Source organism: Shimwellia pseudoproteus (assembly GCF_016415625.1).
Lineage (GTDB): Bacteria > Pseudomonadota > Gammaproteobacteria > Enterobacterales > Enterobacteriaceae > Shimwellia > Shimwellia pseudoproteus.
In genome coordinates this window covers 1-57,671 of the sequence record NZ_WBXP01000001.1, presented here as the reverse complement: position 1 = coordinate 57,671, position 57,671 = coordinate 1, and the positions used below count along the sequence as shown (strand labels likewise).

52 protein-coding genes and 1 rRNA gene (1 of these 53 running past the window's edge) are annotated in these 57,671 nt (G+C 54.8%); 37 read left to right on the top strand and 16 right to left on the bottom strand.

Annotated elements, in window-relative coordinates; translation table 11 throughout:
• The 4 genes from mrcB to fhuB all read left to right on the top strand — a co-directional run.
• Positions 1-131, top strand: the final stretch of a protein-coding gene (gene mrcB, locus F9C28_RS00265) for a bifunctional glycosyl transferase/transpeptidase (RefSeq protein WP_199013098.1). Its footprint begins 2,443 nt before the window's first position; only the last 131 of its 2,574 coding nucleotides appear in the window; its start codon lies beyond the left edge, outside the window; the stop codon is at positions 129-131.
• Between the two features lie 285 nt (positions 132-416).
• The gene (fhuC, locus tag F9C28_RS00260) at positions 417-1,214 is read left to right on the top strand and encodes a Fe3+-hydroxamate ABC transporter ATP-binding protein FhuC (protein WP_199013272.1); all 798 of its coding nucleotides are present in this window, start codon (positions 417-419) and stop codon (positions 1,212-1,214) included.
• A 5-nt stretch (positions 1,215-1,219) separates the two neighbouring features.
• Entirely contained in the window at positions 1,220-2,107 is an 888-nt protein-coding gene (gene fhuD, locus F9C28_RS00255) for a Fe(3+)-hydroxamate ABC transporter substrate-binding protein FhuD (protein WP_408641425.1), read from the top strand.
• On the top strand, positions 2,107-4,089 hold the full coding sequence (gene fhuB / locus F9C28_RS00250; protein WP_199013096.1) for a Fe(3+)-hydroxamate ABC transporter permease FhuB: 1,983 nt from the start codon (positions 2,107-2,109) through the stop codon (positions 4,087-4,089). Before fhuD ends, fhuB begins: the two co-directional genes overlap by 1 nt.
• A 47-nt stretch (positions 4,090-4,136) precedes the next feature.
• Here fhuB and hemL read toward each other — a convergent pair whose 3' ends face one another.
• A complete protein-coding gene (gene hemL, locus F9C28_RS00245) occupies positions 4,137-5,417 on the bottom strand; it encodes a glutamate-1-semialdehyde 2,1-aminomutase (RefSeq protein WP_199013095.1) in 1,281 nt (426 codons plus the stop codon).
• Positions 5,418-5,609: 192 nt separating this feature from the next.
• Between hemL and clcA the strand changes: the two genes are divergently transcribed.
• Both clcA and erpA read left to right on the top strand, forming a co-directional pair.
• Positions 5,610-7,040, top strand: coding sequence for a H(+)/Cl(-) exchange transporter ClcA (gene clcA / locus F9C28_RS00240; protein WP_199013094.1), 1,431 nt, complete (start codon positions 5,610-5,612; stop codon positions 7,038-7,040).
• An 81-nt stretch (positions 7,041-7,121) separates the two neighbouring features.
• The gene (erpA, locus tag F9C28_RS00235; RefSeq protein WP_199013093.1) at positions 7,122-7,466 is read left to right on the top strand and encodes an iron-sulfur cluster insertion protein ErpA; all 345 of its coding nucleotides are present in this window, start codon (positions 7,122-7,124) and stop codon (positions 7,464-7,466) included.
• Positions 7,467-7,544: 78 nt separating this feature from the next.
• On the opposite strand, the gene F9C28_RS00230 is transcribed toward erpA, so the two are convergent.
• The 3 genes from F9C28_RS00230 to mtnN are packed head-to-tail and all read right to left on the bottom strand — an operon-like array spanning position 7,545 to position 9,673.
• Positions 7,545-8,165, bottom strand: a complete 621-nt coding sequence (locus F9C28_RS00230) for a TRIC cation channel family protein (RefSeq protein WP_199013092.1) — start codon at positions 8,163-8,165, stop codon at positions 7,545-7,547.
• A gap of 19 nt (positions 8,166-8,184) precedes the next feature.
• Positions 8,185-8,982 carry a vitamin B12 ABC transporter substrate-binding protein BtuF gene (gene btuF / locus F9C28_RS00225; protein WP_199013091.1) on the bottom strand — a complete coding sequence of 266 codons (798 nt, stop codon included), beginning with the start codon at positions 8,980-8,982 and terminating at the stop codon, positions 8,185-8,187.
• A complete protein-coding gene (mtnN, locus tag F9C28_RS00220) occupies positions 8,975-9,673 on the bottom strand; it encodes a 5'-methylthioadenosine/S-adenosylhomocysteine nucleosidase (RefSeq protein ID WP_199013090.1) in 699 nt (232 codons plus the stop codon). The genes btuF and mtnN overlap by 8 nt, the downstream gene beginning before the upstream one ends.
• Before the next feature lie 92 nt (positions 9,674-9,765).
• On the opposite strand from mtnN, the gene dgt reads away from it, so the two are divergent.
• From dgt to F9C28_RS00205, 3 genes are all read left to right on the top strand, one after another.
• The gene (gene dgt, locus F9C28_RS00215; protein ID WP_199013089.1) at positions 9,766-11,280 is read left to right on the top strand and encodes a dGTPase; all 1,515 of its coding nucleotides are present in this window, start codon (positions 9,766-9,768) and stop codon (positions 11,278-11,280) included.
• Positions 11,281-11,553: 273 nt separating this feature from the next.
• Entirely contained in the window at positions 11,554-12,996 is a 1,443-nt protein-coding gene (gene degP, locus F9C28_RS00210; protein ID WP_199013088.1) for a serine endoprotease DegP, read from the top strand.
• A gap of 201 nt (positions 12,997-13,197) precedes the next feature.
• Positions 13,198-14,355, top strand: a complete 1,158-nt coding sequence (locus F9C28_RS00205) for a CdaR family transcriptional regulator (protein WP_199013087.1) — start codon at positions 13,198-13,200, stop codon at positions 14,353-14,355.
• Positions 14,356-14,389: 34 nt separating this feature from the next.
• Here F9C28_RS00205 and F9C28_RS00200 read toward each other — a convergent pair whose 3' ends face one another.
• The 4 genes from F9C28_RS00200 to map all read right to left on the bottom strand — a co-directional run bounded on the left by F9C28_RS00200 (position 14,390) and on the right by map (position 19,385).
• Positions 14,390-14,779, bottom strand: a complete 390-nt coding sequence (locus F9C28_RS00200) for a DUF3461 family protein (RefSeq protein ID WP_199013086.1) — start codon at positions 14,777-14,779, stop codon at positions 14,390-14,392.
• 125 nt (positions 14,780-14,904) lie between these two features.
• Positions 14,905-15,729 carry a 2,3,4,5-tetrahydropyridine-2,6-dicarboxylate N-succinyltransferase gene (dapD, locus tag F9C28_RS00195; protein ID WP_199013085.1) on the bottom strand — a complete coding sequence of 275 codons (825 nt, stop codon included), beginning with the start codon at positions 15,727-15,729 and terminating at the stop codon, positions 14,905-14,907.
• 140 nt (positions 15,730-15,869) lie between these two features.
• Complete coding sequence (gene glnD, locus F9C28_RS00190; RefSeq protein ID WP_199013084.1) at positions 15,870-18,545, bottom strand: bifunctional uridylyltransferase/uridylyl-removing protein GlnD; 2,676 nt, start codon at positions 18,543-18,545, stop codon at positions 15,870-15,872.
• A gap of 45 nt (positions 18,546-18,590) precedes the next feature.
• Positions 18,591-19,385 carry a type I methionyl aminopeptidase gene (map, locus tag F9C28_RS00185; RefSeq protein ID WP_199013083.1) on the bottom strand — a complete coding sequence of 265 codons (795 nt, stop codon included), beginning with the start codon at positions 19,383-19,385 and terminating at the stop codon, positions 18,591-18,593.
• A 322-nt stretch (positions 19,386-19,707) separates the two neighbouring features.
• Between map and rpsB the strand changes: the two genes are divergently transcribed.
• The 23 genes from rpsB (at position 19,708) to tilS (ending at position 48,247) form a co-directional block, all read left to right on the top strand.
• A complete protein-coding gene (gene rpsB, locus F9C28_RS00180) occupies positions 19,708-20,433 on the top strand; it encodes a 30S ribosomal protein S2 (protein ID WP_199013082.1) in 726 nt (241 codons plus the stop codon).
• Positions 20,434-20,591: 158 nt separating this feature from the next.
• On the top strand, positions 20,592-21,443 hold the full coding sequence (gene tsf, locus F9C28_RS00175; protein WP_199013081.1) for a translation elongation factor Ts: 852 nt from the start codon (positions 20,592-20,594) through the stop codon (positions 21,441-21,443).
• Positions 21,444-21,629: 186 nt separating this feature from the next.
• A complete protein-coding gene (gene pyrH / locus F9C28_RS00170) occupies positions 21,630-22,355 on the top strand; it encodes a UMP kinase (protein WP_199013080.1) in 726 nt (241 codons plus the stop codon).
• A gap of 174 nt (positions 22,356-22,529) precedes the next feature.
• Positions 22,530-23,087 carry a ribosome recycling factor gene (gene frr, locus F9C28_RS00165; protein WP_199013079.1) on the top strand — a complete coding sequence of 186 codons (558 nt, stop codon included), beginning with the start codon at positions 22,530-22,532 and terminating at the stop codon, positions 23,085-23,087.
• A gap of 129 nt (positions 23,088-23,216) precedes the next feature.
• Entirely contained in the window at positions 23,217-24,416 is a 1,200-nt protein-coding gene (gene ispC / locus F9C28_RS00160; protein WP_199013078.1) for a 1-deoxy-D-xylulose-5-phosphate reductoisomerase, read from the top strand.
• A gap of 184 nt (positions 24,417-24,600) precedes the next feature.
• Complete coding sequence (gene ispU, locus F9C28_RS00155; protein ID WP_199013271.1) at positions 24,601-25,359, top strand: (2E,6E)-farnesyl-diphosphate-specific ditrans,polycis-undecaprenyl-diphosphate synthase; 759 nt, start codon at positions 24,601-24,603, stop codon at positions 25,357-25,359.
• 12 nt (positions 25,360-25,371) lie between these two features.
• A complete protein-coding gene (gene cdsA / locus F9C28_RS00150; protein WP_199013077.1) occupies positions 25,372-26,229 on the top strand; it encodes a phosphatidate cytidylyltransferase in 858 nt (285 codons plus the stop codon).
• Between the two features lie 11 nt (positions 26,230-26,240).
• Positions 26,241-27,593: a sigma E protease regulator RseP gene (rseP, locus tag F9C28_RS00145; protein ID WP_199013076.1), complete on the top strand. Its 1,353-nt coding sequence runs from the start codon at positions 26,241-26,243 to the stop codon at positions 27,591-27,593.
• Positions 27,594-27,626: 33 nt separating this feature from the next.
• Positions 27,627-30,050 carry an outer membrane protein assembly factor BamA gene (gene bamA, locus F9C28_RS00140; protein ID WP_199013075.1) on the top strand — a complete coding sequence of 808 codons (2,424 nt, stop codon included), beginning with the start codon at positions 27,627-27,629 and terminating at the stop codon, positions 30,048-30,050.
• A gap of 122 nt (positions 30,051-30,172) precedes the next feature.
• Positions 30,173-30,664 (top strand): molecular chaperone Skp, encoded by a 492-nt coding sequence (skp, locus tag F9C28_RS00135; protein ID WP_199013074.1) that lies wholly within the window; start codon positions 30,173-30,175, stop codon positions 30,662-30,664.
• Between the two features lie 3 nt (positions 30,665-30,667).
• On the top strand, positions 30,668-31,693 hold the full coding sequence (lpxD, locus tag F9C28_RS00130; RefSeq protein ID WP_199013073.1) for a UDP-3-O-(3-hydroxymyristoyl)glucosamine N-acyltransferase: 1,026 nt from the start codon (positions 30,668-30,670) through the stop codon (positions 31,691-31,693).
• A gap of 121 nt (positions 31,694-31,814) precedes the next feature.
• Positions 31,815-32,270 carry a 3-hydroxyacyl-ACP dehydratase FabZ gene (fabZ, locus tag F9C28_RS00125; protein WP_199013072.1) on the top strand — a complete coding sequence of 152 codons (456 nt, stop codon included), beginning with the start codon at positions 31,815-31,817 and terminating at the stop codon, positions 32,268-32,270.
• A gap of 3 nt (positions 32,271-32,273) precedes the next feature.
• Entirely contained in the window at positions 32,274-33,062 is a 789-nt protein-coding gene (gene lpxA / locus F9C28_RS00120) for an acyl-ACP--UDP-N-acetylglucosamine O-acyltransferase (RefSeq protein ID WP_199013071.1), read from the top strand.
• Positions 33,063-34,211, top strand: a complete 1,149-nt coding sequence (gene lpxB, locus F9C28_RS00115; protein ID WP_199013070.1) for a lipid-A-disaccharide synthase — start codon at positions 33,063-33,065, stop codon at positions 34,209-34,211.
• Positions 34,208-34,828: a ribonuclease HII gene (gene rnhB / locus F9C28_RS00110; RefSeq protein ID WP_199013069.1), complete on the top strand. Its 621-nt coding sequence runs from the start codon at positions 34,208-34,210 to the stop codon at positions 34,826-34,828. The genes lpxB and rnhB overlap by 4 nt, the downstream gene beginning before the upstream one ends.
• Positions 34,829-34,851: 23 nt before the next feature.
• A complete protein-coding gene (gene dnaE, locus F9C28_RS00105; RefSeq protein WP_199013068.1) occupies positions 34,852-38,334 on the top strand; it encodes a DNA polymerase III subunit alpha in 3,483 nt (1,160 codons plus the stop codon).
• A 12-nt stretch (positions 38,335-38,346) separates the two neighbouring features.
• Positions 38,347-39,306 carry an acetyl-CoA carboxylase carboxyl transferase subunit alpha gene (gene accA / locus F9C28_RS00100; protein ID WP_199013067.1) on the top strand — a complete coding sequence of 320 codons (960 nt, stop codon included), beginning with the start codon at positions 38,347-38,349 and terminating at the stop codon, positions 39,304-39,306.
• 86 nt (positions 39,307-39,392) lie between these two features.
• Positions 39,393-39,785: a VOC family protein gene (locus F9C28_RS00095; RefSeq protein WP_199013066.1), complete on the top strand. Its 393-nt coding sequence runs from the start codon at positions 39,393-39,395 to the stop codon at positions 39,783-39,785.
• A gap of 90 nt (positions 39,786-39,875) precedes the next feature.
• Positions 39,876-41,441, top strand: coding sequence for a lysine decarboxylation/transport transcriptional activator CadC (gene cadC / locus F9C28_RS00090; RefSeq protein ID WP_199013065.1), 1,566 nt, complete (start codon positions 39,876-39,878; stop codon positions 41,439-41,441).
• Positions 41,442-41,801: 360 nt separating this feature from the next.
• Positions 41,802-43,112 carry a cadaverine/lysine antiporter gene (cadB, locus tag F9C28_RS00085; RefSeq protein WP_199013064.1) on the top strand — a complete coding sequence of 437 codons (1,311 nt, stop codon included), beginning with the start codon at positions 41,802-41,804 and terminating at the stop codon, positions 43,110-43,112.
• A gap of 91 nt (positions 43,113-43,203) precedes the next feature.
• Positions 43,204-45,351 carry a lysine decarboxylase CadA gene (locus F9C28_RS00080; protein WP_199013063.1) on the top strand — a complete coding sequence of 716 codons (2,148 nt, stop codon included), beginning with the start codon at positions 43,204-43,206 and terminating at the stop codon, positions 45,349-45,351.
• Positions 45,352-45,434: 83 nt separating this feature from the next.
• Entirely contained in the window at positions 45,435-46,892 is a 1,458-nt protein-coding gene (locus tag F9C28_RS00075; protein WP_199013062.1) for an oligopeptide:H+ symporter, read from the top strand.
• A 50-nt stretch (positions 46,893-46,942) separates the two neighbouring features.
• Positions 46,943-48,247 carry a tRNA lysidine(34) synthetase TilS gene (tilS, locus tag F9C28_RS00070; RefSeq protein ID WP_199013061.1) on the top strand — a complete coding sequence of 435 codons (1,305 nt, stop codon included), beginning with the start codon at positions 46,943-46,945 and terminating at the stop codon, positions 48,245-48,247.
• A gap of 75 nt (positions 48,248-48,322) precedes the next feature.
• Here tilS and rof read toward each other — a convergent pair whose 3' ends face one another.
• Entirely contained in the window at positions 48,323-48,583 is a 261-nt protein-coding gene (gene rof / locus F9C28_RS00065; protein WP_199013060.1) for a Rho-binding antiterminator, read from the bottom strand.
• Complete coding sequence (locus tag F9C28_RS00060) at positions 48,570-48,770, bottom strand: YaeP family protein (RefSeq protein WP_199013059.1); 201 nt, start codon at positions 48,768-48,770, stop codon at positions 48,570-48,572. The genes rof and F9C28_RS00060 overlap by 14 nt, the downstream gene beginning before the upstream one ends.
• 213 nt (positions 48,771-48,983) lie before the next feature.
• Here F9C28_RS00060 and F9C28_RS00055 point away from each other — a divergent pair, with 213 nt between their 5' ends.
• Genes F9C28_RS00055 through nlpE form a run of 3 tightly spaced genes read left to right on the top strand, consistent with a single transcriptional unit; the run spans position 48,984 to position 50,699 of the window.
• Positions 48,984-49,529 (top strand): YaeQ family protein, encoded by a 546-nt coding sequence (locus F9C28_RS00055; protein ID WP_199013058.1) that lies wholly within the window; start codon positions 48,984-48,986, stop codon positions 49,527-49,529.
• A complete protein-coding gene (gene arfB, locus F9C28_RS00050) occupies positions 49,526-49,942 on the top strand; it encodes an alternative ribosome rescue aminoacyl-tRNA hydrolase ArfB (protein ID WP_199013057.1) in 417 nt (138 codons plus the stop codon). Before F9C28_RS00055 ends, arfB begins: the two co-directional genes overlap by 4 nt.
• A gap of 37 nt (positions 49,943-49,979) precedes the next feature.
• Positions 49,980-50,699: an envelope stress response activation lipoprotein NlpE gene (gene nlpE / locus F9C28_RS00045; protein WP_199013056.1), complete on the top strand. Its 720-nt coding sequence runs from the start codon at positions 49,980-49,982 to the stop codon at positions 50,697-50,699.
• Positions 50,700-50,749: 50 nt separating this feature from the next.
• Here the strand turns inward: nlpE and proS are convergent, their stop codons facing one another.
• The 6 genes from proS to metN form a co-directional block, all read right to left on the bottom strand.
• Complete coding sequence (gene proS / locus F9C28_RS00040; RefSeq protein WP_199013055.1) at positions 50,750-52,468, bottom strand: proline--tRNA ligase; 1,719 nt, start codon at positions 52,466-52,468, stop codon at positions 50,750-50,752.
• A 117-nt stretch (positions 52,469-52,585) separates the two neighbouring features.
• On the bottom strand, positions 52,586-53,299 hold the full coding sequence (tsaA, locus tag F9C28_RS00035; protein WP_199013054.1) for a tRNA (N6-threonylcarbamoyladenosine(37)-N6)-methyltransferase TrmO: 714 nt from the start codon (positions 53,297-53,299) through the stop codon (positions 52,586-52,588).
• The gene (rcsF, locus tag F9C28_RS00030; RefSeq protein WP_199013053.1) at positions 53,296-53,703 is read right to left on the bottom strand and encodes an Rcs stress response system protein RcsF; all 408 of its coding nucleotides are present in this window, start codon (positions 53,701-53,703) and stop codon (positions 53,296-53,298) included. Before rcsF ends, tsaA begins: the two co-directional genes overlap by 4 nt.
• A 119-nt stretch (positions 53,704-53,822) precedes the next feature.
• The gene (locus tag F9C28_RS00025) at positions 53,823-54,638 is read right to left on the bottom strand and encodes a MetQ/NlpA family lipoprotein (protein WP_199013052.1); all 816 of its coding nucleotides are present in this window, start codon (positions 54,636-54,638) and stop codon (positions 53,823-53,825) included.
• A 36-nt stretch (positions 54,639-54,674) separates the two neighbouring features.
• Entirely contained in the window at positions 54,675-55,328 is a 654-nt protein-coding gene (locus tag F9C28_RS00020; protein ID WP_199013051.1) for a methionine ABC transporter permease MetI, read from the bottom strand.
• Positions 55,321-56,355: a methionine ABC transporter ATP-binding protein MetN gene (metN, locus tag F9C28_RS00015; protein ID WP_199013050.1), complete on the bottom strand. Its 1,035-nt coding sequence runs from the start codon at positions 56,353-56,355 to the stop codon at positions 55,321-55,323. The genes F9C28_RS00020 and metN overlap by 8 nt, the downstream gene beginning before the upstream one ends.
• 189 nt (positions 56,356-56,544) lie before the next feature.
• Here metN and gmhB point away from each other — a divergent pair, with 189 nt between their 5' ends.
• On the top strand, positions 56,545-57,111 hold the full coding sequence (gene gmhB, locus F9C28_RS00010) for a D-glycero-beta-D-manno-heptose 1,7-bisphosphate 7-phosphatase (protein ID WP_199013049.1): 567 nt from the start codon (positions 56,545-56,547) through the stop codon (positions 57,109-57,111).
• Between the two features lie 385 nt (positions 57,112-57,496).
• Positions 57,497-57,671, top strand: a 16S ribosomal RNA gene (locus tag F9C28_RS00005); the annotation flags it as partial.

Sequence of the window (57,671 nt, the reverse complement as noted above, 5' to 3'; positions counted from 1 at the left end):
ATCCGTTTAACCAGTCTGCGCCGCAGCAAGGCCAGCCGCAACAGCAGCAGGGCCAGCCGCAGCAACAGCCGGACAAGAAAGACGACGGTAATGTACCGGGCTGGATCAAGGATATGTTCGGCAATAACTGATTATTGCCCAGCACAGATAGCAAATACCCCCACTGGTTGGGGGTATTTTTTTATCTCCGCAAGATTCGCCATCTTGCCGCTATCCCCTTGCTGTTTTCTTGCGCCATTGAGCCGCTCACCGGCTCAATCACTTGCTAAGCGGATGCCAAGTCGCATACTATCTTCACGCTTATAATAATCGTTCTCGTTTTCCTTATCATTCTTCATCAGCGGCCTGTCGCGTTACAGGCACGACTCCGGAAACCACAGGCGTGCGCACCCGCACCCGGTAATATATCGATGACTATGCAGGACAAGACAACGCCATCAGGCACAACATTTCAGCTTTCCGGTGTCACTTTTCGGGTGCCCGGGCGCACACTGCTCCATCCACTGTCGCTTACCTTCCCCGCCGGTAAAGTCACCGGGCTTATTGGCCATAATGGCTCCGGGAAATCGACCCTGCTGAAAATGCTCGGCCGCCACCAGAAACCCACCGAAGGTGACATCCTGCTGAATCACCAGCCGCTAGATAGCTGGAGCAGTAAAGCTTTTGCCCGTCAGGTGGCGTATTTGCCTCAGCAACTGCCTGCGGCAGAAGGGATGACGGTGCGGGAGCTGGTGGCCATTGGTCGCTACCCCTGGCACGGCGCCCTGGGGCGCTTTGGTGCAGAGGATCGGGCGCTGGTGGACGATGCCATCGCACTGGTCGGGTTGAAGCCTTACGCCTCGCGCCTGGTGGATAGCCTGTCTGGCGGTGAGCGCCAGCGGGCCTGGATTGCGATGCTGGTTGCCCAGCACAGCCAGTGCCTGTTACTGGATGAACCCACCTCCGCGCTGGATATTGCCCACCAGGTCGATGTGCTGGCGCTGATCCACCGGCTTAGCCAGCAGCGCGGTTTAACCGTGATTGCGGTCCTGCATGACATCAATATGGCGGCCCGCTACTGCGATAATCTGGTGGCGCTGCGCGGCGGGGAAATGATAGCCCAGGGCAGCCCGGATGAGATAATGACCAGTCAGGTGCTGGAGAATATTTACGGCATTCCGATGGGGATCCTGCCGCATCCGGCAGGGGCAGCACCGGTGAGTTTTGTCTACTAATGAGTATGTTACCTTGCGCGGCGCTCAGTCGCCGCCGTTTACTGACGTTAATCGGGTGCTCTACGTTATTGTGGCGTAGTGGCCCACTGCTCGCCGCCCCGCTTGATCCGCAGCGGGTTGTCGCGCTGGAGTGGCTGCCGGTGGAATTGCTGGTGGCGCTGGGGGTGACCCCGCTCGGGGTCGCGGATATTGCCGGCTACCGGAACTGGGTCGGGAAACCGGCACTGCCGGCCAGTGTGATAGATCTCGGCCTGCGAACTGAACCCAACCTCGAACTGCTGGCGCAATTGAAACCTTCTCTGATGGCCTACTCGTCGGGTTATGGCCCCGCCCCGGAGAAGATAGCCCGTATTGCCCCCGGGTTTGGCGTCAGTTTTTCTGATGGCTTGCAGCCGCTCACCGCGGCCAGCGCATCGCTGATTGCCCTCGGGGAGCGCCTGGGGCTGGCGCCGCGAGCCCGGCAACATTTGGCCCAGTTTGAGCAGTTTATTGCCCGGATGAAGCCCCGCTTCGCCCGGCGCCAGCGTCCGGTGTTGTTGATGTCACTGATGGATTCCCGCCATGCCCTGGTTATCGGTAAACACAGCCTGTTCCAGCAGGTTATGGACCAGTTGGGTATCCGTAATGCCTGGCAGGGTGAGGTCAATTTTTGGGGGAGTTCGGTGATTGGGCTGGAGCGCCTTGCGGCGATTAGCGACGCCGATGTTATCTGCTTTGATCACGGTAACCAGCGTGTGACCAGTCAGGTGATGGGGTCGCCGCTCTGGCAGGCGATGCCTTTTGTACGCCAGCAGCGTTTCTGGCGGGCACCGCCAGTCTGGTTTTATGGCGCCACGCTCTCGGCAATGTATTTTGCTACCGTGATGGATTCGCTACTCGGGGGGCGGGAGTGATGCGCACCCCACGTTTATTGCCGGTGTTGTTACCCGGCCTGCTACTGGCTGTCGCTCTGTGGCTGACCCTTGTTAACTTGCGTCAGCTATTGCCCGCCTCACAGTGGCTGGGCGCCTGGGCGTCTGTCGATCCCGATGATATCCGCCAGATGCTGTTTTACTACAGTGCGCTGCCCCGGTTGGCCATTTCGCTGCTGGTGGGGGCCGGGCTGGGTATGGTGGGGGTGCTATTTCAGCAAGTGTTGCGTAACCCGCTGGCTGAGCCCACCACCCTCGGGGTGGCGTCCGGTGCCCAACTGGGGCTCACCGTTGCCACCCTGTGGGCGCTGCCCGGCGGGGCGGTGACCCAGCAGTTTGCCGCGATCGCCGGCTCGGTAGTGGTGGGGCTGCTGGTGTTTGGCGTTGCCTGGGGCAAGCGGCTATCCCCGGTGACCCTGATCCTTGCGGGCCTGGTACTGAGCCTGTACTGCGGCGCCATCAACCAGCTACTGGCGCTGTTCCACAATGAGCAACTGCAAAGCGTGTTCCTGTGGAGCACCGGTAGCCTTAACCAGAGTGACTGGCAGCAGGTGCAGAATATCTGGCCGCGGCTGCTGGGCGGTGTGCTGCTGACCCTGGTGATGCTGCGCCCGTTAACCCTTATGGGGCTGGACGACGGTGTGGCCCGTAATCTGGGGCTGGCGCTCTCCCTGGCCCGTGTTGCCACCCTCGGGCTGGCCATTTTCCTGAGTGCGGTACTGGTAAATGCGGTGGGGATCGTCGGATTTATTGGCCTGTTTTCCCCCCTGCTGGCCAAAATGCTCGGGGCCCGGCGTCTGCTGCCTCGCTTACTGCTTGCCTCCCTGCTGGGGGCGCTTATCCTCTGGGTGTCTGACCAACTTGTGGTCTGGCTGACCACGGTATGGCGGGAAATTACCACCGGCGCGGTGACCGCGCTGATTGGGGCGCCGCTGTTGCTCTGGCTGCTGCCGCGCCTGCGCACCTTGCGTGCGCCGGTGGTTAACGGCGGCCAGTCGCAGCACGTTGAGCGCCAGCATCTGGTGGGTTATGCGTTACTGGGGTCACTGCTGTTAGTGCTGGTTGTGCTGGTGGCCTTAACCTTTGGCCGGGATGCCAGCGGCTGGCGCTGGGCCCACGGTGAGATGCTGGATGCGCTGCTGTACTGGCGCTGGCCCCGGGTCGCCGCGGCGCTGAGTGCCGGGATGATGCTGGCGGTAGCCGGATGTATTATTCAGCGGCTGACCGGTAACGCCATGGCCAGCCCGGAAGTGGTGGGGATCAGCTCCGGGGCGGCGTTTGGTATCGTGGTGATGCTGTTTATTGTGCCGGGCAATGCCATTGGCTGGCTGCTGCCCGCCGGGAGTATCGGGGCTGCCGCCACGCTGCTCATTATCATGATTGCCGCCGGACGCAGCGGTTTCTCCCCTCAGCGCATGCTGCTGGCGGGGATGGCTATCAGTACGGCGTTCTCCATGTTGTTGATGTTGCTGCTGGCCAGTGGCGATCCGCGTATGGCGGGGGTGCTGACCTGGATTTCCGGCTCAACCTACAATGTGGCCCCGGAGCAGGCCACGGTCACCCTGGCGGTGATGGTTGTCCTGCTGGGGCTGACCCCGTTGTTCCGCCGCTGGCTGATGATTTTGCCTCTCGGCGGGGCGACGGCGCAGTCGGTGGGGGTGGCCATCAATCCGTCGCGTATGATGCTGCTGTGTCTGGCGGCGGTGCTGACGGCAATGGCGACCCTGACCGTGGGGCCGCTGAGCTTTGTCGGACTGATGGCACCGCATATCGCCCGGATGATGGGGTTTCGTCGGGCATTACCACAACTGGTTATCGCGGCACTGATCGGCGGGGGGCTGATGGTGGTGGCGGACTGGTGTGGGCGGATGGTGTTGTTCCCGAACCAGATCCCGGCGGGGCTGCTGGCCAGCTTCCTGGGGGCGCCGTACTTTATTGTGCTGCTGCGCCGCCAGAACGCGTAGCGCGGCAGCGGCGGACATGCGCTCCAGGCGGAGCGCATGATTGTCAATTACAGGCTGGCAAATACCCGGCGGGCGGCATCAATGGTGTTATTGATGTCGTCCTGGGTGTGGGCCACAGACATAAAACCGGCTTCAAAAGCCGATGGCGCCAGATAGATTCCTGCGTCGAGCATCAGGTGGAAGAAGCGCTTAAAGCGGTCGGTATCGCAGGCCATGACATCCTGGTAGCAGGTAACGCTGTCGGCGCTGGTGAAGAAGACTCCGAACATGCCGCCAACGTGGTTAACCACCAGCGGGATGCCCGCCTGTTGTGCCGCTTCCCGCAAGCCGTTTGCCAGCCGGGTGGTGAGGTCGTCAAGGGTTTCGTGAACGCCCGGTTCGGCTACCTGGCTCAGGCAAGCGTAGCCCGCCGCCATGGCAATTGGGTTCCCGGATAATGTCCCGGCCTGGTAGACCGGGCCAGTGGGGGCCAGGGCCTCCATAACGTCCCGGCGGCCACCAAAGGCACCTACCGGCATCCCGCCGCCGATAATTTTGCCAAGGCAGGTCAGATCCGGTATCACGTCGTAATAAGACTGGGCGCCACCCAGTGCAACGCGGAAACCGGTCATCACTTCGTCAATGATAAGCAGGGCGCCAAACTCATCACACAGCGCGCGCAGCCCCGGCAGGAAGTCTGGTAGCGGTGGAACGCAGTTCATGTTACCGGCCACCGGCTCCACGATAATACCGGCGATATCTTCGGGATACTGGGTAAACGCGGCGCGCACAGAGTCCAGATCGTTGTAGGTACAGGTCAGGGTGTGGCGGGCAAAATCTGCCGGGACACCGGGAGAGTTCGGCTGGCCGAGCGTCAGGGCGCCGGAGCCGGCTTTCACCAGCAGGCAGTCCGCGTGGCCGTGGTAGCAGCCTTCAAACTTAATGATTTTATCCCGGCCGGTGAAGCCGCGGGCCAGGCGAATCGCGCTCATGGTCGCCTCGGTACCGGAGTTTACCATCCGTACCATATCCATCGACGGCACCAGGTCCGTGACCAGTTTTGCCATCTTCACTTCCATTTCGGTGGGGGCACCGAAACTCAGCCCGCGCTCGGCGGCATCAATCACCGCACTGCGGATTGTCGGATTATTGTGGCCCAGTACCATCGGGCCCCAGGAGCCAACATAATCAATATAGGCTTTACCGTCGGCGTCATAGAGGTAAGCCCCGTCTGCACGTTCGATAAACAGTGGGGTACCGCCCACGCCGGTAAAGGCACGAACCGGTGAGTTAACCCCACCAGGGATCAGTTCGCGGGCTTGCGCGTACAGATTTTCTGACTTACTCATCAATGGGCTCCTGATTGCCTGAAAAAAGTAATTTGGGCATTCTACGAGATTGCCGCGTCTCGCGTTACCCCCGAATGTTACATTGTTTGTACCCGCAATGGCCGGGGTGGCGGGAATTTATTCGCGACGAAACGCTAACCGGCAGGTAAAATGCCCGGGCCTATTTGTATTACCTATTTGTGATTACTTGCTATGAATCCTGATAATTCCTCGTTCGAGCAGCGGCAGGTCGTGCGCCTGCGCCATGGTGATGCTATCCGACGTATCCTGCACCGGGATAAAACACCGCTGGCTATTTTGTTACTTGCCGCGCTGGTGGGTGCGGTCGCCGGTCTGGTAGGGGTCCTGTTTGAGAAAGCCGTCAGTTGGGTGCAATACCTGCGCATGGATATGCTGGCCGGTGTGGTGGATTACGGCGTACTGCTGTGGCCGCTGGCTTTTTTGCTGTCGGCGGTGCTGGCGATGGTGGGCTACTATCTGGTCAGGCGTTTTGCCCCGGAAGCGGGGGGCTCGGGTATTCCTGAAATTGAAGGGGCCCTGGAAGAGTTGCGTCCGGTGCGCTGGTGGCGCGTGATCCCGGTGAAGTTTATCGGCGGGATGGGGACCCTGGGGGCCGGGATGGTGCTGGGCCGTGAAGGGCCCACGGTACAACTCGGCGGTAATGTCGGGCGGATGATCCTCGATATCTTTCGCGTCCGCCGGGCAGAGGCACGCCACACGCTACTGGCTACCGGTGCTGCTGCCGGTCTGACTGCGGCCTTTAACGCCCCGCTGGCGGGGATCTTGTTTATCCTCGAAGAGATGCGCCCGCAGTTCCGCTACAACCTGATTTCCATTAAGGCGGTTTTTACCGGGGTTATTACGGCGTGCGTAGTGTTCCGCTGGTTTAATGGCCAGAATGCGGTCATTGACGTTGGCAAGCTGGGGGATGCACCGGTTAACACCCTGTGGCTGTACCTGATCCTCGGCATGATTTTTGGTGTGGTCGGCCCGGTATTTAACACGCTGATTTTCCGCACCCAGGATCTGTTTCAGCGGATCCACGGCGGCGAGATTAAAAAATGGGTGCTGGTGGGGGGGATTATCGGCGGTATCTGCGGGGTACTCGCGCTGGTGGAACCGGCCGCCGCCGGGGGCGGTTTTAACCTGATCCCCATCGCGGCCGCGGGGAACTATAGCGTTGGCCTGCTGTTGTTTATTTTTATTGCCCGTATTATTACCACGCTGCTCTGTTTTGCCTCGGGTGCCCCGGGGGGGATTTTTGCCCCGATGCTGGCGCTGGGGACGTTATTTGGCACCGCCTTCGGGATGCTATGCGCGCTATGGTTTCCGGGCTATCATTTGGCGGTGGGCACCTTTGCTATTGCCGGTATGGGGGCGCTGTTCGCCGCATCGGTGCGCGCCCCGCTGACCGGGATCGTGCTGGTGCTGGAGATGACCGATAATTATCAGCTCATTCTGCCAATGATTATTACCTGCCTGGGGGCGACACTGCTGGCGCAATTCCTCGGCGGTAAGCCACTGTATTCGGCTATTCTGGCCAGAACGCTGGCCAAACAGCAGGCGCAGCAACAGCAGCAAGCCCCGGTGGCACCGGCAGCACCCCAGGGGCAGAATACTTGAACGATTTACCAGGGTATTAGATAATGCCCATAAAAATCGGGGCAATCTTTGTCCGATACTAAGACAAGTTTGGAGCAAAAAATGAGTGATGACGTAGCGCTGCCCCTGGAATTTACCGACGCCGCAGCCTCGAAAGTGAAAAGCCTGATTGCTGATGAAGACAATCCGAACCTGAAATTGCGGGTCTATATCACCGGCGGCGGTTGCAGCGGGTTCCAGTATGGTTTTACCTTTGACGATCAGATTAATGATGGCGATATGACTATCGAGAAGCAGGGGGTTGGCCTGGTGGTTGATCCGATGAGCCTGCAATATCTGGTCGGTGGTTCGGTTGACTATACTGAAGGCCTGGAAGGCTCACGCTTTGTGGTGAATAACCCGAATGCCACCAGCACCTGTGGTTGCGGTTCTTCATTCAGTATTTAAGTTGTCCGGATGACATCCGCAAAAAAGCCGCGTTATGACGCGGCTTTTTTATGGCGAAAATCGGGCGGATGCCCGCCATTACTGGCGATCTTCCAGGGCAAAGGTTGGCAGTTTCAGGCGCCAGCGAATCGCCGCCAGACGGATAGCCAGCGTGCAGGCCATTCCCAACATACAGGCCTGTTCGAGCGGTACATTGAACGTGTCCCAGGCCACAGCGTGGACAATACCGCCGACAATACAGGCGGTGGCGTAGATTTCGGTGCGCAGGATCATCGGGACTTCCCGGGCCAGCACGTCGCGGATTATCCCGCCGCCGACCCCGGTCAATACCCCCATACACACCGCAATTAGCGGGCCGGTTGCGGCGAGGAATGACTTATTAACCCCAATACCGACAAACACCGCCAGGCCCACCGCGTCCAGCACCGGTAAGATCCATTTTGGTAACCGGCGCGGCTGGCGCACCAGCAGAATGGTCATCATGCTGGTCACCATGGCAACCACTAAATCGGTGGGATCTTTTACCCAGAATACCGGCCCGTTATCGAGGGCCATATCGCGAATGGTCCCGCCGCCCACGGCGGTTACCACCCCGAGTACCAGAACGCCAAAAGGGTCCATGCGCAGTTTCCCGGCCAGCAGAACGCCTGAGATGGCAAATACGGCGGTGCCTATAATATCCAGCCAATAGACCAGCATGACAAAAAATCCCCGAATCTCACTGCGCCAGTGCAGCGCATATCTGTTTTGCGGCGAGGATAATACGCGGACCAGCCCGTTCGAACCAGTCGTCATTTACGCTAATTATCGGTACCGGGAGCTGATTACTCCAGAAATGAGAGATCACCTGGATTTTTTGTTGGCCGCCGGTGGTCAGGATCGCCTCAGGCTTGCGCATTAGCACCTGTTCCCGGCTGACCTGGGGCCAGGGAACGTTGCTGTCGGCAAAGATATTTTTACCACCGCAGACCGCGAGAATATCGTTTTGTAACGATCCCGCCCCGGAAGTAAACATGGGGGTTTCGCCAAATTGCATAAATACCCGCGTCGGCCGGGAAACAGAGGCGTACTCTGTTTTGAGTGTTTGCCACTGGTGGAGCAAATCGTCTGCGGCCTGGCGGGCTTTTTCCGGGGCCGGGCTCCAGCTGCCGAGCTGGCGCAGGGCCGCGGCAATCTGGTCAATATTATGGGCGTCAATCCAGATAACATGAACCCCAAGGGACTGTAACTGATCGATGGCGCGCTGGGGGTTACCGCCCCGCCACGCCAGCACCACATCCGGCTTCAGGGCGAGGATACGTTCAACATTGACCCCTTGCCAGCTGGCAACCTGTTCAATCTGGCGGGCCTCTGGGGGATAGTCAGACCAGGCGCTAACCGCTATCGGGGTGATCCCGGCGGCGAAGGCCAGTTCGGTATTGCCCGGCGACAGGCTGATGACCCGGGGGGCGGCCCACAGGCAACTGGAAAAGAGTAACAGCGCGCAGAGCGCGCGCTGCAGGCAGTATTTAGCCACGGGCCAGTTTCTGTACCAGGGCTTCAACAATCACGGTGGACTGTTTAGCGGCGATGGCCAGGAACTCATCAAAGTTCAGATGTGACTGCTGATCCGCGACGTCGGAAATCGCGCGCACCACCACAAAAGGGGTGCCGAAGTTATGGCAGACGTGGGCAATAGCGGTGGCTTCCATTTCTACGGCAATGGCTTTCGGGAAGTTATGGCGAATTTTTGCCAGCGCTACCGAACCATTAATAAAGGCATCGCCACTGATCACCAGGCCGCGTACCGCATGGAGGTTCTGCTCGCGGATGCAGGCTTCCGCCGCGCTGATCAGCGCCGGATCGGCATGAAACGCCGCCGGGCAGCCGGCCATCTGGCCAATTTCATAGCCAAAGGCGGTAACGTCCGCATCGTGGTAACGGACCTCATCAGAAACCACAATATCGCCCACTTTCAGTGATGCATCCAGGCCACCCGCAGAGCCGGTATTGATTATCACATCGGGTTTGGCATGTTCCAGTAGCAGGGTGGCACCCATCGCGGCAGAGACTTTACCAATGCCGGATTTCAGCAGTGCCACGTCGGTGCCGTTCAGGGTACCGGTATAAATTTCACAACCGGCCAGTGTCAACGTCTGACGGTTGTCGATTTTGTCACGCAGTAGCGTAACTTCTTCTTCCATTGCGCCAATGATGCCTACTTTCATAGATATACTCGCCTTATTACGGGACAAAATTTAATTTTCAGGACATAGTCTATCATGGCAGGCTATCAGGGCAGATAACAACAGGAGCATCCATGGGGAAGATTGATTTTCGCTGCAAAATTAACTGGCATCGTTGTTTTCGCTCACCGGAAGGGGAAAAGAACGAGCATGAAATTCTGCGTATCTTCGAAAGCGATCGCGGGCGAATCATCAACTCTCCGGCCATCCGGCGGTTACAACAGAAGACCCAGGTCTTCCCGCTGGAGCGCAATGCGGCAGTACGCACCCGTCTGACCCACTCTCTGGAAGTACAGCAAGTGGGGCGCTACATTGCCAAAGAAGTTCTCAGCCGCCTCAAAGCCCTGGGGGAGCTGGAGCGCTATGGCCTGAGCGAGCTGAGCGCGCCATTTGAAAGTATCGTCGAAATGTCCTGTCTGATGCACGACATCGGCAACCCGCCTTTTGGGCATTTCGGTGAGGCGGCCATTAATGACTGGTTCCGCCAGCGCCTGTATCCCGACGATGCCGGGCTGTATCCCCAAAGTGAAGATCGCTGCCAGGTCGAGGCATTACGCTGCCGGGAAGGGGAGGAGCAGCTCAACCGTTTACGGCGCGATATCCGCCAGGATCTGTGCCATTTTGAAGGCAATGCCCAGGGGATTCGTCTGGTACATAGCTTGTTGCGAATGAACCTGACCTGGGCGCAGGTGGGGGGGATCCTCAAATATACCCGTCCGGCCTGGTTTAGCGGAGCCATCCCGGAAAGCCATAGCTATTTAATGAAAAAGCCCGGGTTTTATCTCTCCGAGGCGGATTATATTGTCCAGTTACGTAAAGAACTTGCCCTGGAAGAATACAGCCGTTACCCACTGGCGTGGATAATGGAAGCCGCTGACGATATCTCTTATTGCGTGGCGGATTTAGAAGATGCCGTAGAGAAACGGATATTTACTACGGAACGGCTATTCCAGCATTTATCCCAGGCCTGGGGAGAGGTTACCCCCGGCGATCTATTTAGCCAGGTGGTGGTAAATGCCTGGGATAAGTCACGCACCAGCTTGTCCAGCCGTATTGCTGAAGACCAGTTCTTTATGTATTTGCGGGTTAATACGCTAAATGCGCTGGCCCCCTATGCCGCTCAGCGGTTTATTGACAACCTGGCCGAGATTTATACAGGGTCATTTAACCAGGGACTGCTGGAAGATGGCGGCGGCTGTAGCCGTTTGTTAGGGGTATATAAACAGGTAGCGATGCAGAACGTGTTTAACCATCCGGATGTTGAACAGCTGGAATTACAAGGCTATCGCGTGATAAGCGGGCTGCTTGATATCTATAGTCTGTTATTAAACATGCCGTTAGCAGACTTTAGTCTGCTGGTGGAGCACGAAACCGTACGGGCGTTTCCGATTGCTTCCAGATTATTTCATAAATTATCCAGCCGCCACCGGCTGGCATATATCGAGGCGATAAATAATCTGGATAATACAGCCAGTGATTTTCCTGCGCAGGAATATTACTATCGTTGTCGGTTGATTCAGGATTATATCAGCGGTATGACGGATCTCTACGCCTGGGATGAGTATCGTAAACTGATGGCGGTAGAGTAACGGGCGGGCCGGTAGGCTTTAGGTTATTTTTCATAGTTATTCTAAATAACGTTGCCGGTGCTACCCGTGGCCAGACAATGTTATTTTATCGATTTTCTTCGCGTTCCCCGGGATAGAAAAGGCAGGATGCCAATATTTTGATTGGTTTTGTAAAGAAGGCCAATAATTTTTTACTTTTTGCAGAAAGTCTTGCCGGGAACTTCGCGCTATAACGTGAATCTGATAATCACGTACACAGCATTTTTGGAAACACCTGTAATAGAGACTGCACAGATGAAAAAAACAACATTTGCTATGAGCGCACTGGCGCTTAGTTTGAGTCTGGTTCTGGCACCGGTCTCGGCTTTTGCCGCCGAAACTGCATCTTCGGTAACCGCCACATCGGCCGCACAGCCAATGCCGAGCCTGGCCCCGATGCTGGATAAAGTGATGCCCTCAGTCGTGAGTATTAACGTTGAGGGGAGCACCGCGGTGAATTCGCCGCAGATGTCCCGCAACTTCCAGCAATTCTTCGGTGATAACTCGCCGTTCTGCCAGGACGGATCGCCGTTCCAGAATTCACCGTTCTGCCAGGGGGGACCTGGTGGCGGTGGCGGCCAGCAGCAACAGAAATTTGCCGCCCTCGGCTCTGGTGTGATCATTGATGCCGCGAAAGGCTATGTGGTGACCAACAACCACGTGGTGGACAATGCCACCACTATCAAGGTTCAGCTCAGCGACGGGCGTAAGTTCGATGCCAAAGTGGTGGGTAAAGATCCCCGCTCTGATATTGCGCTCATCCAACTGCAAAACCCGAAAAACCTGACCGCGATTAAGATTGCGGACTCTGATGCGCTGCGGGTAGGTGATTATACGGTGGCGATCGGTAACCCGTATGGGCTGGGGGAAACCGTTACTTCCGGGATTGTCTCCGCCCTGGGCCGTAGTGGCCTGAATGTGGAAAACTACGAAAACTTTATCCAGACCGATGCGGCGATTAACCGCGGTAACTCCGGCGGTGCGCTGGTTAACCTCAACGGTGAGTTGATCGGTATTAATACCGCTATCCTTGCCCCGGACGGCGGCAACATCGGTATCGGTTTTGCGATCCCGAGCAATATGGTGAAAAACCTCACCACCCAGATGGTGGAATACGGCCAGGTGCGCCGCGGCGAGCTGGGGATCATGGGGACCGAACTGAATTCTGAACTGGCGAAAGCCATGAAGGTTGATGCCCAGCGCGGTGCGTTTGTCAGCCAGGTGATGGCCAACTCTTCCGCCGCCAAAGCGGGGGTGAAAGCCGGTGATGTGATAACTTCGCTAAACGGCAAACCGATCAACAGCTTTGCGGCGCTGCGTGCTGAAGTCGGGACCATGCCGGTGGGCAGCAAGCTGACACTGGGCCTGTTGCGCGACGGTAAGCCAGTGAGCGTGAACCTTGAGCTGCAACAGAGCAAACAGACACAGGTTGACTCTGCCACCATCTTTGATGGTATCGAAGGGGCCGAGATGGCCAATCGCAGCGGTAAGGATCAGCGTGGCGTAATGGTGAACAGCGTGAAGGCGAACTCACCGGCGGCGCGTATTGGCCTGAAGAAAGGGGATGTGATTGTCGGTGCTAACCAGCAGCCGGTGAATAACATTGCCGAGCTGCGCAAAATTATCGAGTCCAAACCTTCGGTTCTGGCGCTGAATGTGCAGCGTGGCGATACCTCAATTTACCTGCTGATGCAGTAATGCTGTTCTCCGTGTAGTTGTGTAGCGTTTATATCGTCGGGCCGCAGGATGCGGCCCCTTTTTTTGGTTATCGCGCATCCGGCGGCTCGCGCTCACTCCCCCAACCTTAATACCCCTTCCTGCGCTTTGTGCAGTTGCACAATGTTTTGCCCCTTTCCGACAGGTATCCTGCTGTTTCTCCCCCAGGAAAAGGAACCTTTAATGGCAATCTGGCACCTCGATACCAAAATGGCCCAGGAGATAGTGTCCCGTACCATGCGTATTATTGACACGAATATCAATGTGATGGATGCCCGCGGACGGATCATCGGCAGTGGTGATCCGGCGCGTATTGGCGAATTGCATGAAGGGGCACTGCTGGTGCTGTCCCAGGGGCGGGTGGTGGACATTGATGATGCGGTAGCCCGCCATCTGCACGGGGTGCGCCAGGGCATTAACCTGCCGCTGCGGCTGGAAGGGGATATTGTCGGGGTTATCGGCCTGACCGGAGAGCCCGCCTCCCTGCGTAAATACGGCGAGCTGGTATGTATGACGGCAGAAATGATGCTTGAGCAGTCGCGGCTGATGAATTTGCTGGCCCAGGACAGCCGCCTGCGTGAAGAGCTGGTCATGAACCTGATCGAGGATGAAAACAATTCACCGGCGCTGGCGGAATGGGCGCAGCGGCTGGGAATCGATCTTAACCAGCCCCGGGTGGCGGCAGTGGTGGAGGTGGACAGCGGCCAGCTCGGTGTCGACAGCGCCATGGATGAACTTCAGGGATTGCAAAATGCCCTGACCGTTCCTGAGCGCAATAACCTGGTGGCGATTGTCTCCCTGTCTGAGATGGTGGTACTGAAACCGGCACTCAACCCGTTTGGACGCTGGGATGCCGATGAGCACCGCCGCTGGGTCACGCAATTATTGAGCCGGATGGAAGAGCAGGGCCAGTTGCGCTTCCGGGTGGCAATGGGTAACTTTTTTACCGGGCCGGGCAGTATTGCCCGCTCATACCGTACTGCCCGTACCACGATGATGGTCGGTAAACAGCGAATGCCGGAGACGCGCAGCTATTTTTATCAGGATCTGATGCTGCCGGTATTGCTAGATAGCCTGCGCGGTGGCTGGCAGGCCAATGAACTGGCGCGCCCGCTGGAAAAGCTAAAAGCGATGGATAATAACGGCCTACTGCGCCGCACGTTGCGAGCCTGGTTTCGGCATAATGTTCAGCCACTGGCGACATCAAAGGCGTTGTTTATTCACCGTAATACCCTCGAATACCGGCTGAACCGTATTGGTGAGCTGACCGGGCTGAACCTGGGAAATTTCGATGATCGGCTGTTGCTGTATGTGGCGTTACAGCTGGATGAATCCGGCTGACAGACCGCGGGCCTGAGGCGCCCGCGGCAGGCGATTATTTGTTGCGGGTCAGTTTATCAAGATCGGCTTCGATCTCAGCTATCTTATGGGAGACCACGTTTTCGAGGTGGCGCAGATCGTCAAGAATCTTGCGTTTCAGATCGACTTCGCTGCGATCCTGCTGGCAGATTTGATCCAGTTCGTCGATCACGTAGCGCAGATTTGGGCTGATTTCCTGGATCTCTTTGTAGCCCTGGCCGCCACCGTCCGCCAGCACGGTTTTACGCTGGCGCGGGTATTTGAATTTTACGCTTTTAGCGAAAAACTCCCCTTTATCCTTGTGGAAATAAATCTTCAGAATGTCGTTATTCGCTTCCTGGCGCAGGCTGTAACGGTCGATCTCGTCCGGATTACTGATGCCCAGGCTTTTCAGATTATCGTACATCGTGGTTCCCCTACTGTTTCCCTGAATTATCAATAATTATCACGAAAGCCGATTTACGCCAGCGGCGGAGACAAAAAAGGCGGGTTACCCCGCCTTTTGATCACAATGCTACGCGATCCACGGGATCAATCAATGGTGCGCAGCAGTTCGTTAATGCCGACTTTACCGCGGGTTTTTGCGTCAACTTTCTTGACGATCACCGCACAGTACAGGCTGTAGCTGCCATCTTTAGACGGCAGGCTGCCGGAAACCACCACGGAACCTGCCGGTACGCGGCCATAGTGGATTTCACCGGTTTCGCGATCGTAGATCTTGGTGCTCTGGCCAATAAACACGCCCATCGAGATAACGGAGCCTTCTTCCACGATAACCCCTTCAACCACTTCTGAACGGGCACCGATAAAGCAGTTATCTTCGATGATGGTCGGGTTAGCCTGCAGCGGCTCCAGGACGCCACCGATGCCGACGCCGCCGGACAGGTGAACGTTTTTACCAATCTGCGCGCAGGAGCCAACGGTGGCCCAGGTATCAACCATGGTGCCTTCGTCAACATAGGCGCCGATATTAACGTAGGAGGGCATCAGCACGGTGTTACGGGCGATAAACGCACCTTTACGGGCCGCTGCCGGCGGCACCACGCGGAAGCCTTCTTTCTGGAAACGGGCTTCGTCGTAGTCGGCAAATTTCATCGGCACTTTATCGAAATAGCGGCTTTCTGCGCCTTCCATCACCTGGTTATCGTTGATGCGGAAAGAGAGCAGAACGGCTTTTTTCAGCCACTGGTGGGTGACCCATTGGCCCTCAATTTTTTCGGCTACGCGCAGTGCACCGCTATCCAGCAGGGCAATCACCTGGTTTACCGCTTCGCGGGTGACGGTATCTACATTTGCCGGGGTAATGTCGGCGCGGCGCTCAAAGGCGGATTCAATAACATTCTGTAACTGCTGCATTGTTTACTCTTTCCATCGCATTAAAAAAACACACTGATCCCGGAGGGGGTTAATCGACGCAGGGCCAAAGGCGCGTTATCAGGGTATTGCGTTGAGCAACCGAGCCTGACAACGCTGAAAGCGCGCTTTTGGCACGCGGCCTATCCTTTATCGTTTGGATTAAGGGCCTCTGTCAACCGTTGTTGCACTTCTTGTTGCAGCGCATTATTAAGGGCATGCCGGTCGTGGGTGGCGATGATGAATAAATCTTCTACTCGCTCACCAATGGTTGAAATTCGCGCCCCGTGGAGCGAAATTCCAAGGTCAGCAAAAATTTGCCCGACCCGGGCCAGCAGACCGGGCTGGTCCAGGGCGATTAGCTCCAGATAGGAACGCCTGTCGGTATGGGTGGGCAGAAAGCTGACCTCGGTCTCTACGGTAAAATGGCGCAATTTTGCCGGTTGTCTGCGCGGCTGCGGCGGTTGCCAGCTGCGCTGGTTAATGGTCTGCTCCAGGCCGTGGCGAATGTCCTCGTGGCGGTCCCCGGAAAGGGGAGTGCCGTCGGGCTCCAGAACAATAAAGCTGTCCATCGCCATCCCGTCGCGGGTGGTAAAAATCTGGGCGTCATGGACGCTTAAATTGCGGCGGTCCAGCTCGCCACAGACGGCGGCGAACAGGTAAGGCCGGTCCGGGCTCCAGATAAAAATCTCTGTTCCCCCGCGGGTGGCATGGGGGCTTACGAGGATCAGCGGCTGGCTGAGGTCGTGCTTCAGCAGATGCCGGGCGTGCCATGCCAGTTGAATAGGGGTATGGCGCACAAAGTAGTTGGCCCGGCAGCGGGACCAGATATGGTTGAGCGCCACCTCGTCGATATTTTCCATCCGCAGCAGCGCCAGGGCCTGTACCTGATGATGACGTACCCGCTCACGCATATCTGGCATGCTCTGGGCGCCGCGCCGCAGTTGTTTCTCGGTGGCAAAGTACAGCTCGCGCAGCAGGCTTTGCTTCCAGCTGTTCCACAGGGTTTCGTTGGTGGCGCAGATATCCGCCACGGTCAGGCATACCAGGTAGCGCAGGCGGTTTTCGGTTTGCACTTCCTCGGCAAACTGCTTGATAACCTCCGGGTCCTGGATATCCCGCCGCTGCGCAGTGACTGACATCAGCAGATGCTGGCGCACCAGCCAGGCCACCAGTTGGGTCTCCCGGGAGTTAAGCCCGTGCAGTTCGGCAAACTTGACGACATCTTCAGCCCCGAGTATCGAGTGATCCCCACCGCGGCCTTTGGCGATATCGTGGAATAGCCCGGCAATCAGCAGCAGCTCAGGGTGGGCGAGACGCGGCCAGACTTCAACACACAGCGGGTGTTTGTCGCGTACTGTTTCCTGGGAGAAGCTCTCCAGCTTTTGCAGCAACTGGATGGTGTGCTCATCCACGGTATAGGCGTGGAACAGGTCAAACTGCATCTGGCCGACGATATGCGCCCACTGGGGCATATAGGCCCAGAGTACGCTGTGGCGGTGCATGGGGACCAGGCCGCGGCTAACCACACCCGGATGGCGCAGCATCGATAAAAACAGGGATCTGGCCTCCGGGATGTAGCACAGCGGCTGGCTGAGCTGGCGACGGGCGTGGCGCAGGTGGCGCAGGGTGGTGGAGTAGATCCCGGAAATATCGCGGTTGCGGACCATCATATAGAACATGCGCAGGATGGCTTCTGGTTCTCTCAGGAACAGCCGCTCATCGCGCAGATCGATCAGGGTGCCGCGTAACTGAAACTCGTCATCCAGCGGGCGGGGTTTTTCACTGGCATCCAGCGCCAGGATCGCCTCATCAAAAATTTGCAGCAGCATCTGGTTCAGCTCTGCCACGCGCCGGGTACAGCGGTAGAAGTCTTTCATCATGTGTTCTACCGGCTGGTTGCCTTCCCCGCTATAGTGCAGGCGGCGAGCCACATTGAGCTGGCGGTCAAACAGTAAACGGTTGTCGTAACGGGTAAGCTCAAGATGCAGGGCAAAGCGGATGCGCCACAGCACATGCTGGCATTCGTTAAGCTCGTTGCGTTCGGCCTGGGTGAGAAAGCCGAAGTCGACCATTTCGTCCATCGAGGTGGCGCCAAAGTGGCGGCGCGCCACCCACATCAGGGTGTGGATGTCCCGTAGCCCCCCGGGGCTGCTTTTGATGTCCGGCTCCAGGTTGTAGCTGGTGCCGTGGTAGCGCTGGTGGCGGGTATTTTGCTCGGCCACTTTGGCCGCGAAAAAATCCGCCGACGGCCAGAAACCCTCGCTGAAGATCTGCTTTTGCAGTTCGAGGAAAATCACCACATCGCCAATCAGCAGCCGGGATTCAATCAAATTGGTGGCGACAGTCAGATCCGCCAGCCCCTCCAGCAGGCACTCTTCGAGGGTGCGGACGCTGTGGCCCACCTCCAGTTTGACATCCCACAGCAGGGTCAACAGCTCGCCGGTTTTCTGGGCTATCTCATCCGGTAGCCGGGTGCGGCTGAGGATCAGCAAATCAATGTCGGACAGCGGATGCAGTTCACCGCGGCCATAACCGCCAACCGCCACCAGCGCCAGCCCTTCGACCTTATCGAACTGGTAATGTAACCACAGCCGTTGCAGTAATTGGTCAATAAATTCGGTGCGGGCGTCGATTAACAGCTCGGCGGAGATGCCGCTATCAAACGCCTCCCCCAGCCAGCGCTGGAAATGTTCTAAATGGGATTTGATCGCCGCGCAGGTGAGGGCGGATTCAGGCCAACTGGTGGGGTTGTCCGGTTGGCCGGGGATCATGGGTAACACTGCGTTGACACGCTGTTCGGGTAAAGCGTTGCTCATCTGCCAGGCTCATAAAAAAAGCCGGCGGCCGCCGGCTTTTTGCTGTTAGTCGTTATGCGAAATGACCGCCGGGATGGTGTCATCCTTGCGCAGGGTGAGAATTTCGCAGCCGTTATCGGTAACCACAATAGTATGCTCATACTGTGCAGACAAGCTGCGATCTTTGGTTTTTACGGTCCAGCCGTCTTTCATGGTACGGATGCGGTAGTCGCCGGCATTGACCATCGGTTCAACAGTAAAGGTCATGCCCTTTTGCAGCACCACGCCGCCGTCATCTGCGTCATAGTGCAGTACCTGAGGCTCCTCATGGAAGCCGCGGCCGATACCGTGACCGCAGTATTCACGCACCACGGAGAAGCCTTCAGCTTCAACGAATTTCTGGATGGCCGCGCCCAGGCTACGCAGGCGGATCCCCGGTTTCACCATGTTCAGGGCCAGGTACAGGCTCTGTTGGGTCACATGGCACAGGCGCTCGCCGAGAATAGTCGGTTTGCCGACGATAAACATTTTTGAGGTGTCGCCGTGGAAGCCGTCTTTAATGACAGTCACGTCGATATTGACGATATCACCTTCTTTCAGGTGTTTGTCATCGCTGGGAATACCGTGACATACCACTTCATTAATGGAGATGCAGACCGACTTTGGGTAACCGTGGTAACCGAGGCAGGCTGATACAGCGTGTTGTTCGTTAACGATGTAGTCGTTGCAGATTTTATCCAGTTCGCCGGTGGTGACGCCGGGTTTTACATGGGCTTCGATCATCTCCAGCACGTCGGCGGCTAATTTGCCCGCGACGCGCATTTTTTCGATGTCTTCCGCTGTTTTGATTGAAATAGTCATGCTTAAGGTCCGCTGTTGTCGTCAATATCGACAATAATTGTCTAAGTAACAGCAATGTTATCAGGGCGGGCGGATGAGTGCCAAACCGCGAATGCGCTGTCGGAAGGATAACAACAACTGTTGGTGTCAGGGATGAATTTATGGTATAAAGCGCGCCGGACTACGTGTACTGATTTTCAGCGATGAAAGTAGTGCGACGCAGTAAATCTCACTTTGTGTAATTACACACACGTATCGACACATGTTCCGGGGTGCCCGCAAGGGTCGGTTAACATGGGATACGTGGAGGCATAACCCCAACTTATCTATAGAGGTTTTAAACATGGCAACTGTTTCCATGCGCGATATGCTCAAGGCTGGTGTTCACTTTGGTCACCAGACCCGTTACTGGAACCCGAAAATGAAGCCGTTCATCTTCGGTGCGCGTAACAAAGTTCACATCATCAACCTTGAGAAAACTGTACCGATGTTCAACGATGCCCTGGCTGAGCTGAACAAAATCGCCTCCCGTAAAGGCAAAATCCTGTTCGTTGGTACTAAACGCGCTGCAAGCGAAGCGGTAAAAGAATCTGCTCTGAGCTGCGATCAGTTCTTCGTGAACCATCGCTGGCTGGGCGGCATGCTGACCAACTGGAAAACCGTTCGTCAGTCCATCAAACGTCTGAAAGACCTGGAAACCCAGTCTCAGGACGGTACCTTTGAAAAACTGACCAAAAAAGAAGCGCTGATGCGTACCCGTGAACTGGCCAAGCTGGAAAACAGCCTGGGCGGTATCAAAGATATGGGCGGTCTGCCGGATGCTCTGTTCGTTATCGATGCCGATCATGAACACATCGCTATCAAAGAAGCAAACAACCTGGGTATCCCGGTATTTGCTATCGTTGATACCAACTCTGATCCGGACGGCGTAGACTTCGTTATCCCGGGTAACGATGATGCTATCCGTGCCGTGACTCTGTATCTGGGCGCCGTAGCTACTACCGTTCGTGAAGGCCGTTCTCAGGATCTGGCTTCTCAGGCGGAAGAAAGCTTCGTAGAAGCTGAATAATAAGGCTAGCTCGCTAAGAGCCCTTATTAACCAGGTATGAAATAGTTTGGTTAGGGGGCCTGTTCTCAGGTCCCCTTTTTTACTTCTGAATCTGTTGGGTATATCCACCCGGCGGATCTCTTATCTCCCGCTGAGATAACCGAACCGAGGATTATAGAATGGCTGATATTACCGCTGCTCTGGTAAAAGAACTGCGCGAACGTACTGGCGCAGGCATGATGGAATGTAAAAAAGCGCTGGTTGAAGCTAACGGCGACATCGAGCTGGCTATCGACAACATGCGTAAATCTGGCCAGGCGAAAGCCGCCAAGAAAGCAGGTCGCGTTGCTGCTGAAGGTATCATCCTGACGGCTATCGATTACAAATACGGCGTAATCATCGAACTGAACTGCGAAACTGACTTCGTTGCAAAAGACGCTGGTTTCAAAGCATTCGGCGACGAAGTTCTGTCCGTTGCGCTGGAAGAACGCATTGCTGACATCGAGGTGCTGAAAGCCCGTTTCGAAGAACAGCGTGCGCACCTGGTAGCGAAAATCGGTGAAAACATCAATATCCGTCGTATTTCCGTTATCGAAGGCGACGTGCTGGGTTCTTACCTGCACGGTGCGCGCATCGGTGTTCTGGTTGCGGCAACCGGTGCTGACGAAGAGCTGGTTAAACACATCGCAATGCACGTTGCGGCGTCTAAACCAGAATACGTTAAACCGGAAGATGTACCGGCAGACGTTGTGGCTCACGAACAGCAGATCCAGCTGGACATCGCCATGCAGTCTGGCAAACCGCGTGAAATCGCAGAAAAAATGGTCGAAGGCCGTATGCGTAAATTCACCGGTGAAGTGTCTCTGACTGGTCAGCACTTCGTTATGGATCCGTCCAAAACTGTTGCCCAGCTGCTGAAAGAGCACAACGCTGACGTAACAGGTTTCATCCGCTTTGAAGTGGGTGAAGGCATCGAGAAAGTTGAAGCTGACTTCGCAGCAGAAGTTGCTGCAATGTCCAAACAGTCTTAATGCTGTAAAAGAGCCGCCTGCGGGCGGCTCCTTTTTATACCGGTTATCTTTCAGGTGGCCGGAAATTACCCGCCACCTGAAAGATAACTGCTTACTGGTCAGGGCGCGCCGGCATAGTGTCCGCGCGGCGCGCTAACTGCACCAGCGTAAATCCTCTTCCAATCGTTACTGCTCCAGGAAAGAAACATGGCTACCAATGCAAAACCTGTTTATAAACGCATTCTGTTAAAACTGAGTGGCGAAGCGCTGCAAGGCTCAGAAGGCTTCGGTATTGACGCAAGCGTTCTGGATCGCATGGCGCAAGAGATAAAAGAACTGGTTGAACTGGGTATCCAGGTTGGGGTAGTCATCGGCGGGGGTAACCTGTTCCGCGGTGCGGGCCTGGCGCAGGCCGGGATGAACCGTGTGGTCGGTGACCATATGGGGATGCTGGCTACCGTGATGAACGGCCTGGCAATGCGTGATGCGCTGCACCGTGCTTATGTCAATGCCCGTTTGATGTCTGCCATCCCGCTGAACGGTGTCTGTGATAACTACAGCTGGGCGGAAGCTATCAGCCTGTTACGCAACAACCGCGTTGTTATCCTGGCTGCCGGTACCGGTAACCCGTTCTTTACGACTGACTCTGCGGCCTGTCTGCGCGGGATTGAAATCGAAGCGGACGTGGTGCTGAAAGCCACTAAAGTGGACGGGGTGTTCTCTGCTGATCCGATGAAAGATCCGTCAGCCACCCTGTATGACCAGCTCTCCTACCAGGAAGTGCTGGAAAAAGAACTGAAAGTGATGGATCTCGCGGCCTTTACTCTGGCCCGCGACCACAAACTGCCCATTCGCGTGTTTAACATGAACAAGCCAGGCGCACTGCGTCGCGTAGTAATGGGTGAGCAAGAAGGCACATTGATCACGGAATAATTTTACCCCGGACTGAATCAGGGTAATATTCTGTTTCACTATTGTGCTCCGGCAGCCATTGAGGGTGCCATGAATTAAACAGGGCTATACTTCCACTGCCCGGGTTACCATAACGTAACCGCCGGGCGTATTGAGGCGTAGTCTGGCTTAAACCTGTTTTCAAGGATTCGTAACGTGATTAGCGATATCAGAAAAGATGCCGAAGTGCGTATGGAAAAATGCGTAGAGGCTTTTAAAACTCAGATCAGCAAGATCCGTACTGGCCGCGCTTCCCCAAGCCTGCTGGACGGGATTGTTGTTGAATATTACGGCACTCCGACGCCGCTGCGCCAACTGGCTAACGTCACCGTTGAAGATTCTCGTACGCTGAAAATCAATGTGTTTGACCGTAGTCTGAGTGCCGCGGTCGAGAAAGCCATTATGGCGTCTGATCTTGGGCTGAACCCAAGCTCCGCCGGTAGCGATATTCGTGTTCCGCTGCCGCCGCTGACCGAAGAACGCCGTAAAGACCTTATCAAAGTGGTACGCAGTGAAGCAGAACAGGCGCGTGTGTCGGTACGTAACGTACGCCGTGATGCGAATGACAAAGTAAAAGCACTGTTGAAAGACAAAGAGATCAGCGAAGACGACGATCGCCGCTCTCAGGATGATGTGCAGAAGCTGACTGATGCCGCGGTCAAGAAAGTTGACGCCGCACTGGCTGATAAAGAAGCAGAATTGATGCAGTTCTGATCCTGCACTGCTGGAATGGTAAAACGCCGCTACGGAGCCGGCACCGGCTTTAATGCGGCGTTTTGCATTGTGGCAGGACGTTATACCCGGGCCAGTTAAACGGGCCCGTTAACCTTTTCAGAGTACCTCATGAAGCAATTAACTGTTCTCGGCTCTACTGGCTCCATCGGTTGCAGCACCCTCGACGTGGTACGCCGCAACCCGGATCGTTTTTCCATTACTGCACTGGTGGCGGGTAAAAACGTCGCGCGGATGATAGAGCAGTGTCTGGCGTTCCGCCCGAAGTACGCGGTGATGGCCCATGAAGAAGACGCGCGCGCACTGCGTGCCGCGTTGCAGACCCACGGGATGGATATTGAGGTCATGGCTGGCCAGCAGGCGGCCTGCGACATGGCCGCGCTGGATGAGGTCGATCAGGTCATGGCGGCTATCGTAGGGGCCGCCGGGTTAGTGCCTACGCTCGCCGGGATCCGGGCGGGAAAACAAATTTTACTGGCCAATAAAGAGGCCCTGGTAACCTGTGGGCGCCTGTTTATGGACGCGGTTGCGCAACACGGCGCGCAGTTGTTACCAATTGATAGCGAACATAACGCGATTTTTCAGAGTTTACCGGACGCTATTCAGCGCAATCTGGGATACGCTTCTCTCGAAGATAATGGCGTCTCGTCCATTATCCTCACCGGTTCTGGTGGCCCCTTCCGGGAGACGCCACTGGCTGATTTGACGGCGATGACGCCCGATCAAGCCTGTAAACACCCGAACTGGTCCATGGGGCGCAAGATCTCTGTTGATTCTGCCACCATGATGAATAAAGGCCTGGAATATATTGAAGCCCGCTGGCTATTTAATGCCTCTGCCCATCAGATGGAAGTCTTGCTGCACCCGCAGTCAATGATCCATTCGATGGTGCGCTACGCCGATGGCAGCGTTATTGCGCAACTGGGTGAGCCTGATATGCGCACCCCTATTGCCCATGCGATGGCGTGGCCAGCCAGAACGACCTCTGGCGTGAAGCCGCTGGATTTTTGTGAAATCGGCGCGCTGACGTTCGGGCGCCCTGACTATCAGCGTTATCCGTGTCTGAAACTGGCGATTGACGCTTTTGAAAGCGGCCAGGCAGCAACGACGACGCTGAATGCCGCTAATGAAGTGGTGGTGGCGGCGTTCCTGGCAGGACAGATTCGGTTTACGGATATTGCGGCGCTTAACGCCGGTGTGCTTGATGCCGCTTCGCTGGACGAGCCGGTAAATGTCAGCGACGTTTTGGACATTGATGCAAAAGCCCGCATTCTCGCGCAGCAACACGTGATTCGCCTCGCAGGTATATGAATATTATGCCCGGAGGCCCCTCGCTATTTGTTAGCGTCTGGCTGAGGTGATATAGTCTGCGCCACCCGATTATTGCCATAAAGCGTGATCGTCAGGTTAAGCCGTGGTTTAACACGGCTTTTTTACGTAGAGGCTTTAGTATTCCAGGGTACCGCTAATCCCTTTCATGGAACAAAAACGCGTTATGTTGTCAGCTAATCAAGCACCCCAGGATTCTTCATCTACCCATGGTCCGCGCCATGTCGCCATCATTATGGATGGTAACGGCCGCTGGGCTAAGCGCCAGGGAAAGATGAGAGTCATCGGTCACAGGGCGGGAGCGAAAGCGGTCCGTCGGGCAGTTAGCTATGCCGCGAATCAAGGGATTGAGGCCCTGACGCTATACGCATTTAGTAGTGAAAACTGGAATCGGCCCGTTCAGGAAGTAAGTGCTCTGATGGAGCTCTTTGTCTGGGCGCTGGACAGTGAAGTAAAAGTGTTACATCGCAATAACGTACGGCTAAAAATTATTGGCGATGTGTCACGCTTCAATGCTCGTCTACAGGAAAAAATCCGTAATTCCGAGGCACTGACTAGCAAGAATACCGGATTAACTCTCAATATTGCTGCGAATTATGGCGGGCGTTGGGATATTATTCAGGGTGTACGACATATTGCTGAGCAAGTCAGGTGCGGAGAAATCTCACCGGAGCAAATTACGGAAGATATGCTGAACCAGCAAGTGTGCATGAGCGATCTGGCACCGGTTGATTTAGTAATTAGGACAGGGGGAGAGCACCGGATCAGTAATTTCCTGCTGTGGCAGATAGCTTACGCGGAACTCTGGTTTACGGATGTACTCTGGCCCGATTTCGATGAACAAGACTTTGAAGGTGCACTGAATGCCTTTGCAACTCGTGAGCGTCGTTTTGGCGGCACAGCACCCGGTAGCGACCAGGTTTAATGGGGGTTACTCTTGCTGAAGTATCGCCTGATTTCCGCATTTATCTTAATCCCGGTCGTTATTGCGGCGTTGTTCTGGTTACCGCCAGGCGGCTTTGCTATTACCACTATTATTGTCTGTATGCTGGCAGCCTGGGAATGGGGGCAATTAAGCGGTTTTTCATCCCGTAATCAACGGGTCTGGCTGGCGGTACTGTGTGGCTTGTTGCTGGCAACCATGTTAATGGCATTGCCGGAATATCATCATAATATCCATATCCCCCTTATCGCGGGCTCTTTATGGGCGTCGTTGATTTGGTGGTGTGTCGCGTTATTGCTTGTCTTTTTTTACCCTGCCTCAGCGTCTTTCTGGCGTAATTCCCGCATTCTGCGGCTGATCTTCGGTTTTTTTACTATCATTCCTTTCTTTTGGGGCATGGTGGTGCTGCGCAGCTGGCACTACGACATGGACCACTACGCGGGCGCAATCTGGCTGCTGTATGTCATGTTTCTGGTATGGGGCGCGGATTCCGGGGCTTATATCTTTGGGAAAATGTTTGGTAAACATAAGCTTGCTCCAAAAGTATCGCCGGGTAAAACCTGGAAGGGCTTTTTTGGCGGCCTGGTGACCTCGGCAGTTATCTCGTGGATATTCGGCACATGGGCAAATTTGAATGTAGCGGGCAGCGTATTATTGGTATGCTCACTGGTCGCTGCGCTGGCGTCGGTATTGGGTGATTTGACAGAAAGCATGTTCAAACGTGAAGCCGGCATTAAGGACAGTGGTCATTTGATTCCGGGCCACGGTGGCATTCTTGATCGTATTGACAGTCTGACAGCGGCAGTACCGGTATTTGTTTGTCTCTTGATACTGGTGTTTGGCGCAATTTAACGGAAGATTATATGCTGAGTGTTCTCTGGAGTCTGGCGGCGTTTATCGTAGCACTGGGGGTGTTGATCACCGTGCACGAGTTTGGGCACTTTTGGGTGGCGCGCCGCTGTGGCATTTATGTAGAACGCTTTTCTATCGGCTTTGGTAAGGCGCTGTGGCGCCGGACCGATCGCCAGGGCACTGAGTTTGTTATTGCGCTTATCCCGCTGGGCGGGTATGTCAAAATGCTCGATGAACGCGTTGAGGCGGTTGCGCCAGAGATGCGCCACCGGGCGTTTAATAACAAAACGGTGGCCCAGCGGGCAGCGGTGATTGCCGCCGGGCCGGTGGCTAACTTTATTTTTGCCGTTTTCGCCTATTGGGTTGTTTTTATCATCGGCGTCCCGAGTGTTCGTCCGGTTATTAGCGATGTTGTGCCCGACTCTATCGCGGCACAGGCGCAAATTTCACCGAATACGGAACTTAAAGCCGTTGATGGTATCGAAACGCCTGATTGGGATGCGGTGCGTTTGGCGCTGATTGGTAAAATTGGCGACAGCAGCGCAACCCTCACCATCGCGCCGTTTGGCAGTAACGACACGATGCAGAAAACACTGGATCTCAGCCACTGGCAATTTGAGCCGGATAAGCAAGATCCCGTGCAGTCGCTGGGGCTTCAGCCGGTGGGACCAAAGATTGGCCCCGTACTGGCTGAGGTACAAAAAGGATCGGCTGCCGAAAAGGCAGGTTTGCAAGCCGGAGACAGGATCGTTAAAGTCAACGGTCAGTTGCTGACCAACTGGATGGTGTTCGTTGAACAGGTGCGGGATAACCCCGACCGTCCATTGGCTATCAATATTGAGCGGCAGGGTGAGCCCCTTGCGCTAACGCTGACGCCCGCTGTTAAAGCGGGGGCGGCTAAAGCGGAAGGTTTTGCCGGGGTAGTACCTCAGGTGATCCCGCTGCCTAACGAGTACCGTACGGTGCGCCAGTATGGTCCTTTCAGTGCCGTTGGCCACGCCACAGAGAAAACGTGGCAGCTGATGAAACTGACGGTGAGTATGCTGGGGAAATTAATAACCGGTGACGTCAAACTGAATAACCTCAGTGGGCCTATTTCGATAGCCCAGGGAGCAGGTATGTCGGCGGAGTTCGGGTTGGTGTATTACCTCATGTTCCTGGCGCTGATCAGCGTTAACCTGGGGATTATCAACTTGTTCCCGCTGCCCGTTCTGGACGGGGGGCATTTACTGTTCCTGGTAATCGAAAAGCTTAAAGGCGCCCCGGTCTCGGAGCGAGTTCAGGACTTCAGTTATCGCATTGGCTCTGTGTTGCTGGTGCTGTTAATGGGGCTTGCACTTTTCAATGATTTCTCTCGCTTGTAGAGAGAGTTAGGTTAGGAAGAACGCATAACAACGATGGCGATGAAAAAGTTGCTCATAGCGTCGCTGCTGTTTAGCAGCGCCACCGTATACGGTGCCGACGGGTTCGTAGTGAAGGACATTCATTTCGAAGGCCTGCAGCGAGTCGCCGTTGGTGCGGCCCTTCTCAGTATGCCTGTGCGTGTTGGGGATACCGTGACTGATGATGACATCAGCAACACGATTCGTTCTCTGTTCGCGACGGGAAACTTCGAGGATGTCCGGGTCCTGCGTGATGGTGATTCATTACTTGTTCAGGTAAAAGAACGCCCGACAATTGCCAGCATCACTTTCTCCGGTAATAAATCGGTGAAAGATGACATGCTCAAGCAGAATCTTGAAGCCTCTGGCGTGCGGGTCGGGGAGTCACTCGATCGCACCACCTTGTCCGATATTGAAAAAGGACTGGAGGATTTCTACTACAGCGTCGGGAAATACAGCGCCAGCGTGAAAGCGGTTGTGACACCGCTGCCGCGTAACCGTGTTGACCTGAAACTGGTCTTCCAGGAAGGGGTCTCTGCGAAAATCCAGCAGATTAACATCGTTGGTAACCACGCATTCTCCACCGAGGAGTTGATCTCCCACTTCCAGCTGCGCGATGAGGTGCCGTGGTGGAACGTGGTTGGCGATCGTAAATATCAGAAACAAAAACTGGCGGGCGACCTCGAAACCCTGCGCAGTTTCTACCTGGATCGCGGTTATGCGCGTTTCAATATCCAGTCGACTCAGGTTAGCCTGACGCCGGATAAAAAAGGTATCTATATCACGGTTAACATCAGCGAAGGCGATCAGTACAAGCTTTCCGGTGTTGATGTGAGCGGTAACCTGGCCGGTCACTCGGCGGAAATCGAAGGTCTGACCAAAGTGGAGCCGGGCGAGCTGTATAACGGCACCAAAGTGACCAAGATGGAAGACTCCGTCAAGAAACTGCTGGGCCGCTATGGTTACGCCTATCCGCGGGTGCAGACCCAGCCGGAAATTGACGATACCGCGAAAACCGTTAAGTTGCATGTCAACGTTGACGCCGGTAACCGTTACTACGTGCGTAAGATCCGCTTTGAGGGTAACGACACCAGTAAAGATTCCGTTCTGCGCCGCGAAATGCGCCAGATGGAAGGTGCCTGGCTGGGTAGCGACCTGGTTGACCAGGGGAAAGAGCGTCTTAACCGCCTCGGCTACTTTGAAACCGTGGATACCGACACCCAGCGTGTACCGGGCAGCCCGGATCAGGTGGATGTGGTCTACAAGGTAAAAGAGCGTAACACCGGTAGCTTCAACTTTGGTGTCGGTTACGGTACTGAAAGCGGTGTGAGCTTCCAGGTCGGTGTGCAGCAGGATAACTGGCTGGGTACTGGTTACTCAGTGGGTATCAGCGGTACCAAAAATGATTACCAGACCTATACTGAACTGTCAGTGACCAACCCGTACTTCACCGTTGATGGTGTGAGCCTCGGTGGTCGCGTCTTCTATAACGACTTTAAAGCTGATGATGCTGATCTGTCCGACTATACCAACAAAAGTTATGGTCTGGATGGCACCCTTGGCTTCCCCATCAACGAATACAACAGCTTGCGTGTTGGTTTAGGTTATGTTCATAACGACCTGTCAAACATGCAGCCGCAGATAGCCATGTGGCGTTATCTGGATTCGATGGGGCAGAGTGCGGATAAAGACAACGATCATAACGACTACTCAGCGGATGACTTCACCTTCAACTATGGCTGGACCTACAACAACCTCGACCGCGGGTACTTCCCGACGAAAGGTTCACGGGTCAACCTGAATGGTAAAGTAACCGTACCGGGCTCCGACAACGAATTCTACAAAGTGACGCTGGATACGGCGACGTATGTGCCTATCGATGACGATCACAAGTGGGTTGTGCTGGGCCGTACCCGTTGGGGTTATGGTGATGGGATCGGCAGTAAAGAAATGCCGTTCTATGAAAACTTCTATGCCGGTGGTTCCAGTACCGTTCGTGGCTTCCAGTCCAATACCATTGGTCCGAAAGCAGCTTATTACTATGGCCCGAACAACGAAAACTGTAACGGCAGTGGTGAAAGCGCAGCGGGCGTATGTCGGTCTAATGACGCCGTCGGCGGGAACGCCATGGGTGTGGCCAGCGTAGAGCTGATTACCCCAACACCGTTCCTGAGCGAGAAATACGCCAACTCAGTACGCACCTCGCTGTTTGTTGATGCGGGTAGCGTCTGGGATACCAACTGGCATAACACGGCGGAAACCCGCGCAGCCGGCATTCCTGACTACAGCAAGGCAAGCAACGTGCGTGCTTCTGCGGGTCTGGCGCTGCAATGGATGTCCCCGCTGGGGCCGTTGGTGTTCTCCTACGCTCAGCCGATTAAAGAATACAGTGGAGATAAATCAGAACAATTCCAGTTTAACATTGGTAAAACCTGGTAATAATTCTGAGCAACGGAATGCATAACGTTGTGTCGCGATGACTCCTGATGAGCGGATAACTCATCTGGGCCACGCAAAGAACAGTACCTCATGGGTACAAATGGGATGGTAAGGAGTTTATTGTGAAAAAGTGGTTAATCGCTGCGGGTCTTAGCCTGGCATCAGCAACAGCAGCTAACGCTGCCGATATCGGTGTAGTAAACATGGGTAACCTGTTCCAACAGGTTGCACAGAGCACTGGCGTTTCTCAGCGTCTGGAAAGCGAGTTCAAAGGCCGCGCCAGCGAACTGCAAAACATGGAATCTTCTCTGCAATCTAAAATGCAGCGTCTGCAGCGTGATGGCGCGACCATGAAAGCCAGCGAACGTAGCAGCCTGGAGAAATCCGTGATGGCCGATCGCCAGACTTTCTCTACCAAAGCGCAGGCATTCGAACAGGATCGTGCGCGTCGTTCCAACGAAGAACGCGGCAAACTGGTTACTCAAATCCAGTCTGCTGTGAAAAAAGTGGCTGACGACAAAGGGATCGAAGTTGTTCTGGATTCCAGCACTGTGGTTTACTCCAGCAGCGATGTTAAAGACATCACCGCTGATGTACTGAAACAGGTTAAATAAGTCATGCCTTCCATTCGACTGGCTGACTTAGCCCAACAGTTGAATGCGGAGCTGCACGGTGATGGCGATATCGCCATCACTGGCGTAGCCTCCATGCAATCTGCGGGGAATGGTCAGATTACTTTTATCGTCAACCCGCGCTATCGGGACCACCTGGCAGAATGCCAGGCATCTGCCGTGGTGATGACGCAAGCCGATCTGCCTTATGCGCAGAGTGCGGCACTGGTAGTAAAAAATCCTTACCTCACCTATGCGCTGATGGCGCAAATTCTTGATACCACACCGCAGCCAGCTCAGGACATTGCCCCCAGTGCAGTGATTGACGCCAGCGCGCAGTTGGGCAGCAACGTCTCTGTTGGCGCCAACGCGGTTATCGAGTCTGGTGTGGTACTGGGTGATAATGTTGTTATCGGCCCGGGCTGTTTTGTCGGTAAAAATACAAAAATCGGTGACGGTTCGCGGTTATGGGCCAATGTCTCTGTTTATCATGACATTGAAATTGGTAAAGCCTGTCTTATTCAGTCCAGCACGGTTATCGGCGCAGATGGTTTTGGCTATGCCAACGATCGCGGTAACTGGGTGAAGATCCCCCAACTTGGGCGGGTTATCATCGGCGATCGCGTTGGGATCGGTGCCTGTACCACCATTGACCGTGGTGCACTGGATGATACTGTGATCGGTAATGGTGTTATCATTGATAACCAGTGCCAGATTGCACATAACGTTGTGATTGGCGACAATACCGCAGTCGCTGGCGGTGTTATCATGGCAGGTAGCCTGAAAATAGGCCGTTACTGTATGATTGGCGGCGCCAGCGTGATCAATGGACATATGGAGATCTGCGATAAGGTCACGGTTACCGGTATGGGGATGGTGATGCGTCCGATTACTGAACCGGGGGTTTACTCATCGGGGATCCCGCTCCAGCCTAATAAGGTCTGGCGTAAAACGGCAGCGTTAGTGATGAATATTGATGATATGAGCAAGCGCCTGAAAGCCATAGAGCGCAAGGTTAATCACCAGGACTAATCATCATAGCGCGTACCATTCTACGTTCTGTGCGATCATATTTGCGGCCTGCTGGCTTTCTCTTGATACCAGCAGGCCGTGTTATTATTGTTACTTAGCATATTTTGACAGGAAGAGTATTTTGACTACTGACACTCATACTCTGCATATTGATGAGATTTTAGATCTTCTGCCGCACCGTTTTCCTTTTCTGCTGGTAGATCGCGTATTGGACTTCGAAGAAGGCCAATTTTTACGCGCCGTTAAAAATGTTTCGGTAAATGAGCCGTTTTTCCAGGGGCACTTTCCGGGTAAACCTATCTTCCCCGGCGTGTTGATTCTGGAAGCGATGGCCCAGGCCACGGGTATTCTGGCGTTTAAAAGCGTGGGTAAACTGGAGCCGGGCGAGCTCTATTATTTTGCCGGTATCGATGAAGCGCGCTTTAAGCGCCCTGTGGTGCCAGGCGATCAGATGATCATGGAAGTCACCTTCGAGAAAACGCGCCACGGCCTGACCCGCTTTAAAGGTGTCGCGACAGTAGATGGTAAAATCGTTTGTGAAGCTACAATGATGTGTGCCCGCAGCCGGGAGGCCTGATACGTGATTGATTCCTCTGCCTTTGTTCATCCTACTGCCATTGTGGAACCGGGCGCCGTTATTGGCGCTAATGTCCACATTGGACCGTTTTGCGTTGTTGGCGCGCATGTTGAGATCGGTGCGGGTACCGTACTGAAATCGCATATCGTCATCAATGGTCACACCAAAATAGGTTGTGATAACGAAATCTACCAATTCGCATCCATTGGCGAAGTGAACCAGGATCTTAAGTATGCTGGCGAGCCGACCCGGGTTGAGATTGGCGATCGTAATCGCATTCGTGAAAGTGTCACTATTCACCGCGGGACAGTTCAGGGCGGGGGATTAACCAAGGTAGGCAGCGACAACCTGCTGATGATCAATGCGCATATTGCACATGATTGCCAGATTGGAAATCACTGTATCTTTGCTAATAATGCCACCCTGGCAGGCCATGTCTGCGTTGATGATCACGCGATTATCGGCGGCATGACGGCGGTCCATCAGTTCTGCATTATTGGCCAACACGTTATGGTCGGCGGATGCTCTGGGGTTGCCCAGGACGTACCGCCTTACGTTATTGCCCAGGGCAACCACGCGACGCCGTTTGGTGTGAATACCGAAGGGTTAAAACGCCGTGGTTTCAGCAGAGAAGCGATTCTGGCTATCCGCAGTGCTTACAAACTGCTGTATCGCTCCGGTAAAACACTTGACGAAGTGAAACCGGAGATCGCCGATATTGCTGCTCAGCACCCGGAAGTTCAGGCTTTCGTTGATTTCTTTGCCCGCTCTACCCGTGGCCTGATCCGCTAAATGAAGCTGGGTCGTCCACTGACTATTGCCCTGGTCGCCGGAGAAACCTCCGGCGATATTCTGGGTGCCGGACTTATTCGCGCCATTAAATCCCGTGTTCCCGATGCCCGTTTTGTGGGGATTGCCGGGCCGCTGATGCAGGCGGAAGGCTGTGAAGCCTGGTATGAAATGGAAGAGCTGGCGGTGATGGGCATTGTTGAGGTGCTGGGGCGCTTACGGCGTCTGCTGCATATTCGCGCCGATCTTACCCGTCGTTTTACGGCGTTGCAGCCGGATGTGTTTGTGGGGATCGACGCACCGGACTTCAATATCACCCTGGAGGGGAAGTTAAAAGCCCGGGGGATCAAAACTATCCATTATGTCAGCCCCTCGGTTTGGGCCTGGCGCCAGAAACGCGTTTTCAAAATCGGCAGATCCACCAATTTGGTGCTGGCATTCCTGCCATTCGAAAAAGCGTTTTACGATAAATTCAATGTGCCGTGCCGGTTTATTGGCCACACCATGGCGGATGCCATGCCGCTGGACCCGGATAAAAATGCCGCCCGGGATGTGCTGGGGATAGCCCACGATGCCCGCTGCCTGGCGTTACTACCGGGCAGCCGCGGGGCGGAAGTGGAAATGCTCAGCGCCGACTTCCTTAATACCGTTCAACTGCTGCGCCAGCGCTGGCCAGATCTGGAAGTGCTGGTGCCACTGGTCAATGCCAAACGCCGCGACCAGTTTGAGCATATCAAAGCGCAGGTTGCGCCGGATCTTAACATTCGTCTGCTCGATGGCCATGCCCGCGATGCGATGATCGCCAGCGATGCTGCGCTGCTGGCTTCCGGTACGGCGGCGCTGGAATGTATGCTGGCTAAATGCCCGATGGTGGTAGGCTACCGCATGAAGCCTTTCACTTTCTGGCTGGCAAAACGGCTGGTGAAGACGGAGTATGTCTCGCTGCCAAACCTGCTGGCTGGCCGGGAACTGGTCAAAGAGTTATTACAGGATGAGTGCCAGCCTGCGGCATTAGCCGCTGCGCTCAGCCCGTTACTGGAAGGTGGTGATGCCAGCCTGGCAATGCACGATATCTTCCGCGCGTTACATAGAGAGATCCGCTGTAATGCGGACCAGCAGGCCGCAGATGCAGTGCTGGAGTTAGCCCGATGATTGAATTTGTTTATCCCCATACCCATCTTGTGGCGGGTGTGGATGAGGTGGGCCGTGGCCCGCTGGTTGGCGCAGTGGTTACTGCCGCCGTGATCCTCGATCCCACCCGGCCAATTGCCGGGCTGGCAGACTCTAAAGCATTGTCTGAGAAGCGCCGCCTGGCGCTGTACGATGAGATAACCGATAAAGCCCTGGCCTGGAGCCTGGGCCGCGCAGAGCCGGAAGAGATTGACCGTCTGAATATCCTGCATGCCACCATGCTGGCCATGCAGCGTGCGGTGGCGGGATTAGCCATCACACCAGAGTACGTCCTGATTGACGGCAACCGTTGCCCGTCGTTGCCGGTACCGGCAATGGCGGTGGTAAAAGGGGACAGCCGGGTAGCCGAAATTAGCGCAGCATCGATTCTGGCGAAAGTGACCCGGGACGCGGAAATGGCCGCGCTGGACCAGCAATTTCCCGAATATGGTTTTGCCCGGCACAAAGGTTACCCGACCGCTTTTCACATGGAGCAACTGGCGCAGTTCGGTGCTACCGAACATCACCGTCGCAGCTTCGCCCCGGTCCGGCGCGTGCTGGAACGTGCGTCTTCCACATCCGAACGCGAAACTCGTTAACGCAACAGAGCTAAGAAATCAAAATGGCTGAACCTCGTTTTGTTCACCTGCGGGTGCACAGTGACTATTCTATGATCGACGGGCTGGCAAAAGTCGGCCCGCTGGTGAAGAAAGCCGCAGCGCTGGGGATGCCAGCGATGGCGATCACTGACTTCACCAACATGTGTGGACTGGTGAAGTTCTACAATGGCGCCCACGGTGCGGGAATGAAACCGATCATCGGTGCCGATCTGCATGTCGCCAACGAGTTATTGCCTGACGAACTCTGTGATCTGACCGTTCTGGCCATGAATAACGATGGCTATCAGAACCTCACCCTGTTGATCTCCCGGGCGTACCAGCGTGGCTATGGGGCTAACGGCCCGTGGATCGATCAGGCGTGGCTTGAAGAGCTAAAAGAGGGCCTGATCCTGCTTTCCGGTGGCCGTAATGGTGATGTCGGCAAGGCGCTGGTGCGCGGCAACCGCGCCCTGGCGGAACAGGCGCTGAGTTTCTATCAGCAGCATTTCCCGGCGCGCTACTACCTTGAGCTGATCCGTACCGGCCGCCAGGACGAAGAGAGCTACCTGCATGCGGCGGTGGCGCTGGCGGAAGACATGGGCGTGCCGGTGGTGGCCACTAACGATGTGCGCTTCCGTGAGCCAGATGAGTTTGAAGCCCACGAAATTCGCGTCGCTATCCACGATGGCTTTACCCTTGATGATCCCAAACGCCCGCGTAACTACTCCGCCCAGCAATATATGCGCAGCGAAGACGAGATGTGCGAACTGTTTGCCGACATTCCCGAAGCATTACAGAACACCGTTGAGATCGCAAAGCGCTGTAACGTAACGGTGCGGCTGGGCACGTACTTTCTGCCGCAGTTCCCCACCGGGGAAATGACCACCGAAGATTTCCTGGTCAAAAAGTCCCGTGAGGGGCTGGAAGAGCGCCTGGCGTTCCTGTTCCCGGATCCGGCAGAGCGGGAAGCGAAACGCCCGCCTTATGACGAACGTCTGGAGATCGAACTTAAAGTTATCAACCAGATGGGGTTCCCGGGTTACTTCCTGATCGTCATGGAGTTTATCCAGTGGTCTAAAGATAATGGCGTGCCGGTAGGCCCCGGGCGTGGCTCCGGTGCGGGCTCGCTGGTGGCTTATTCCCTGAAAATCACCGATTTGGACCCGCTGGAGCTGGATCTGCTGTTCGAACGCTTCCTTAACCCGGAGCGTGTGTCGATGCCTGACTTCGACGTCGACTTCTGTATGGAGAAGCGTGACCGGGTTATCGAGCACGTCTCGGAAATGTATGGCCGGGATGCGGTATCGCAGATTATTACCTTCGGCACCATGGCGGCGAAAGCGGTTATCCGCGACGTGGGCCGCGTGCTGGGGCACCCGTATGGTTTTGTGGACCGGATCTCTAAACTGATCCCGCCGGACCCGGGCATGACCCTGGCCAAAGCCTTCGAAGCTGAACCACAATTACCTGAAATTTATGAGGCGGATGAAGAAGTTCGGGCGCTGATCGACATGGCGCGCCGCCTGGAAGGGGTGACCCGTAACGCCGGTAAACACGCCGGTGGGGTGGTTATCTCGCCCACCAGGATAACCGATTTTGCTCCTTTGTATTGCGATGAGCAGGGGCAGCATCCGGTCACCCAGTTTGATAAGAGCGACGTGGAATACGCCGGGCTGGTGAAGTTTGACTTCCTCGGCTTACGGACCCTGACCATTATCAACTGGGCGCTGGAGATGATTAACGCCCGGCGGGCGAAGCACGGGCAAGAACCTGTCGATATCGCGGCTATTCCGCTGGACGACAAGAAAAGTTTTGATATGCTCCAGCGCTCGGAAACCACCGCGGTCTTCCAGCTTGAATCCCGGGGCATGAAAGATCTGATCAAACGTCTGCAGCCGGACTGCTTTGAAGACATGATCGCGCTGGTGGCACTGTTCCGCCCGGGGCCGTTACAGTCCGGGATGGTGGATAACTTTATTGACCGTAAACACGGCCGGGAAGAGATCTCCTACCCGGATGTGCAGTGGCAGCATGAAAGCCTGAAACCGGTGCTGGAGCCCACCTACGGCATTATCCTGTACCAGGAACAGGTTATGCAGATTGCCCAGGTGCTCTCGGGTTATACCCTGGGCGGGGCGGACATGCTGCGCCGCGCCATGGGTAAGAAAAAACCGGAAGAGATGGCCAAACAGCGCGGCACCTTCGAAGAAGGGGCGAGGAAAAACGGCGTTGATGGCGAGCTGGCCATGCACATCTTTGACCTGGTGGAAAAGTTCGCCGGGTACGGGTTTAACAAATCGCACTCGGCCGCCTATGCGCTGGTTTCTTACCAGACCCTGTGGCTGAAGGCGCATTATCCGGCCGAATTTATGGCGGCGGTTATGACCGCGGATATGGACAACACCGAGAAGGTGGTCGGGCTGGTGGATGAGTGCTGGCGTATGGGGTTAAAAATCCTGCCGCCGGATATTAACTCCGGGCTCTACCATTTTCACGTCAATGATGACGGGGAAATTGTTTACGGCATCGGCGCCATCAAAGGAGTAGGGGAAGGCCCGATTGAGGCAATCATTGAGGCCCGTAACCAGGGCGGCTATTTCCGGGAGTTGTTTGATCTCTGCGCCCGTACCGATACCAAAAAACTTAACCGTCGGGTGCTGGAAAAGCTGATCATGTCCGGTGCGTTTGACCGGCTGGGGCCGCACCGCGCAGCGCTGATGAATTCACTCAATGATGCACTGAAAGCGGCGGATCAGCACGCGAAGGCCGAGGCAATCGGCCAGGCGGATATGTTCGGGGTGCTGGCAGAAGAACCGGAACAGGTTGAGCAATCCTATGCCAACTGTACCCCCTGGCCAGAACAAGTGGTGCTGGATGGTGAACGGGAAACCCTCGGTCTGTATTTGACCGGGCACCCTATCAACCAGTATCTGAAAGAAATTGAGCGCTATGTCGGTGGCATGCGCCTGAAGGAGATGCATCCGACCGAACGTGGTAAAGTGATTACCGCCGCTGGTCTGGTGCTTGCTGCGCGGGTTATGGTCACCAAGCGCGGTAACAGGATCGGTATCTGTACCCTGGATGACCGTTCCGGGCGTCTGGAAATTATGCTATTTACCGACGCTCTGGATAAGTACCAGCATCTGCTGGAGAAAGACCGTATTTTGATCGTTAGCGGGCAGGTCAGCTTCGATGACTTCAGCGGTGGTCTTAAAATGACCGCCCGGGAAGTGATGGACATTGACGAAGCACGCGAAAAGTACGCACGCGGGCTTGCTATATCGCTGACGGACAGGCAAATTGATGACCAGCTTTTAAACCGTCTCCGTCAGTCTCTGGAACCCCACCGTTCGGGAACCATTCCAGTACATCTATACTACCAGCGAGAGGACGCTCGCGCCCGGTTGCGATTCGGGGCAACATGGCGAGTCTCTCCAAGCGATAAATTGCTTAATGATTTACGTAGTCTGGTAGGAACGGAGCAGGTGGAACTGGAGTTTGACTAAAACAGGAATACTATGAGTCTGAATTTCCTTGATTTTGAACAGCCAATTGCAGAGCTGGAAGCGAAAATCGATTCCCTGACTGCCGTTAGCCGTCAGGATGAAAAACTCGATATTAATATCGACGAAGAAGTGCACCGCCTGCGCGAGAAAAGCGTAGAGCTGACCCGTAAAATCTTCGCCGACCTGGGTGCATGGCAGATTGCTCAACTGGCGCGCCATCCGCAGCGTCCTTATACCCTTGATTATCTGCGTCTGGCATTTGATGAGTTTGACGAGTTGGCAGGCGATCGCGCCTATGCGGACGACAAAGCCATTGTTGGGGGGATTGCCCGTCTCGATGGTCGCCCGGTGATGGTGATTGGCCATCAGAAAGGCCGTGAAACCAAAGAAAAAATTCGCCGTAACTTCGGGATGCCGGCACCAGAAGGCTACCGCAAAGCGCTGCGCCTGATGGAAATGGCCCAGCGGTTTAACATGCCTATCATTACGTTTATCGACACCCCGGGGGCCTATCCTGGTGTGGGGGCAGAAGAACGCGGCCAGTCAGAAGCCATCGCCCGCAATCTGCGGGAAATGTCCCGTCTTACCGTACCGGTGATTTGTACCGTTATCGGTGAAGGTGGTTCCGGCGGTGCGCTGGCCATAGGTGTGGGCGATAAAGTGAATATGTTGCAGTACAGCACCTATTCCGTTATCTCGCCGGAAGGCTGTGCATCCATCCTGTGGAAGAGCGCCGAGAAGGCTCCGCTGGCGGCAGAAGCGATGGGGATCACCGCCCCGCGTCTGAAAGAGCTGAAGCTGATTGACGCCGTTATCCAGGAGCCGTTGGGCGGCGCACACCGTAATCCGGAAGTGATGGCTCAGGCACTGAAAGCGCAGTTGCTGGAAGATCTGGCCGATCTGGATACGCTTAATAAAGAAGAGCTGCTGGACAGACGTTATCAGCGTCTGATGAATTACGGTTACGCGTAATCTTTTACCTTAAGAAAGGCCGGTGTTGTACCGGCTTTTTTTTTCTGTATTGTATTGCGCTCCGCCAGGGCTTACAGGAGAAATTGATGTCGGCAGGTTTAGAGCACGTCCACCATATCGCGGTTATTGCAACCGACTACGCACGTAGCAAGTCATTCTATTGCGATATTTTAGGGTTTACCTTGATAAGCGAAGTGTATCGCGAAGCCCGGGACTCCTGGAAAGGGGATCTGGCGCTGAAGGGTCAGTACGTGATCGAACTGTTTTCGTTTCCTTCTCCTCCGGCCAGGCCGAGCCGCCCGGAAGCCTGTGGGTTACGCCATTTAGCTTTCAGCGTGAACAATCTCGACAGTTCGCTCGCCTGGCTGGAAAGCCGTGGCGTGGTATGCGAACCGGTACGTATCGATCCCTGTACAGATAAACGTTTTACCTTTTTTACTGATCCAGATGGACTGCCACTGGAGCTTTACGAGAAGTAGCACGCGTCGGATATCCATACTTTTCTGTTGGAAAAATAACTTATGGTATCATTAGTACTTTCCTCTTAATGGCTTTGAGTATTTTCTTATATGCAACAACCCGTCTTCCGCGTCGGAGCCTGGCTGGTCACGCCAGCTATCAATCAGATAAGCAAGCCTGGTCATACTGAAACCCTTGAACCACGCCTTATTGACTTGCTTACCTTTTTTGCCCATCACCCTGATGTCGTTCTCAGCCGTGATGAGCTGATTGATAATGTATGGAAACGCAATATCGTTACCAGTCACGTGGTGACGCAGTCGATCTCTGAACTGCGTAAATCACTGAAATGTGGTGGCGAAGAAGGACAGGAATATATTGTTACGGTGCCGAAGCGCGGCTATAAGCTGTCTGCGACGGTGGTCTGGCCGGAAGAGGAACCGGAAGACACCGCGCTATCGGAAGAAGAAGTGCCCGGTAGGGCAGGGGAGGAGGACGCATTACTGGCTGATACCGAACCCGTGGACCAGATAGTCATGCCCTCCACACCGGCGCTGCCGGAAAAGCCCCAGCCAGTGGGTATCCCGGCCAGAGTATTACGCCGGGCGCGTTTTTGGGTGTGGGCGGTGTTCTTCGCCGCATTAGCCACCTGTGTGATATTGATTGGCCTGGCCACATGGTCGATGCGACCACCGGTAACCTCCAACAAGCTATTGCTTAACCCCCGCGATATCGACATCCGCCTGGTAAATGGCACCTCATGCAGTAATTGGTCATCACAGCGCTCTTGTGTGGTGGGGATAAGCGAGCTGATTTCATCCTCTCTGAACACCTGGTCTACCTTCCTGGTGCACGACAAGACCGATTTCAATATCAATAACCCGAGCACATCGGGCAAATCACTCAACATCGAGTTTGTTAACCAGCGCCACTACCGTTCTCAGCAATGTTTTATGTCGGTAAAGCTGATTGATAACGCGGACCGCTCAGTGATGCTGGATAAACGCTACTTCATCACCCGTGATAATCAGATTGAGATTCAGAATGACTTGCTGAATAACCTCTCCGTGGTGCTGCAGCAACCCTGGCCAGATGTGATGGAAGCGCGCCTGCGTCAGAATGTTCCCAGCCAGGGCCAGGCCCTGCAAAGCTACTTTATGGCCCATCAGCTGGTGATTGATGGTGATGCAGAGTCACTGGCAAAAGCCAGCAAAATGTTTAGCGACATTATCAAGCTCTATCCTGATTTCACCTTTGCCCATTCGGAAAAGCTGCTGGTGGATATGCTGCGCCATTCTCAACAGCCGTTGAGCGACGCTGCGCTGGCCGATTTACACCAGCAGATTGATGACCTCGGCAAAATACCGGGGATGGATAACAATGCCATTTATTATCAAATCCGCGCGGTGGACTTAATCGTTCAGGGCAAAAGCGATGATGCCTACGGGCTGATTAATAAATCCATTGACCTTGAAATGTCCTGGCTCAACTACGTACTGCTGGGTAAGGTTTATGAAATGAAGGGCGAAAATCGCCTCGCAGCGGATGCCTACATCACCGCTTTTAACTTGCGTCCAGGAAATAATACCCTCTACTGGATTAAGAACAGTTTCTTCCAAACCTCAATAGCCAATGTCGTCCCCTGGCTAGATAATTTCATCTCAGAAACTGAATAATTAATACCGCCACCTGATCATTATCACGTGGCGGTATTTTTTATCTGTGCTCAATATGTAAATAATGTGTTGCCATAAAATGCATCTTTATTAGCATAATGCGCATATTTATAACAAGAAAAACGCTCGTTAAGTACTGAAAAACAAAGATATTTATCTTTTTTTGATATCTTTTTATAGTGTTTATATATTTGCAAAAAACCTCAAGTTGTCATTTGTATTATGTTTGTTTTTATTTCACCTAATCTTTAGGACTTTACTTTCATGAGTGATTATTCTCCATCTCATCGGTGGGGACAGTGAGCGACTCATTCACTGTATCTGCACCTCCTGACAGTAACATCTGGAGATTGCGAGTATATGAGTTCAGCAAAAAAAATTGGGCTTTTCGCCTGTACCGGTGTCGTAGCCGGTAATATGATGGGGAGCGGGATTGCATTATTACCTGCGAACCTGGCTAAAATTGGTGGTATTTCTATCTGGGGTTGGGTGATTTCTATTATTGGTGCGATGTCTCTGGCTTATGTTTATGCCAAGCTTGCTACCAAGAACCCGCAAGAAGGTGGCCCTATCGCCTACGCTGGTGAAATCTCTCCGGCATTCGGTTTCCAGACTGGTGTTCTTTATTACCATGCAAACTGGATCGGTAACCTGGCAATCGGTATTACCGCTGTCTCTTACCTTTCAACGTTCTTCCCGGTCTTAAACAACCCAATCGCGGCAGGTATCGCTACTATCGCCATTGTGTGGATCTTCACCTTCGTCAACATGCTTGGCGGTAGCTGGGTGAGCCGTCTGACCACTATCGGTCTGGTACTGGTACTGATCCCGGTTATCATGACTGCGGTTGCAGGCTGGCACTGGTTTGACGCTGCTACTTACCACGCTAACTGGAACACCTCTGGTAAAGCCAGTGGCCAGGCAATCATCAGCAGTATCCTGCTGTGCCTGTGGGCGTTCGTTGGTGTTGAATCCGCAGCGGTAAGTACCGGTATGGTTGATAACCCGAAACGTACTGTTCCTATCGCTACCATGCTGGGTACTGCACTGGCCGGTATCATCTATGTTGCTGCTACTCAGGTTATCAGCGGTATGTATCCTGCTGCTACCATGGCTGCGTCTGGTGCGCCGTTCGCCATCAGTGCTTCTACCATTCTGGGTAGCTGGGCTGCGCCGCTGGTTTCTGCTTTCACCGCTTTCGCATGTCTGACCTCTCTGGGTTCCTGGATGATGCTGGTGAGCCAGGCCGGTGTTCGTGCCGCTAAAGATGGTAACTTCCCGAAAGTTTACGGCGAAATGGATAAAAACGGCGTGCCGAAAAAAGGCCTGCTGCTGGCTAGCTGCAAAATGACTGCGCTGATGGTCCTGATCACCATTATGAACTCCAGCGGTGGTAACACTTCTGACCTGTTCGGTGAGCTGACTGGTATCGCTGTACTGTTGACCATGCTGCCTTACTTCTACTCTTGTGTTGACCTGATTCGCTTCGAAGGCGTTAATCTGCGCAACATCGTGAGCCTGATTTGCTCTGTACTGGGTTGTGCGTTCTGCTTCATCGCTCTGATGGGTGCGGGTTCCTTTGAACTGTCTGGTACGTTCATTGTTAGCCTGATCATCCTGATGTTCTATGCTCGCAAACTGAAACCTGGTACCACCGCAGAAGCGCTGTAATACCTGTCTTAATCTTAGTTACCTTTAATTTCTGCCCCTCTGACTATCCACAATCACGTGGGAGGGGCTCGTTTTACCTGGAGTTATGATTATGAACGTAATTGCTATCATGAATCATCTGGGCGTCTACTTTAAAGAAGAGCCCATTCGTGAACTGCACAAATCCCTGGAAGACTTAGGCTTCCGTATCGTTTACCCGGTTGACCGCGATGACTTAATGAAAGTTATCGAAAACAATGCCCAGCTGGCTGGTGTTGTTTTTGACTGGGATACTTACAACCTGGGTCTGTGTGAAGAAATCAGCAACCTGAACGAAAAACTGCCTCTGTACGCGTTCGCTAACACTCAGTCCACCATGGACGTTAGCCTGAGCGATCTGCGTCTGCATGTCCGTTTCTTCGAATATGCACTGGGTGCTTCTGCTGATATCGCAGCAAAAATCAAACAGACTACCGACGAATACATCGACGAAATTCTGCCTCCGCTGACCAAAGCCCTGTTCAAATATGTACGTGAAGGTAAATACACCTTCTGTACTCCGGGCCACATGGGCGGTACCGCTTTCCAGAAAAGCCCGGTAGGTAGCCTGTTCTATGATTTCTTCGGCGCTAACGCCATGAAATCCGATATCTCTATCTCCGTTTCTGAACTGGGTTCCCTGCTGGATCACAGCGGCCCGCATAAAGAAGCAGAAGAGTACATCGCGAACGTATTCAACGCTGAACGCAGCTACATGGTGACTAACGGTACTTCTACCGCTAACAAAATCATCGGTATGTACTCTGCACCAGCAGGTAGCACCATCCTGATCGACCGTAACTGCCACAAATCTCTGACTCACCTGATGATGATGAGTGACGTTACTCCGATCTACTTCCGCCCGACCCGTAACGCCTACGGTATCCTGGGTGGTATCCCGCAGAGCGAGTTCAAACGCGAAACTATCGAAGCGCGTGTTAAAGCTACGCCGAATGCGACCTGGCCTGTGCACGCAGTGGTAACTAACTCCACTTACGATGGCCTGCTGTACAACACTGATTTCATCAAACAGACTCTGGATGTTAAATCCATCCACTTTGACTCTGCATGGGTTCCTTACACCAACTTCAGCCCTATCTACAAAGGTCTGTGCGGTATGAGCGGTGACCGTGTAGAAGGTAAAGTGTTCTATGAAACTCAGTCTACTCACAAACTGCTGGCGGCTTTCTCCCAGGCATCCATGATCCACGTTAAAGGCGACGTAAACGAAGAAACCTTTAACGAAGCCTACATGATGCACACCACCACTTCTCCGCATTACGGTATCGTGGCTTCCACTGAAACCGCTGCGGCGATGATGAAAGGTAACTCTGGTAAACGCCTGATCGACGGTTCTATCAACCGTGCTATCACTTTCCGTAAAGAAATCAAACGTCTGCGCGGCGAATCTGAAAGCTGGTTCTTCGACGTATGGCAGCCGGAAGGTATCGAGAAAGCTGAATGCTGGCCGCTGACTCCGGACAACGAATGGCATGGCTTCAAAAACATCGATAGCAACCACATGCATCTGGACCCGATCAAAGTTACTCTGCTGACTCCGGGCCTGGAAAAAGACGGTACTATGGGTGAATTCGGTATTCCGGCAAACATCGTTGCTAAATACCTGGACGAACACGGTATCATCGTTGAGAAAACCGGTCCGTACAACCTGCTGTTCCTGTTCAGCATCGGTATCGATAACACCAAGGCACTGAGCCTGCTGCGTGCGCTGACCGACTTCAAACGCGCGTTCGACCGTAACCTGCGTGTGAAAAACATGCTGCCGTCCCTGTACAACGAAGCGCCTGAATTCTATGAAAACATGCGTATCCAGGACCTGGCTCAGAACATCCATAAACTGATTCAGCATCACAACCTGCCGGATCTGATGTTCCGCGCATTCGAAGTGCTGCCGGATATGGTGATGACCCCGTACAAAGCTTTCCAGAAAGAGCTGCACGGCGAAATCGAAGAAGTGTATATGGATGAAATGGTTGGCCGCGTTAACGCCAACATGATCCTCCCGTACCCTCCGGGTGTTCCGCTGGTAATGCCGGGTGAAATGATCACCGAAGAAAGCCGTCCGGTACTGGAATTCCTGGAAATGCTGTGTGAAATTGGTGTACACTACCCGGGCTTCGAGACTGATATTCATGGTGCCTACCGTCAGGCTGACGGTCGTTACACCGTTAGAGTGTTGAAAGAAGACAACACCAAGTAATATCTGACAGAAGGGAAGTGGCTTAGGCCACTTCCCTTTTTCTTTTATTTGCTTTTGTCCGGCTTTTTAGGCCAGGAGAGTCCATGAAAACACCCTCACAACCGCGCGCGATTTATTACATCGTGGCGATTCAAATCTGGGAATATTTCAGCTTTTATGGCATGCGCGCCATCCTCATCCTGTATTTAACCCACCAGCTTGGTTACTCCGACAGTAACGCCATCACGTTGTTCAGCGCTTATGCGTCTCTTGTGTATATCACCCCTATTCTGGGCGGTTGGATAGCCGACCGCCTGCTGGGCAACCGTTTTGCCGTTTTGCTTGGTGCGGTCTTAATGACCCTCGGGCATATTGTTCTTGGTCTGGAATCGAATGCGGTGTGGTCCTTGTATCTTGCGTTGGGGATCATTATCTGTGGGTATGGCCTGTTTAAATCCAATATTAGTGTGCTGCTGGGCGAACTGTATAGCCCGGAAGACCCTCGCCGGGATGGCGGGTTCTCACTGCTGTACGCCGCTGGTAACATCGGGTCTATCGTGTCCCCCATTGCCTGTGGGCTGGCAGCCCAGTGGTACGGCTGGCACGTGGGGTTCGCCCTTGCCGGGATTGGGATGTTCCTTGGCCTGCTGATTTTTATGAGCGGGCGTAAACATTTTGCCGCCACCCGCGGTATCAATCCTGTCGCCCTGAAAAAGAAAAGCGCCGGTATTCCGGCCTGGGGCTGGCTGGTGATTGGTATTCTGCTGTCCCCGTTCTTTTTTACTGCGCTGTTACAGTATGACCTGTCCGGCTATTTGTTGACGGCGGTCTGTGCCGGGGCGGTTATTATCGTCGCGCGGATCATGATCCGCGCCCGTGAGCAGCGTAAGGCGCTGGGGCAGGTTATCCTGCTGATGGCCGCCGGGACACTGTTCTGGATCCTGGCCCAGCAGGGCGGTAGCTCCATCAGCCTGTTTATTGATCACTTTGTTAATCGTCGCCTGATGAACACCGAAGTCCCGACGGCGTTGTTCCAGTCGGTGAATGCGGTGGCGGTAATGGTCGCCGGGGTGGTGCTGGCGTGGTTGTCTCAGGCCGGTAATGGCGGCACCTCAAAACTGGTGGTGTGGCTGAAGTTTTCCTGCGGGCTGGCGCTGATGGCGGCGGGCTTTATGGTGCTGGCGCTGAATGCGCGCCTGGGGGAAATGCACGGCCAGGCCTCCATGTGGATGATGGTTGCCGGCCTGTCCCTGATGGGGTTTGCCGAGCTGTTTATCGACCCGGTGGCGATGTCGCAGATTACCCGCCTGAACTTACCCGGGGTGACCGGGATGCTGACCGGTATCTATATGCTGGCCAGCGGTTCGGTGGCCAACTACCTGGCGGGCGTGGTTGCCCAGCAGACCACCGAATCCCAGGTTGGCGTAAACGCTATCCACGCCTACTACGCGTTCTTTGCCCAGATGGGCAAATGGACCCTGGTATCCGTGGCCCTGATCCTGGCGCTCAGTGTCTGGCGGTGGTGGGCTAACCATAAACAAAATGCGGTAGTGCTTGATTGAGACCGCCGCTGTGGTTAACGTGCGACTATGTCACATGATTAGCCACAGCAATGAAACCTTTGATTACCCCTTCTGATCTTGTTCCTGCCCTCAGGGGCCACCGACAAATACTGGTGGCCCTGAGCGGCGGGCTGGACTCCTCCGTATTACTCCATCTCCTGTGCCAGTTGCGCGCAGACACTGGCATCGCCCTGCGGGCGCTCTATGTTCATCACGGTATCAGCCGTTTTGCCGATGACTGGCTCCACCACTGTCAGGCCCTGTGCGATGGCTGCCAGGTCCCGTTTATTGCCCGCAAAGTGCAACTGACCGACAGCGGAAAGGGCACCGAAGCCGAAGCCCGGGAGAAGCGCTACCAGGCTCTGGCCGACGCGCTGGCGCCCGGGGAGGCGCTGGCCACTGCCCAGCATATGGACGACCAGTGTGAAACGCTGATGCTGGCCCTCAAACGGGGCAGCGGCCCGGCGGGGTTGGCGGCTATGCCCGGGGTGCTGCCGTTTCATCACAGTGTTATCCTGCGGCCTCTGTTGGGGTTCTCACGCCAGCAGCTGGAGGCGTATGCCCGTTACCACGGGTTGAGCTGGATAGATGACGACAGTAATGCGGATGATAGCTACGACCGTAACTTCCTGCGCCTGCGCATTCTGCCACTGCTGCGCCAGCGCTGGCCCTATTTTGCCCGCAGTGTGGCCCGCAGTGCGGCGCTGTGTGGTGAGCAGGAGGCATTACTCGATGAGCTGCTGGCCGAACAGTTACAGGCCCTGGTTGGCCCCGGGGGGGAGCTGGCGCTGGCGACGTTGACCACCATGAGCGATGCCCGGCGCGGGGCGCTGTTACGCCGCTGGTTTGCTTACCACGGTGCGGTGATGCCCGCGAGGGCTGCATTACAACGGCTGTGGGATGAGGTTGCCCTGAGCCGTGAGGATGCCTCGCCGCGGTTGCGCTTCGGCGAATATGAAGTGCGCCGCTACCGGGATGCGCTGTGGTGGGTGCCGTGTTACACCAGCCAGCGTGACACGGTTATCGCCTGGGCTTCGCCGTTTGCGCCGCTCTCCTTGCCCGAAGGGCTGGGGGTGCTGCATTTTAGCGCTGACGGGAGCAGGGTGCGCCCACCGCGCGCTGATGAGCCGGTATCAGTACGCTTTCGGGCCTCCGGCAATGTCCATATTGTGGGCCGTGAGCATGGCCGTACGATGAAGAAGATCTGGCAGGAGCTGGGGGTAGCCCCCTGGCAGCGGGACACGACGCCACTGCTATTTTACGGGGAGCAGTTAATTGCCGCGCCGGGGATCTTCGTGACCCGAGACGGGCAGGGAACGGCGGAGGATAGCTGGCATCTGGGCTGGCTGCGTTGAGTAAATAACGCCGGGCAGATAAAAAACGGGCGGCCCGCAGGCCGCCCGTTGTTGATAAGTATCACTGGCGTGGGATCAGGACTCGCTGACCACCACTGTGCCGATTTGTGGATGGCTGAAACTGGCGATCCGGTCAAGACGCACTTCACGCTCGGTTCCGGCGTCATCAATAATCAGATATTCAATATTCTTACGGGTTAGCAGGTCCCTGGCGCTCGCCTTAAGGACTTCACCGGTTTTCAGCTCCAGCGTCAGTAACAAGTGATGCTGGCAGGCGAGTTCAAGATTGTCATAATCATCACAGTTGATCGGTTGATAGGCATCATTCATTGACATAATCGCTCACCAGTAAGTTCGCGGCAGCGTAAGCCGCCTGTTCCCTGATTGACTGCGAAAGAGCTTCATTAGAGGCCATTTCATTCAGAACCTTTAATACGCACCCGAGCGCGTCCGGGACGTATCCCAAATCACCGCTGGCAATGTCACTGTAACGCTGGCGTATCAGATCGCAATACTTTTCCACATGTCCTCCTGTCCTGAACCCCAATCCAAGAGCATACCGCGGGATCTCTGATAAGACTACGAAGATAGCTCTTGTTTAGCAAGACAACGATAACGTGCAGTGCTGATGTTTTTTGCCGGGCAGGCCGCACGGTGACGGGGGAGTGAATACTCGAGATCGCGCCTGCGTGGCAGTTTCGCTACAATAGGCGCTCTTTGGCACTGGAAAAATACGATGGCTTTAAAAGCAACAATTTATAAGGCAGGGGTCAATGTGGCCGATATGGACCGCTACCAGTATCTTGACGCCAGCTTAACGCTCGCCTGCCATCCGTCTGAAACGGAACAGCGCATGATGCTGCGCCTGCTGGCGTGGATAAAATACGCTGACGATCGTCTGCAATTCACCCGTGGATTATGTGCCGATGACGAACCCGAAATTTGGCTGCGTAACGATCATCTGGGGATCGATTTATGGATAGAACTCGGGTTGCCCGATGAACGCCGGTTGAAAAAAGCCTGCAACCAGTCTGGCCAGGTGGCGCTGTTTACGTACAATAGCCGTGCTGCGCAGGTGTGGTGGCAGCAAAACCAGAAGCTGGCGGCACAATACCGCAATCTGACCGTCTGGTATCTGGATGATAGCCAGCTGGCCGCCCTTGCCGCCCTGGCGGCCCGGACCATGAATTTACAGGCCACCTTGCAGGAAGGAATAATCTGGTTGTCTGATGAGCAGCACAATCTGGAGCTGCATCCAGAGTGCTGGCAGGCGGCATCGTGATCCCGATATCCCGGCAGGTAAGCATCCCGGACGATGAATATACCCTGACGGCGATCCGTGCCCAGGGAGCGGGTGGTCAGAACGTGAATAAGGTCTCTTCGGCCATTCATTTGCGTTTTGATATCCGCCAGTCGAGCCTGCCGGAATTTTACAAACAGCGTTTACTCGACGCGCAGCATCATTTGATCACCGCTGAAGGGGTGGTGATTATCAAAGCGCAGGAGTACCGCACCCAGGCTCAAAACCGCGAGGCGGCAGTTGCCCGCCTGGTGGCGCTGATCCAGGAACTGACGGTCGTGCAAAAAAGCCGCAGAGCGACCCGGCCAACCCGGGCCTCTAAAGAGCGGCGGCTGGCAACCAAGGCCCAGAAATCCAGCACAAAGTCGTTGAGAGGGAAAGTCAGGTTGCCGTAGCAACAGTAGTAACGTAGTAACAAAGGAGATGGGTGAAATGGAAAACAAAAAAAAGATTATTAAGTTATCGCTGGTGATTGCCCTGCTGGCTGGCGGAGGCGCGCTGATTGGCTGTAATAATCGCTCCGACGCACAGCCCCTGAAGGCGGTGCAGGAGACCGAAATGAAAGCCATGCAGCAGAGCTGGCGTGGGGTTATCCCTTGTGCCGATTGTGAGGGGATTGAAACCTCGCTGTTTCTGGGCAAGGACGGCACCTGGGTGATGAACGCCCATTATCAGGGGGTGGCGAAAACCCCGTCGTCATTTGCTTCCTATGGCCGCTGGGCGCGCACGGCGGATAAGCTGGTGCTGACCAATGCAAAGGGTGAGAAGTCCTATTTCCGTGTCGCCGGCGATCGGCTGGAGATGCTGAACGACGACGGCACCCGGATTCAGTCCTCGCTGAATTATACCCTGTTACCGGTCACCGCCGATCTGCCGCTTACCCCGATGCCGATGCGCGGTAAATACCGCTATATGGCAGATGCCGCCACCTTTACCGACTGCGCCACCGGGCGCGTGCTGCCGCTGAATAACAACGTTGAGCTTGAGCGTGGTTATGCGCAGGCCGGAGGGCAGGGCAATGAGGGGGTGATGGTGGAGTTTGATGCCCATTACACCATAGCGCCGAACATGGACACCGGCGTACCGCAGAAAACTGTGGTGCCTGACGGCAAAGGGACCTTTAAACCTGGCCAGAGTTGTACTAACAAATAGCAGCCATAAAAAACCCCGCCGTAGCGGGGTTTTTACTGTCAGCAGACGTATTAGCCTTTGATCTTCGCCGTCAGGAACGACACGATATCACCGGTTTTAATCAGCTGTTTTTCACCTTCACGGCGATATTTGTATTCGATATCGTCGTTATCGAGGTTACGGTCACCGATAACGATAGTGTGCGGGATACCGATCAGTTCCATATCGGCAAACATCACACCCGGGCGCTCTTTACGATCGTCCATCAGTACTTCGATGCCTTTCGCACGCAGCTCGGCGTAGATTTGCTCGGCCAGATCTTTGACACGGAATGATTTGTGCATGTTCATTGGCAGAATTGCCACCTGGAAGGGGGCAATCGCCTCCGGCCACACAATGCCGCGATCGTCAAAGTGCTGTTCAATGGCGGCGGCAACCACACGGGTCACCCCGATACCGTAACAACCCATGGTCAGCACCTGGTTACGGCCATCTTCACCCTGAACGGTCGCTTTCATGGCTTCGGAATATTTGGTGCCCAGCTGGAAGATGTGGCCCACTTCGATGCCGCGTTTGATCAGCAAGTTGCCTTTACCATCCGGGCTCGGATCCCCGGCGACAACATTACGGATATCCGCCACTTCCGGGGTGGCAACGTCGCGATCCCAGTTGATACCGACAAAGTGTTTACCGTCGATATTGGCACCGGCAGCAAAGTCACTCATGACGGCAACGGAACGGTCGATAACCACCGGAAGCGGCAGGTTTACCGGGCCCAGAGAGCCCGGGCCGGCATTGACGACGGCGCGGATTTCTTCTTCTGTTGCAAACGTCAGCGGTGCGGCAACCTGCGGCAGCTTCTCTGCTTTCACTTCGTTCAGTTCATGATCGCCTCGCACCAGCAGCGCGACCAGCGGGTAAGCGCTATCTTCGACAGCTTTTACCAGCAGGGTTTTCACGGTTTTTTCCACCGGCAGACCAAACTGCTCAACCAGCTCAGCGATGGTTTTGGCGTTCGGGGTGTCAACGGTGGTCATTTCCTGGGTCGCGGCAGCGCGTGGGGTTGCCGGGGCAACGGCTTCAGCAAATTCGATGTTGGCGGCGTAATCAGAAGCGTCAGAGAAGATAACATCATCTTCACCGCTCTGGGCCAGCACCTGGAATTCGTGAGAGGCACTACCGCCAATGGAGCCGGTATCGGCCTGTACGGCACGGAAATCCAGCCCCATACGGCTGAAAATGGTGCTGTAGGCCTGATACATCTTGTCGTAGGTTTCCTGCAGGGACTCCTGAGACGTATGGAAAGAGTAAGCATCTTTCATCAGGAATTCGCGGGAACGCATAACACCAAAGCGCGGGCGAACTTCATCGCGGAACTTGGTCTGGATCTGGAAGAAGTTCAGCGGCAGCTGTTTGTAAGAGCTCAGCTCATTACGGATCAGGTCAGTGATAACTTCTTCGTGGGTCGGGCCAAGTACAAACGGACGATCGCCGCGGTCAACAAAGCGCAGCAGCTCCGGGCCATATTGTTCCCAACGGCCGCTTTCCTGCCATAAGTCCGCAGGCTGAACCACAGGCATGCAGAGTTCAATGGCGCCAGCGTTGTTCATCTCTTCACGAACAATGTTTTCGACTTTTTTCAGGACACGCAGACCGGTTGGCAGCCAGGTGTATAAGCCGGAGGCCAGCTTGCGAATCATCCCGGCGCGCAGCATCAACTGGTGGCTGACAACCTCCGCGTCGGCGGGAGTCTCCTTCAGGGTGGAGAGCAGATATTGGCTAGTACGCATGTGTTACGGTTCCATTTGGACTGTCGATGGCAGGCCTTTTTAGCCTGCCCAAAAATAAAAGTGCTCTAGTTTACCAGTGTGGCAAAAATGCCAAAAGGGAAGGGGAGTAATTTACCCTTAAACGGTGTGTGGCTCCAGTGCAAACACTTCGGATCCTTGCGCAGTCACCCGCCAGCGGACGTTAAAATCCAGCAGATGCACCGCGTAGCTTTTGCCTGGGGTTTCGCTTTTGCGATACGCCGGGCGAGGATCCTGGGCCAGAACATCACAGATAAAGCGATCCAGATGGGGATAACGGCTGGTCAGTTGCTGGATTTGGGCGCTAACCGCCGCCGTGAAGTAGACCGGCATATCAGCGGCGGGGGCCTGTTGTGCATAACCAGCCCGGGCATCGGGAATGGCCTCCGCAAAAGGCAAATAGGGCTTAATATCCACCACCGGAGTGCCATCGACCAAATCCAGGCCGCCCAGGTGTAGCAATACCTTATCCTGCTGGTGGGTGATGCCCCGCAGTTCAACCAGCGACATCCCAATCGGGTTGGGGCGGAAGGTTGAGCGGGTAGCAAATACCCCCATCCGGGTATTGCCCCCCAGGCGGGGGGGCCGCACGGTGGGCCGCCAGCCGCCATCCATGGTCTGGTGGAAGATAAACAACAGCCAGAGATGGCTGAACCCCTCCAGACCTCTGACGGCTTCCGGCTGGTTGTACGGTGGCAGTAATTCCAGGGTTCCGCCGCCGTCTTTCACTAATCCCGGCTGGCGGGGGACGGCGAATTTCTCTTTATAAGGAGAGTGAATAACGCCTATCTGGTCAATGCTGAAGTGGGTCATTTGGTATCGACTTTCAGCGCCGAGCCGAGGCAAACGGCCTGGCGGTAGCATCCCGGTGTTCCACTGGTCACTTCACAGCTGTGTTGTAATACGGCGTTGGCGCGCATTTTAGCGGCATTAATCTGCATACGCTTGCGGGCGGTAGGAATGTTCGGCGGTGAGTCCTGGTTGCTGGCCTGGCAAGAGTCGCCGCTCACTTCACCCAAATCCCGGAAGGGCTTGCCAACCAGCTCTTCGGCTTTGGTATAAATACGCACCGGGGCATAGTGTGTCGTTTTCGGCTGACTAGTCTGTGCCGTTTTGGCTGGGGTTTCCGGGGTTTTTACCGGCTCAACAGGGGATCTGCTTAACATTGAACATCCGCTCAGTGCGAAGGCCAATACACAGATCGGTAAGGCGCGCATAGTCATTCCTCTGAAGGTTGTGAAAACCGCGTTATTGAATCAAGCAATTGTAAAAATAACAAGACGGGCATCGGCCCGTCTTGAAAATATATGTGACGTTTTACTAACAACTGCCGGGATTACCAGCCTTTGACCGCGCCACCGTTAAAGATCTTGTTGGCGGCCTGGGCAACCTCGTCAGACTGGTACGCTTCAACAAATTTCTTCACGTTATCCGCGTCTTTGTTATCTTCACGGGCAACGATCAGGTTAACGTACGGGGAGTCTTTATCTTCCACAAAGATCCCGTCTTTTTCCGGCGTCAGGTTGATCTGGCTGGCGTAAGTGGTGTTGATAACCGCCAGGGCAATCTGGGCATCATCCAGAGAGCGCGGTAACTGCGGGGCTTCCAGCTCAACAATCTTCAGGTTTTTCGGGTTTTCAGTGATATCCAGTACGGTCGGCAGCAGACCAATACCGTCTTTCAGTTTGATCAGGCCCACTTTCTGCAACAGCAGCAGGGAACGGCCAAGGTTAGTCGGATCGTTCGGTACGGCAATCTGGGCACCCGGCTGTAACTCATCAAGTGATTTGATTTTCTTCGAGTAACCGGCAATCGGGTAAACAAAGGTTGCGCCGACCGGAACCAGTTTATAGCCGCGATCTTTGATCTGCTGATCCAGATACGGTTTGTGCTGGAAGGCATTCGCGTCAATGTCGCCTTTGCTCAGGGCTTCGTTCGGCAGCACATAGTCGTTAAAGGTTACCAGCTCGACATCCAGGCCGTATTTCTCTTTCGCGACTTTCTGGGCAACTTCAGCAACCTGCTGTTCTGCCCCGACAATCACGCCAACTTTAATATGGTTGGGATCTTTTTCTTCCTGGCCACAACCGACCAGCGCCAGTGAACCGATCAATGCACCAATCGCTGCATAGGTCTTGAATTTAAACGCCATATCCATTTCTTCCTGTGAGAGTCAAACGGTGTTGTGTTATTTGTGCGTTACGGCACGGACAATTTTGTCGCCGCCGATTTGGATCAACCATACCAGCGCAACCAGCAAAATCAGCACAGTATTCATTACAGTAGCATCATAGCCAATATAACCATACTGGTAACCAATCTGCCCCAGGCCACCGGCCCCGACAGCACCCCCCATGGCGGAGTAGCCCACGAGGGTGATCAGCGTAATGGTGACCGCATTAACCAGACCCGGCAGCGCTTCCGGTAGCAGGATCTTACGAATGATCTGCATGGGGGTTGCCCCCATCGCCCGGGAGGCTTCAATCAGTCCCGACGGGATTTCCAGCAGGGCGTTTTCCACCATACGGGCAATAAACGGCGCCGCGCCAACGGTGAGCGGTACGATAGCCGCCTGTAAACCGATGGAGGTCCCGACGATAATCCGGGTAAACGGGATCATCCACACCAGCAGAATAATAAAAGGAATCGAGCGGAAAATATTCACCAATGCGGAGATAACCCGGTACAGGGTGGCATTTTCAATAATCTGCCCAGGGCGGGTGATGTACAGCAATACCCCCACGGGCAGACCAATCGCAAAACCAAAGAAACCGGAGACGAAGGTCATGGCCAGCGTTTCCCAGATGCCTTTCAGCATCAACCACATCATCGCTTCAGACATAACCCAGTACCTCAATTTTGACATTCTGCTGCTGCAGGTAAGCAATTGCTGCTTGTGTATCTTCCCGGTCACCATGCATTTCGGTCAGCATGATGCCGAATTTTACGCCACCGGCATAATCCATCTGGGCGCTAATAATGTTGTTGTTCACATTAAAGCGGCGGGTGGTTTCCGAGAGTAACGGTGCATCCACGGACTGGCCGGTAAATTCCAGGCGCAGTAACGGGACGATATCTTCCCCCGCGGGCTCTGATTTCAGGCGTTTGGCATAGTCATCCGGAATATCCAGATGCAGGGTGGACTGTATAAACTGCTGGGCCAGCGGTGTTTTCGGGTGGGAGAACACTTCGCTCACCGTATCTTGCTCGATAAGCTCGCCATTACTGATAACGGCCACGCAATCACAAATGCGTTTCACCACATCCATCTCATGGGTGATGAGCAGAATGGTCAGCCCCAGGCGACGGTTAATGTCTTTCAACAGTTCGAGAATAGAACGGGTGGTTGCCGGATCCAGAGCGCTGGTGGCTTCATCACACAGCAGTACCTTCGGGTTGCTGGCCAGGGCGCGGGCGATAGCGACACGCTGTTTCTGGCCGCCGGACAGGTTAGCCGGGTAGGCATCCTGTTTATCCGCCAGGCCAACCAGCTCGAGCAATTCGCTAACCCGCTGTTTGATTTCTGCCGCCGGGGTGTTGTCCAGCTCAAGGGGCAGGGCAACGTTACCGTAAACGGTACGGGACGCCAGTAAGTTAAAGTGCTGGAAGATCATGCCAATCTGGCGGCGCGCTTTGGTGAGCTGCCCTTCCGACATGCCGGTAAGATCCTGGCCATCCACCAGAACAGTGCCCTGGGTTGGGCGTTCAAGCAGGTTAACACAGCGAATGAGCGTACTTTTCCCCGCACCGGAGGAGCCGATCACGCCATAAATTTGTCCGGCAGGGACATGCAGGCTGACGTTATTCAGCGCCTGGATGGTGCGGTTTCCCTGTTGGAACACTTTGGTGATGCTGGAAAGTTTAATCATCTGGTTATTTATTATCTGATAAGTGTTGGCCGTGGCATTTTCTACTACCAAATACGGGCGATGACCGTAATTGGAATGGATGTTAAGGCATCCAGACGTCTAAATCAATGCAACTCTGTTTAATGAGCGCTTTCCCGGGCAGTGAAACATGCGATACTAAGAAGAATTAATAATTTCAGGAGTCTTCAGGTGGCTAAATCAGTACCTGCTATTTTTCTCGACCGTGACGGTACTATTAATGTCGACCACGGTTATGTACACGACATCGACAATTTCGAGTTTATCGACGGCGTTATTGAAGCGATGCAGGAATTAAAGGCAATGGGTTTTGCGCTGGTGGTGGTAACCAATCAGTCTGGCCTCGCCCGCGGCATCTTTACCGAAGAGCAGTTTGAGCATCTGACCGAGTGGATGGACTGGTCCCTGGCCGACCGGGATGTGGAGCTGGACGGTATCTATTATTGTCCGCACCATCCGGACGGGTCGGTTGAGGCATTCCGCCAGGAGTGTGACTGCCGTAAACCTCAGCCGGGGATGCTGCTTTCTGCCCAGCGCTTTCTGCACATTGATATGTCTGCTTCTTATATGGTGGGCGATAAGCTGGAAGATATGCAGGCAGGGCAGGCGGCTGAGGTGGGGACTAAGGTATTAGTGCGCACCGGGAAAGCGGTCACCCCTGAAGCGGAAGCCGCGGCAGATTGGGTGATAAATAGCCTTGCAGATCTGCCTGCTGCCATCAAAAAGCAGCAAAAATAAGCGTAATGGGTAAAAACTAAGCGCTTGATAAGATTTTTGCATGTTTTTGCAAAATCACACTTGCCATCCGGCGCCGGGTCCCTATAATGCGCCTCCATCGACACGGCGCTTGTGACAGACGTCACGGCAAACAGCGGTGAAGATTGAAGAGAAAATCCTGAATTAAGGGTTGACTCTGAAAGAGGAAAGCGTAATATACGCCACCTCGCGACAGAGCGCTCAGCGCCGTCGCACTGCTCTTTAACAATTTATCAGACAATCTGTGTGGGCACTCTAAGGCACTGATATCTTAACGTCGCAAGACGAAAAATGATTATCAAGTCTCGAGTGTTTAACAGTTAATTCATTACGAAATAACAGTTTAATTCTTTGAGCATCAAACTTTAAATTGAAGAGTTTGATCATGGCTCAGATTGAACGCTGGCGGCAGGCCTAACACATGCAAGTCGAGCGGCAGCGGGAAGTAGCTTGCTACTTTGCCGGCGAGCGGCGGACGGGTGAGTAATGTCTGGGGAACTGCCTGATGGAGGGGGATAACTACTGGAAACGGTAGCTAATAC

Bases quoted from the DNA above. Each gene is read 5' to 3' on its own strand.
- fhuC (WP_199013272.1), top strand. From the start codon at position 417: ATGCAGGACAAGACAACGCCATCAGGCACAACATTTCAGCTTTCCGGT.
- fhuD (WP_408641425.1), top strand. From the start codon at position 1,220: ATGTTACCTTGCGCGGCGCTCAGTCGCCGCCGTTTACTGACGTTAATC.
- fhuB (WP_199013096.1), top strand. From the start codon at position 2,107: ATGCGCACCCCACGTTTATTGCCGGTGTTGTTACCCGGCCTGCTACTG.
- hemL (WP_199013095.1), bottom strand. From the start codon at position 5,417: ATGAGTAAGTCAGAAAATCTGTACGCGCAAGCCCGCGAACTGATCCCT.
- clcA (WP_199013094.1), top strand. From the start codon at position 5,610: ATGAATCCTGATAATTCCTCGTTCGAGCAGCGGCAGGTCGTGCGCCTG.
- erpA (WP_199013093.1), top strand. From the start codon at position 7,122: ATGAGTGATGACGTAGCGCTGCCCCTGGAATTTACCGACGCCGCAGCC.
- F9C28_RS00230 (WP_199013092.1), bottom strand. From the start codon at position 8,165: ATGCTGGTCTATTGGCTGGATATTATAGGCACCGCCGTATTTGCCATC.
- mtnN (WP_199013090.1), bottom strand. From the start codon at position 9,673: ATGAAAGTAGGCATCATTGGCGCAATGGAAGAAGAAGTTACGCTACTG.
- dgt (WP_199013089.1), top strand. From the start codon at position 9,766: ATGGGGAAGATTGATTTTCGCTGCAAAATTAACTGGCATCGTTGTTTT.
- degP (WP_199013088.1), top strand. From the start codon at position 11,554: ATGAAAAAAACAACATTTGCTATGAGCGCACTGGCGCTTAGTTTGAGT.
- F9C28_RS00205 (WP_199013087.1), top strand. From the start codon at position 13,198: ATGGCAATCTGGCACCTCGATACCAAAATGGCCCAGGAGATAGTGTCC.
- F9C28_RS00200 (WP_199013086.1), bottom strand. From the start codon at position 14,779: ATGTACGATAATCTGAAAAGCCTGGGCATCAGTAATCCGGACGAGATC.
- dapD (WP_199013085.1), bottom strand. From the start codon at position 15,729: ATGCAGCAGTTACAGAATGTTATTGAATCCGCCTTTGAGCGCCGCGCC.
- glnD (WP_199013084.1), bottom strand. From the start codon at position 18,545: ATGAGCAACGCTTTACCCGAACAGCGTGTCAACGCAGTGTTACCCATG.
- map (WP_199013083.1), bottom strand. From the start codon at position 19,385: ATGACTATTTCAATCAAAACAGCGGAAGACATCGAAAAAATGCGCGTC.
- rpsB (WP_199013082.1), top strand. From the start codon at position 19,708: ATGGCAACTGTTTCCATGCGCGATATGCTCAAGGCTGGTGTTCACTTT.
- tsf (WP_199013081.1), top strand. From the start codon at position 20,592: ATGGCTGATATTACCGCTGCTCTGGTAAAAGAACTGCGCGAACGTACT.
- pyrH (WP_199013080.1), top strand. From the start codon at position 21,630: ATGGCTACCAATGCAAAACCTGTTTATAAACGCATTCTGTTAAAACTG.
- ispC (WP_199013078.1), top strand. From the start codon at position 23,217: ATGAAGCAATTAACTGTTCTCGGCTCTACTGGCTCCATCGGTTGCAGC.
- ispU (WP_199013271.1), top strand. From the start codon at position 24,601: ATGTTGTCAGCTAATCAAGCACCCCAGGATTCTTCATCTACCCATGGT.
- rseP (WP_199013076.1), top strand. From the start codon at position 26,241: ATGCTGAGTGTTCTCTGGAGTCTGGCGGCGTTTATCGTAGCACTGGGG.
- bamA (WP_199013075.1), top strand. From the start codon at position 27,627: ATGGCGATGAAAAAGTTGCTCATAGCGTCGCTGCTGTTTAGCAGCGCC.
- lpxD (WP_199013073.1), top strand. From the start codon at position 30,668: ATGCCTTCCATTCGACTGGCTGACTTAGCCCAACAGTTGAATGCGGAG.
- lpxB (WP_199013070.1), top strand. From the start codon at position 33,063: ATGAAGCTGGGTCGTCCACTGACTATTGCCCTGGTCGCCGGAGAAACC.
- rnhB (WP_199013069.1), top strand. From the start codon at position 34,208: ATGATTGAATTTGTTTATCCCCATACCCATCTTGTGGCGGGTGTGGAT.
- dnaE (WP_199013068.1), top strand. From the start codon at position 34,852: ATGGCTGAACCTCGTTTTGTTCACCTGCGGGTGCACAGTGACTATTCT.
- accA (WP_199013067.1), top strand. From the start codon at position 38,347: ATGAGTCTGAATTTCCTTGATTTTGAACAGCCAATTGCAGAGCTGGAA.
- F9C28_RS00095 (WP_199013066.1), top strand. From the start codon at position 39,393: ATGTCGGCAGGTTTAGAGCACGTCCACCATATCGCGGTTATTGCAACC.
- cadC (WP_199013065.1), top strand. From the start codon at position 39,876: ATGCAACAACCCGTCTTCCGCGTCGGAGCCTGGCTGGTCACGCCAGCT.
- cadB (WP_199013064.1), top strand. From the start codon at position 41,802: ATGAGTTCAGCAAAAAAAATTGGGCTTTTCGCCTGTACCGGTGTCGTA.
- F9C28_RS00080 (WP_199013063.1), top strand. From the start codon at position 43,204: ATGAACGTAATTGCTATCATGAATCATCTGGGCGTCTACTTTAAAGAA.
- F9C28_RS00075 (WP_199013062.1), top strand. From the start codon at position 45,435: ATGAAAACACCCTCACAACCGCGCGCGATTTATTACATCGTGGCGATT.
- tilS (WP_199013061.1), top strand. From the start codon at position 46,943: ATGAAACCTTTGATTACCCCTTCTGATCTTGTTCCTGCCCTCAGGGGC.
- rof (WP_199013060.1), bottom strand. From the start codon at position 48,583: ATGTCAATGAATGATGCCTATCAACCGATCAACTGTGATGATTATGAC.
- F9C28_RS00055 (WP_199013058.1), top strand. From the start codon at position 48,984: ATGGCTTTAAAAGCAACAATTTATAAGGCAGGGGTCAATGTGGCCGAT.
- nlpE (WP_199013056.1), top strand. From the start codon at position 49,980: ATGGAAAACAAAAAAAAGATTATTAAGTTATCGCTGGTGATTGCCCTG.
- proS (WP_199013055.1), bottom strand. From the start codon at position 52,468: ATGCGTACTAGCCAATATCTGCTCTCCACCCTGAAGGAGACTCCCGCC.
- tsaA (WP_199013054.1), bottom strand. From the start codon at position 53,299: ATGACCCACTTCAGCATTGACCAGATAGGCGTTATTCACTCTCCTTAT.
- rcsF (WP_199013053.1), bottom strand. From the start codon at position 53,703: ATGCGCGCCTTACCGATCTGTGTATTGGCCTTCGCACTGAGCGGATGT.
- F9C28_RS00025 (WP_199013052.1), bottom strand. From the start codon at position 54,638: ATGGCGTTTAAATTCAAGACCTATGCAGCGATTGGTGCATTGATCGGT.
- F9C28_RS00020 (WP_199013051.1), bottom strand. From the start codon at position 55,328: ATGTCTGAAGCGATGATGTGGTTGATGCTGAAAGGCATCTGGGAAACG.
- metN (WP_199013050.1), bottom strand. From the start codon at position 56,355: ATGATTAAACTTTCCAGCATCACCAAAGTGTTCCAACAGGGAAACCGC.